The following is a 56,505-nucleotide window of genomic DNA, read 5'->3' as shown; positions in this document are numbered from 1 at the left end:
AGCTGATCAACAAGGAACGCGTCGTCGCCACCGTCGGCTACATCAACACCGGCGTCGCCCTGGCCTCGCAGCGTTTCTACCAGCAGGCGCAGATCCCGGTGATGAACAATGTCGCCACCGGCTCCGTGATCACCCAGCAGTTCGCTACCCAGCCGACCAACTTCGTCTTCCGTAACTCGGCCAGCGACGCCATCCAGTCGCAGATGATCGTCGACGAGGCGATCGGCCGCCGCGGCTTCAAGAAGGTCGCCATCCTGGCTGACTCGACCAACTACGGCCAGCTGGGCCGCGCCGACCTGGAAAAGGCGCTCGAGAAGAAGGGCATCAAGCCGGTCGCCGTCGAAAAATACAACCTGCAGGACGTCGACATGACCTCGCAGCTGCTGAAGGCCAAGCAGGCCGGCGCCGAAGCCGTGCTGACCTACGGCATCGGCCCCGAACTCGCGCAGATCGCCAACGGCATGGAAAAGCTGGGCTGGAAAGTGCCGATGATCGGCAGCTGGACGCTCTCGATGGCGAACTTCGTCGACAACGCCGGCAAGAACGGCGAAGGCACGCGCATGCCGCAAACCTTCATCCAGGATGCCAACACGCCCAAGCGCAAGGCCTTCATCGACGCCTACGTGAAAGCCTACAACCCGCCGGGCGGCCGCATGCCGTCGGCCGTGTCGGCAGCCCAGGGCTACGATTCGATCTACCTGCTGGCCGCGGCCATGAAGCAGGCCAACTCGACCGAAGGTCCGAAGATCGTCGCCGCCCTCGAAAACCTGAACACCAAGGTCGAAGGCGTCGTCACCACCTACGACAAGCCATACAGCAAGACCGACCACGAAGCCATCAACTTCAACAACACCGTGTTCGGCGAAGTGCGCGGCGGCCGCGTGATCCACGCCAAGTAAGGCAGCGGTATTTGCTGATCGTGGCCAGCCGGGATCGTCCTGACTGGCCATTTTCTTGTTGACCGGGGGCGCCGGGCGCAAGCCTTGCGCGCCTTCTTCGGGTGGAAAAAATGGATATTCTTCTGCAGCTCGTCTTCAGCGGAATCGCGCTCGGCATGATCTATGCCGTTGTCGCCTTCGGCTATCAACTTACCTTCGCCACTTCCGGCACCCTCAATTTCGGCCAGGGCGAAGCCCTCATGCTGGGCGCCCTGGTCGGCCTGTCCCTGGTCGGCGGCATCCACGGCGGCCCCTACATGAGCTACGTGCTGATGATCCCGCTGGTGATCCTGTTCGGCGCACTGCAGGGCATGTTCGTCGAATGGATCGGCGTGCGTCCGGCGATCAAGATCAAGTCCGAATTCGGCTGGATCATGTCGACCATCGCACTGGCCATCATTTTCAAGAACGTGGCCGAGAACATTTGGGGCAAGGACGTGCTGCCCTTCCCTTCGCCGCTGTCGTCGACGCCCTTCCAGTTCATGGGCGCTAACGTGCAGCCGATGCAGGTGGCCGTGATCATCGGCGCGCTGGCCATCATGCTGGCGGTCGAACTGTTCAACCGCAAGTCGATCTACGGCAAGGCCGTCGTCGCCACCTCGAACGACCGCGACGCCGCCGGCCTGATGGGCATTAACACGGGCCGCGTGATCACCTTCTCGTACGCGCTGTCCTCGGCGACTGCCGCCTTCGCCGGCGCCCTGATCGCGCCGCTGACGCTGACCAGCGCCACCATGGGCGCCTCGCTCGGCCTGAAGGCCTTCGCGGTGGCGATCATCGGCGGCCTGACCTCCGGCATGGGCGCCATTGTCGGCGGCCTGATCCTCGGCATCGCGGAAACCGCGACCGGCTACTACATTTCGACCGGCTACAAGGAAGTGCCGGGCCTGATCCTGCTGCTGCTGGTGCTGGCGGTGAAACCGTCGGGCCTGTTCGGCAAGGCCGCGATCAAGAAAGTGTGAGGTAAGCCATATCATGACGAAATCGAAACCGCTCCTGATTGCCAGCGTGCTGGGCCTGGTCGTACTGGCCGTGTATCCGCACGTCTTCACCAACCCCTACTACATCCACCTGGCCGAAACCATCCTGATCTACGCGATCCTGCTGTTCGGCCTGGACATCGTGGTCGGCTACACCGGCCAGGTCTCGCTCGGCCACGCCGGCCTGTTCGGCGTCGGCTCCTACGTCACCGGCATCCTGGTGATGAAGCTGGGCGCGCCCTGGTTCCTCGCCGTCCCCGCCAGCATCGCCATCTCCGCCGTCTTCGGCGCCATCCTGGCGCTGCCGGCGCTGCGCGTCACCGGTCCCTACCTGGCCATGGTGACGCTGGCCTTCGGCACCATCGTGCAGATCATGATCAACGAGATGACCTTCCTCACCGAAGGCCCGCTCGGCATCATGGTCCCGAAGCCGCACGTGCTGGGCAAGGAACTGAGCGAGGTCGAGTACTTCTACATGTGCGCCGCGTTCATGGTGCTGTCCCTGGTGCTGGTGCACCGCCTGCTGAAATCGAACATCGGCCGCGCCTTCGAAGCACTGCGCGACAGCCCGATCGCGTCCGACTGCATGGGCGTTTCGGTGTACCGCTACAAGGTCTACGCTTTCGTGATCAGCGCCGGTTTCGCAGGCCTGGCCGGCAGCCTGTACGCCTACTCGGAACAGTACATCTCGCCGAACACCTATAACTTCGAGCTGACCATCCTGTTCCTGCTGGCCGTGATCATGGGCGGCCGCAAGACCCGGGTCGGCGCCATCCTCGGCGCGATCATCGTCGTGATGCTGCCCAGCCTCCTGTCCGACATCGCCCTGTTCCGCAAGATCGCGGTGGCCGCGGCCGTGCTGGGCGTGATCGGCGCGGGATTGGCGCTCACCCGCGGCAAGTCGTCGCCACGCAAGGTGCTGGTGCCGCTGGTGGCCACCATCGGCCTGGCCGTCTGGTCCTACCGGATCGAGAACATGGTCGACTGGCGCCTGACCATCTTCGGCCTGATGACTCTGTTCGTCGTCTACTACCTGCAGGACGGTATCGTCGGCTTCTTCCGCCAGCTGTTCGGCCGGCGCGTGGCGCACACCAGGTCGGTGAACGCGGACGCGAGCGCCGACGCCTTCGAGGGCGTGGCCAAGCACGACACCGGCGGCGACCTGCTGCGCGCCGAGCAGATCCTGATGCAGTTCGGCGGCCTGAAGGCGCTGAACCAGGTCGACCTGCACGTGAAACGCGGCTCGGTGCACGGTCTGATCGGCCCGAACGGCTCGGGCAAGAGCACGATGATGAACGTCCTGACCGGCATCTACAAGCCGACCGCGGGCGGCGTCGTGTTCGCCGGCCAGCCGATCACGGGACGCACGCCATCGCAGATCGCGCTGGGCGGCGTGGCGCGCACCTTCCAGAACGTGCAGCTGTTCGGCGAGATGACGGCGACCGAAAACGTGCTGGTCGGCCTGCACCACACCTTCCGCTCGACCGTGTTCGACGCCATGGTGGCGACGCCGCGCCAGCGCCGCGAGGAAGCGGCGGCAAGGAAGCGCGCAGCGGCGATCCTCGAATTCGTCGGCCTGTCGGATCTCGCGGACGAGGAGGCACGGAATCTCCCCTACGGCAAGCAGCGCCTGCTGGAGATCGGCCGCGCCCTGGGCCTCAACCCGCAACTGCTGCTGCTCGACGAACCGGCGGCGGGTCTTACCGCGCCCGACATCCGCGAGCTGATGGCGATCATCCGCAAGATCCGCGACCACGGCATCACCATCATCCTGATCGAGCACCACATGGACGTCGTGATGTCGATCTCGGACACGGTCACCGTGCTCGACTTCGGCCAGAAGATCGCCGAAGGCTTGCCCGCCAGCGTGCAGGCCGATCCGAAGGTCATCGAGGCCTATCTCGGCGGCACCGCCGACGCCACCCCACCGGCCGCGGCCACCGTCTGAGGAGAGACCATGCTGAAGATTCAAAACCTGGAAGCGGCCTACGGCAAGGTGCAGGTCCTGCACGGTATTTCGCTCGATGTCCCGCAAGGCAAACTGGTGACCCTGATCGGCTCGAACGGCGCCGGCAAGACGACGACCATGCGCGCCATCTCGGGCATGATCAAGCCGAAGGCCGGCAGCATCACCCTGGGTGGCAAGGACATCACGGGCCTGGATTCGCACCGCATCGCACGCGCGGGCCTGGCCCACTCGCCGGAAGGGCGGCGCGTGTTCGCCACCATGAGCGTCACCGACAACCTGCTGCTCGGGGCCTTCCCGCGCTTTACGCGGGCGCGTCCGAAGGGCGACGTCCAGCGCGACCTGGACAAGGCGATGGACTTGTTCCCGCGCCTGAAGGAGCGCCGCAACCAGCTGGCGGGAACCTTGTCCGGCGGCGAGCAGCAGATGCTGGCCATGGCGCGCGCCGTGATGCTCAACCCGGACGTGGTGCTGCTCGACGAACCCTCGATGGGCCTGGCGCCGATCCTGGTCGAGGAAGTCTTCCGCATCATCACGCGCTTGAAAAGCGAGGGCGTGACCATGCTGCTGGTCGAGCAGTTTGCCGCCGCCGCGCTGAACGTGGCCGACTACGGCTATGTGCTGGAGAATGGACGCATCTCGGTGCACGGCCCGGCGGAGAGCCTGAAGAACGATCCGAAGGTGGTGGCCGCCTATCTCGGCGGCGGGCATGCTCATTAATGAGTGACTCGGGGGCGCTCGAAGGGCGGGATTACGCCGCCGCCCTGTGCGTCGTGCTGGTCTGGGGCACCAACTTCGTGGCCATGAAACTCGGCCTGCGCGAAGTCACGCCCTTCCAGCTCGGCGCCGGGCGCTACCTGTTCGCCCTGCTGCCGCTGCTGCTCTTCGTGCGTCCGCCGAAACTGGCCGCGCGCTGGGTGGTGCTGTACGGCCTGTTCCAGGGCGTCGGCCAGTTCGGCCTGCTGTTCCTGGCCCTGCGCGCCGGCATGTCGGCTTCGCTGGCGCCGGTGATGCTGCAGATGCAGGTCTTCTTCACGGCCCTGTTCGCCGCGGCGATCCTGAAGGAACACATCGAGCGCCGCCTGCAGGCCGCCATGGGCATCGCCGCCCTCGGCCTGGCCTGCCTGTGCGTCGATGCGCTCGGCCGCAATTCCACAGTCACGCTGATGGGCTTCGTGCTGAGCGTCGCCTCGGCGGCGATGTGGGCGGCCTCGAACATCGTCGTGCGCGTCGCCCAGCGCAGCACGCCGCGCTTCGAGGTCCTGCCTTTCATGGTGTGGAGCTCGATGGTGCCGATCCTGCCTTTTGCCGCGCTCTCGCTCGCCTTCGATCCCCCTTCGACCAACTGGAATCCGCAGGCGGTCTCGCTCACCGCCTGGTCGTCCATGGCCTACCTCGGCTGGTTCGCCACCATCCTCGGCTATGCGATGTGGACCGGCCTCCTGAAGCGCCACCCGGCCAACCGCGTCGCACCCTTCTCGCTGGCCGTGCCGCCGGTCGGCATCGCGGCCGGCATGCTGTTCCTGGACGAGATCGTGACGCCCTGGCAGTGGGCCGGCATCGTGCTGGTCGTGGCCTCGCTGGCGCTGGTGATGCTGAGGCCGCGGGTACGGGCGACAGCACCCGTATAATTGCGGTTTTGACAGCACGGCTCTTACCATGACCACTTCCAAATTCTCGCGTTACACCGGCTCGCGCCTGTTCTGGTTCCTGTTCGGCGTCGGGCTCGGCGGCCTGGGCCTGTGGAGCGGCCTGCGCCAGGGCCTGGTCGGCGAAACGCTGATCGGCCTGGGACTCGTCCTGGTCGGCGTCCAGGGCCTGCTGCGCCCGGTCGTGCTGACCCGCGCCGGCAAGATCAGCAAGGAAGAAATGATGCGCGAGGTATCGGTCGGCTCCGAAGTGCTGCACGGCGCCCTGTCGCTGGCGATGGCGGGCTTGCTGATTGCCGGCTTCGTGCTGAAATATCTGGTGAAGATGTAAGACGGAATGCTCTTTTCCGTATTTCAACCACTATTTCCTTACGTCATTTTAAGCGCAGATAACGTCGCGTTTGCCCAACGTTACTATCTTTTAGGCATAATTTAATATCGATATTGCCGTTTTGAGATCGAAGAAAATTTCCTTCTGACATACCCTTGTAGGACCGATCCTACCTGGACTTGTCGATGGACCGCCTGTATCCGCGTTCGTACCCTTATACCCGCCGTCTCGAGCAGCGACTTCGTTTCCAGCGCCGCGCTTTGGCGACCATGTCGGCAGCCATCGCCGCCTGTGCGTTCACGTATGCGATGCTGCCTGCCCCGGCGCCCTACGCGCCCCCGGCGGCATTGGCCGTGGCTCCGATTGTCGCCGCGGCCCCGGCGCCGGAGGACGGGACGGCGCCGGCACCGCGCCGTGTATACCGTTACTCGGTCGTGCCTGGCGGCGCGCTCGATCGTGCCGAGCTGGCACAGGTCATCCGCAGCGACAGGCTCGTCGCTGCGCACTACGCGGACTTCGACGTGGCGCGTGCCCATCCCGTGACGGTGTCGGCGCCGCGTGCGGTCTACGTCTCCTACCGCAAGGACGGCAGGATTTACTGGACCAGGAAGAAGGTCATGCTGCAGGCAGGCGAGACCCTGCTCACCGACGGCCTCAACGAGATGCGCGCGCGCTGCGCCAACCGCATCTCCGACCTGCCCCGCTTCCCGGTCGAAGAGAACGCGCCGAACCCCGAGATCATCGATCGCCTGGTGAACGAGGAAGCGGAAGGCGAAGGCAGCAGCATCGCCTTTGTCGGCATGCCCGAGTTCGACGACGAGGTGCCGGGACTCGGCGACCAGCCCCGCCTGCCGAATAGTCCCGGCAACGCGCCGCCACGCCCAACCGCCACTCCACAGCCAAGCCGTCCGCCGCTGGGTGGTCCGCCCGCGCCTGGCATCGCATGGCCGCCGCTGGGCTGGTTCAGCAGTCCGGGCGTACCGCCGCTGGCCGTCCATATCCCGGACACCCAGTTGCTGGCCTCGGTCACGCCGCCGCCCCTGTCGCACTGGACGCGCGTCGATCCCGATCCACTGCTCGACGCCGGCCCCGGCGATCCGCTGCCGCCGCCGCTCGTCGATCCCACGCCCTTTGTTCCACAGCCGGACCCGGGCCAGCCGACGCCGCCGCCCAACCCGGCGCTGGATCCGCCGCCCTCCGATGTTCCCGAACCGTCCAGCGCGTGGCTGGTCGCCGGAGCTTTCCTGATGCTGCTGGCGCAGCGCAGGAAGCGCCGGCAGCTCGACGATTGACCGATTAACAACAAAAAAACAGGCTTTTCGGGTTCGGCACTGGATTTACTAGCGGTAAGGATTTATGCTGTAGGACAATTCCTACTGACCACCATCCATGAATCGCGGCTACCGCTACACCTTGCGCCTCGGGCAACGTGCCCGCCTCCGTCGCCGCCTGGCCGTGGGCGTGCTGGCGGCGTTTGCCGTGTGCGCGCTGGCAGCGCTCTGGCCGCCGGCGCCCGAGCAGGTCCGGATGGCGTCGGCAGGCGGGCCCGTTTCGGTGCCGGCTGGCGCTGCGCCCGCCCAGTCCGGCAAGCAGCGCCCCGCGCGCCTGGTCTACCCGTTTTCGGTGGTGCCGGGCGGGGTCGCGAGCCAGGCCGAACTGGTGCGGATCGTCCGCACCGACAAGGTCGTCGCCGCGCACTACGCCAGCTTCGACGTGGCCAAGGCGCGCCCGGTGACAGTCGCCGCGCCGCGCGCCGTGCATGTTTCGTACCGCAAGGGCGACCAGGTCTACTGGACGGCGAAAAAAGTGATGCTGAAGCCGGGCGAAACCCTGTTCACCGACGGCAGCAACGAGATGCGCGCACGCTGCGCGAACCGCATCTCCGAGGTCGCCCGCTTCCCGGTCGAGGCGCATGAGCCCGACCTGGAGCTGCTCGAGGCATCCTTCGAGGAAGGCCTGGAGGAAGAGGCCGGCGCCCTGGTGAGCGTGGCCGGCCCCGACCTGGCCGCCGGCGAAACGAACGCGGCCAACGCCAGCCCTTCCTTCCCCTCGGTCTCCACGGCCGGCCTGGGCCAGGCCACGTCCGGGCACGCACCCATCGACGCCGGCGGTCTCGCCCTGTCGCCCCAGATGAGCAGGCTGCGCAATATGGGCTATCTCTCCGCCGAACGGGCCGACCGGCTCGACACGGCTACGAGCGACGAAGGCGCGAGCATTCCGGCAAACGGATCGGCGCCGCCGATGCTGGTGGCGGTCGACACGCCGGCGCAGCCGGAGGATAGGCCCGCTTCCGATCCGGCCCCGTTCGTTCCAAAGACGGATCCGTCCAGGCCGCCGCAGCCGGACAGCACCCTGGTCGACGCGTCCAAACCGGCCGACGTGCCCGAACCCGGCACCCGCTGGCTGCTCGCTGCCGCGCTGACGGCGCTGCTGGCGCTGCGCCGCAACGACTGAGGGTTTCTAGCCCGCCCCGAAGAGGTCTCCCGCATCCAGGATCGCCCAGGCGATCTCGGGTTTTTCCTGCAGGCGCTTGCGGATCGCGGCCGGCACCGACTGGCGCACTTTCTTGCACAGTCCGGGTTTTTCCTCGAGCACGATGATGATGCCGCGCACCGTGCGCACCTCGTTCGGCCCTGCTTCGATGCGCAGTTCGGCACCGATATTCCTGCGGATCACTTCCTGCACGTGCTTCAGGTCGGCATAGCTGTCGATTCGCTCGATGCGTTCGATCAGCTTCTGCTCCTGGCGGCGGTCGATCGCCAGCGGGCGGATGTCGGCGCCCGGTTCGGCCAGCAGGCGCTCGCGCTCGCAGACGCAGGCGCCGGGCGGGCACTCGGTGCGAATCGGAAACGGCAGCGGTGGCAAGGCGGCGGTCACGGGTGCTCAGGTGGCTGAGGTGGCTGAGATGGAGCTGAAGATTCTAGCGGAAACGCGCCGGCCAGCATGGCCTGCATGCGCTTGTGGTGCGAGCCTTTCCAGAATACGCCGCCGCAGCGGTCGCAGGCGGTGAATTCCTCGTGCGTCAGGCGCACCGATTCCGGCAGGCGATCGAACACCTCGGCCTTGGGCACGGTGCGCAGCGGCAGGTTGCAGTGCAGGCAGAGGGTAAAAGGCCTGGTTAGCGCGGCCAGCCCGAGCCGGTCGAAGAGTTCGCGCAATTGCGCCTCCGGCCGGATCGTGTGCAGGTAACAGCCCTGTTCGACCTCGCGCCGCTTCAACAGTTCGCGGTCGCGTGTCAGCACCGTGCGGCCGTCGCGCGCGGCGATGGCGACGATCTCCTCGTCGCGGTAGTCGTTCTCGTAGAGGGTGTCGAAGCCGGCCATGCGCAGCAGGCGCGCCAGGCCGCCAAGGTGGGCGTCGGCGATGAAACGGCTCCCGGCCGCGGCGTGCGCGCGCTGCGGATGCACCTCCAGCGCGTCGCCCTCTTCCAGCAGGCGCTCGAGGCCGGCCGCGGCGTCGTTCAGGAGAATGGCGCCGACCTCGGTATGCGGCACGCCGAGCGCCTCGACCATGTGCTTGGCCGTGGCGGCGCGCGCGCAAGACGTGGCGAACGTCCGTTCGCGCCGTTCGCGCGGCAGGAAGTCGTTCAGCTCGCCGAAAAACCGGAACGTCGCCTGGACCATGATCGGATCACCGCTCCAGACCACCGCCGGTCGCGCGCAGCACGTCGAGGGCGTTCGGCACCGCCTCGCCGGCCGCCGTATTGTCGAAGATGCACCAGACCCGGCGGCCCGCGGCGCGGTGCAGCGCGAGGTCGCGCACCAGGGCGTCCAGGTACTCCTGCGAGTAGGCCGAATAATAGATGCGCGGGGTGCCGTGAAGGCGCACGTAGATGTCCTCGGTGGTCGGCACGTGCGGCCCCGGCTGGCCGGCGGCCGGATCGGCGATCACGCGCGTGACCTTGCGTTCGCGCAGCACCTCGGTGGCGAGCTCGCTGAACCAGCTCGGATGGCGCCCTTCGCAGGCGATCATGCAGCCGCCGAAGCTGTCCTGCAGTTTCAGAAAGAAGTCGCGCACGGTCTCGTCGTGGAAGCCCAGCTTGGGCGGCGTCTGCACCAGCAGGCAGCCCAGCTTGTGCTTCAATTCCTTCACTTCGCCGGCAAAGCGCGCCAGCAGCGCGTCGATATCGCGCATCTGCGCATCGTGGGTGATCGCGCGCGGCACCTTGACCGCGAAGCGGAAGTCGCTTGGGACGCTCTCGGCCCAGCGCGCATAGGTCTTGGGCTGGTGCGGCTTGTAGAAGGACGAGTTGATTTCCACTACCCGGAAGACGGCGGCGTAGCGTTCGAGGTGGCTGCCGCTCGGCGGGAAGGCGGCGGCGGCTTCCTTCGGGATGTTCCAGCCGGCGCAGCCGATCAGGGGCGCAGGATTGATTTGATTGCTCATCGCGTATCTTGCAATTATGTTACGGCGATTCTACGCCGCCCCGGATTGCCAGGTCGCATGCTTGAGCCGGCCCGAAAGCGGACACAGGACGACGGCCGCCACGCAGCCGACTTACAATGATGCCAACGCATACTTGAAGGAGTGCTTCGTGACCGATTCCATCCACATCGTCTGCCCGGCCTGCGAGGCCGTGAACCGCCTGGCCCCTGCCCGCCTGGCCGACAATCCCGTCTGCGGCAAGTGCGCCGCGCCCCTGTTCGCCGGCCGCCCGCTCGACGTCACATCGAGCCAGTTCAACAAGCACGTGGCGCGCAACGACATCCCGGTGCTGGTCGACTTCTGGGCCGAGTGGTGCGGACCCTGCAAGATGATGGCGCCCGCCTATGCCCAGGCGGCAAGCCGGCTGGAGCCGCGCGTGCGCCTGCTGAAAGTCGACACCGAACGCGCTCAGGATCTCTCGAGCCAGTTCGGCATCCGCAGCATCCCGACCCTGATGCTGCTGCGCGGCGGCCGCGAAGTCGCACGCCAGGCCGGCGCCATGGATGCCGGCAACATCGTCGCCTGGGTGCAGTCGAAATTATAAGCTTAGCGAAAATACCACAGACCGCTGCTACAATGCATGCAAGCGGGGTCATCCCCTAAGGAGCCAACTCATGTCGCAACAACTCGTACTCGACAGCGGAACCGAAGACGCCAAGCAGATGGCACGCATCCTGTATCTCGTCCATGCCTGCACCTTCTTCTTCTCGCTCGGGATGCTGTCCTTCCTGCCGCTGATCGTCAACTACCTGAAGCGCCCCGAAACCAACGGCACGATCGTCCACAGCCACCATACCTGGATGATCCGCTCGTTCTGGTTCTACGTGCTGTGGATGGTGGTCGGCGGCATCCTGTTCGCCACCCTGATCGGCATCCCGGTAGCCTGGCTGATCTGGTGCGTTGCGTGGTTGTGGAAGGCTTATCGTCTAATTCGTGGTTTTTTGGATCTGAACAGCAACAAACCTATGCCAGTTTGATGCCGGTTTTGCGCATTTCGACAATTTCGCAGCTAGAATACTTTCCTGATGGCACCACCACTATTCGGGATGAAATATGAAATCGGTTCAGCAGGAAGTCGACGAGCGCAGCAATCTGACGGGCACCAACAAATTCGAGTTGCTGCTGTTCCGCCTCGGCGGCGATGAAAACGGCGAGCGCAGCGAGCTCTTCGGCATCAACGTATTCAAGATCCGCGAGATCGTCGCGATGCCGCAGATCACGGCCGTGGCCGGCTCGCCGCCGCACGTGCTGGGCGTGGTCAACCTGCGCGGCCAGATCATCCAGGTGCTCGACCTGCCGGCGATTGCCGGCGTCAAGCCGAAGACCGGCCTGAACATCATGCTGGTCACCGAATTCGCGCGCACCACCCAGGCCTTCGCGGTCGAGAGCGTGGAAGAGATCGTGCGCCTGGACTGGAGCCAGGTGATGTCGGCCGAAAAGAGCGCCGGCAGCGGCATGGTCACCAGCATCGCCCGCCTGGAAGGTGAGAACGGCGAACCGGGCCGCCTGGCCCAGGTGCTCGACGTCGAGACCATCCTGCGCAACATGAATCCGGAATCCGCCCCGGACATCAGCGCGCAGACCGTCGGCGCGAAGATCCAGATCAAGCCGGGCTCGGTGATCCTGGCGGCCGACGATTCGGTCGTCGCGCGCGCCCTGATCGAACAGGGCCTGGACGCGATGGGCCTGCCCTTCATCATGACCAAGAGCGGCAAGGAATGCTGGGACCAGCTGAACACGATCGCCAGCGCGGCCGAAACCGAAGGCAAGAGCGTCTACGACCGCGTCGCCCTGGTGCTGACCGACCTCGAGATGCCGGAGATGGACGGTTTTACGCTCACCCGCAACATCAAGAAGAGCGCCCGCCTGGCCAACCTGCCGGTGGTGATCCACTCCTCGCTGTCGGGCACGACCAACGAGGAACACGTCAAGAACGTCGGTGCGGATGCGTATGTGGCGAAGTTCTCGGCGGAAGACCTGTCGACGACGCTGCGCCGCGTGTTGAAGCAGTAATTGGATTTGCAAGCAAAAACGCCGCGATAATTCGCGGCGTTCTTGTTTGTGCAGCCGGTTTGCGTTGGCAAATTCGGATACGTGCGTAACGCGTGGGCATGCCCACCCTACAACCGCAGCGTAACGTAGGGTGGGCATGCCCACGCGGTACGGCGCCGGCTTAGAGTTTGCCCAACGCCTGTTCGATATCGGCAATCAGGTCGTCCGTATCTTCCAGTCCGATATTGAAACGCACCAGCGTTCCCTTGCCTTCCCAGTTGCGCCGGATCGCCGCCATCCGGTACGGCATCACCAGGCTGTTCGCACCGCCCCAGCTGTAGCCGAGGCCGAACAGGGCCAAAGAATCGACGAAGCGGTCGGTCTGCTCTTCCGTGTAGCGCTCGTCGAAGATCACCGAGAACAGGCCGCCGGCGCCGGAGAAGTCGCGCTTCCAGGTGTCGTGGCCCGGGCAATCGGTAAAGGCCGGATGCAGCACGCGCGTGATTTCCGGACGCGCCTTCAGCCAGGCTGCGACGCGACGCGCGCCCGCGTCATGCGCCTCGAAGCGCAGCTTCATGGTCGGCAGGCCGCGCATCACGAGGTAGGCGTCGTCCGCGCTCACGCCCAGGCCCAGGCGCATGTGGGCCATGGCCAGCTTGTCGTGCACGGCGCGGTCACGTGTCATGACGGCGCCCATCAGCACGTCCGAGCCGCCCGACTGGTACTTGGTGAGCGCCTGCATGATGATGTCGACGCCGAGGTCGAAACCGCGCAGGGCCAGGCCGGCGGACCAGGTGTTGTCCAGCGCAACCAGTACGCCACGCGCCTTGGCGGCCGCGCAGATCGCCGGCAGATCCGGCACTTCCATCGACACCGAACCCGGCGCCTCGGTCCAGATCAGTTTCGTGTTCGGCTGGATCAGGTCCGCGATGCCGGCGCCGATCAAAGGATCGTAGTAGCGCGCGGTCACGCCGAAGTCGGCGGAGAGCCAGCGTCCCAGCTCGCGATTCGGGTTGTAGACGTTATCGGGCAGCAGGACGTCGTCGCCGCTTTTTAACAGCGCGAAGTCGACCATCGCGATCGCCGCCAGGCCCGAAGGCGCCAGCAGGCAGTGCGCGGCGCCTTCGATTTCGGCCAGGCGCGCTTCCAGCGTAAACGTGGTCGGCGTGCCGTGCAGGCCGTAGGTATAGGCGTTCTTCTCCTTCCACTCGCCCGAGCGCATCGCGGCGACGTTCTCGAACAGGACCGTCGAGGCGTGGTGGATGGCCGGCGGGAAGGCGTCGAAGCCGCCAGGCGCCGTGTAATTCGTGTGAATCAGCGTGGTCTGGAGGGACTTTTTCGTCATGGCGCCCTTTCGGATTAAAAATACTGCGCGAGAGTTCGGAGGCCGGAAACCGCGTGGGCACAGAGTGCCCACCCTACAACGGCTTAGACCGGAGTGGCCCAGAGGTCGTGGGCGTCGGCCTTGGTGATGACGACGTCGGCGAACTGGCCGACGACGAGCTTGCCCTTGCCCTGGCCAAGCGGACGCTTGATGTGGACCACGCCGTCGATTTCCGGCGCATCCGCGGCCGAGCGGCCGATGGCTTCGCGCGGACCGACTTCGTCCACCAGCACGCGCAGGGTCTTGCCGACCTTGGCCTGCAGGCGCTTGGCCGAGATCTCTTCCTGCAGCAGCATGACGCGCGCGCGGCGTTCCTCGCGCACTTCTTCCGGCACCGGATTATCGAGCTGATTGGCGCTCGCGCCTTCGACCGGCGAATAGGCGAAGCAGCCCAGGCGGTCGATCTGCGCTTCACGCAGGAAGTCCAGCAGGTACTCGAACTCGGCTTCGGTCTCGCCCGGGAAGCCGGCGATAAAGGTCGAACGGATCGTCAGGTCCGGGTTCATCTTGCGCCAGGCCAGGATGCGGTCCAGGTTCTTCTCGCCGCTGGCCGGACGCTTCATGCGCTTGAGGACGTCCGGATGCGCGTGCTGCATCGGGATGTCGAGGTAAGGCAGCACGTGGCCGTCGCCCATCAGCGGGATGACCTGGTCGACGTGCGGATACGGATAGACGTAATGCATGCGCACCCAGGCGTCGTACTGGCGTGCCAGCTGGCCCAGGGCTTCGGTGAGCTGGGTCATGTGGGTCTTGATCGGGCGGCCGTTCCAGAAGCCGGTGCGGAATTTCACGTCCACGCCATAGGCGCTGGTGTCCTGCGAGATGACGAGCAGTTCCTTCACGCCGGCCTTGAACAGGTTCTCCGCTTCGACCAGCACTTCGTGGATCGGGCGCGAGACCAGGTCGCCGCGCATCGACGGGATGATGCAGAAGCTGCAGCGGTGGTTGCAGCCTTCGGAAATCTTCAGGTAGGCGTAGTGCTTGGGCGTCAGCTTCACGCCGTGATTCGGGACCAGGTCGACAAAGGGATCGTGCGGCTTCGGCAGGTGCAGGTGCACCGACTCCATCACTTCGGTCATCGCGTGCGGACCGGTCACGGCCAGCACCTTCGGGTGCACCTTGGTGATGATGTCCTCGCCCGAGGCATCCTTCTTCGCGCCCAGGCAGCCGGTGACGATGACCTTGCCGTTTTCGGCCAGGGCTTCGCCGATCGCGTCGAGCGACTCCTGCACCGCGGCGTCGATGAAGCCGCAGGTGTTGACGATCACGAGGTCGGCGCCTGCATACGACTTGGCGGTCTGGTAGCCCTCGGCGCGCAGCTGGGTCAGGATCTGCTCCGAGTCGACCAGCGCCTTCGGGCAGCCGAGCGAGACGAAGCCGACCTTCGGGGCGGCGGCGCCAGGAGCGGCGGCGGCATCAGGATTGGCGGCGGGGACGGGATTGCGGCGGAGTTCGAGCATGGAGAGGGCGGCAAAGAAGCTGGGCAATCCGCGATTGTACCTGAACGCGCGCATCGGGAAAACCGGGACCCTTTTCCGCCCTTCGGACCGGCGTGAGTTTTAGTGAGATTGTCGTTTTCTGGAAACCACCAATACTTTCCACATGGATATACTTTCGAAATTACCGGTTTCCTCGTTTTCCTTCAGCCGTTCTCCTTTCCCATCATGTACCTCAACAAACTCGGCGTCGGACGGCGCCTCGCCCTCGCCTTTTCCGTCATTCTCGCGATCATGGTCGTGCTGGCGGTGCTCAGCCTGGCAAAAATGGCCACCATCCAGGACAAGCTCGACCGCATCGTCAGCCACGACAACGTCAAGCTCGGCCTCATCATGGACATCCGCCAGTCGGTCATGAATGCCATCCTGAACGGCCGCAATATCGCCCTGATGAGCGACGCGGCCGAGATCGACGCCGAGAACAAGCGCCTGGCCGCGAACCGCGCGGTCTACGCCGACACCTTCAAGCGCCTGGAAGCGCTGGCCAATACGCCGGCCGAGAAAGCGGCGCTCGACAAGATCACGGCAAGCCGCGCCGCCGCCGTGGACGTCGTCACCAAGATGACGAACCTGGTCAAGGCCGGCGACCGCGAAGGCTCGAACCGGGTGCTGCTGCAGGAACTGCAGCCGCTGCAGACCAAGACCATCGAGGCGATGGATGCCATGGTGGCGCATGAGGAAGGCCTGGTGGCCGAAGCGGCCGAGGAAGCGCGCGCCGCCCACGCGGCCGCGCGCCTGCAGACCACGCTCCTGACCCTGGCGGCGCTGGCCATCGGCGCCCTGCTCGCCTGGACCATCACCCGCCGCCTGCTGCGCCAGCTGGGCGGCGAGCCGCTGTACGCGACCACCATCGCCGACCGCATCGCACAGGGTGACCTGGGCGTACCGATCGAGCTGCGCGCGGGCGACAGCGCCAGCCTGCTGTTCGCACTGCGCACCATGCGCGACAAGCTGGCCGACCTGGTCGGCCAGGTGCGCGTCGCCACCGACAGCATCGCCCAGGCCTCGAGCGAAGTGGCCGGCGGCAGCGCCGATCTTTCGAGCCGTACCGAAGCCCAGGCCGGCACGCTGGAAGAAACCGCCTCCTCGATGGAAGAACTGACTTCGACCGTGAAGCACAATGCCGACAACGCGGCCCAGGCCAACAGCCTGGCACGCGCGGCATCGACCGTGGCGGAGCGCGGCGGCAGCGTCGTCGCCGAGGTGGTCGGCACCATGGGCGCGATCAACGATTCCTCGAAGAAGATCGTGGACATCATCGGCGTCATCGACGGCATCGCTTTCCAGACCAATATCCTCGCGCTGAACGCGGCGGTGGAAGCGGCCCGCGCCGGCGAACAGGGCCGCGGCTTCGCCGTCGTCGCTTCGGAAGTGCGCAACCTGGCGCAGCGCTCGGCGGCGGCCGCCAAGGAAATCAAGGCCCTGATCGCCGATTCGGTCGACAAGGTCGAGACCGGCAGCAAGCTGGTCGACCAGGCCGGCAGCACCATGCACGAGATCGTCGGCAGCATCCGCCAGGTTGCGGAGCTGATGGGCGGGATCACGGTGGCGAGCCAGGAACAGACGCGCGGCATCGAGCAGGTGAACGTGGCCCTGATCGAGATGGACGGCGTGACCCAGCAGAACGCGGCCCTGGTCGAGGAAGCGGCCGCCGCGGCGCAGGCGATGCAGCAGCAGGCGGCACAACTGGCGCGCCTGGTCAGTGTGTTCCAGCTGGGGAACGAGCAGCAGAAGCTGGGGTATGCGGTGTCGCCGCAGCGGCAGCTGGCGGCGGCCAAGGCGCCGGTGGCTAGCTGGGAAGAGTTCTGATGCAGTTGTAGGGTGGGCGCCCCGAGCCCACCATTTGCGTGCGTCAAGGTGGGCACGGGGCGCCCACCCTACGACTTACGGCGGCAAATCGTAAGGTGGGCGGGTCCCCCGCCCACGCGGTCAACCGACGTATAGACGCCGGGATGAACGCTTACTTCTTGTCCGTCGGCGTCGTCGGCGGGAACGGGAAGGCACTGAACAGCACCTTGCTCTGGTTCTGCATCTGCTCCTGCATCTGCATGAACAGGTTCTTGCTCTGGTCGATGTAGTTGTTCATCATGCCCTGCATCATCGGGCCCTGGACGTTCATGAACTGGGTCCACATCTCCGGGCTGAAAGGCTTGCCTTCCAGGGCGCCGGCGGCGCTGCTGGTGAACTTGTTCTGGATGTCGGTGAAGGCCTGGACGTTCTTTTCCAGGTAGGAACCCATCATGCCCTGCATCGCGTGGCCGTAGTAGCGGATGATCTGGGCCAGCACGGCGCTCGAGAACATCGGCGCACCGTTCGCTTCCTCTTCCAGGATGATCTGCAGCAGGATGCTGCGGGTCAGGTCCTCACTGGTCTTGGCGTCGACCACCGTGAACTCGTCGGCATCGAGAACCAGCTGTTTTACGTCCGTCAGGGTGATGTAGGAGCTGGTCTGGGTGTCGTACAGGCGACGGTTCGGGTATTTCTTGATCAGGCGTTCAGTACTGTTTTTTGCACTACTCATCTCAAGTTCCAATGTTGCGCCCGCCTTGTGGGCGGCGCTGCGAAGATTGTTCAAATTGCCGCATCGGCTGGCCGCTGGTTCGTCCAAAAGTTGCCGGACAGGACGAACCGGCTAAAAATACCACGTTCGATGCGCAGGTGCAGCAATTATCGCTTTTGCCACTGAATTTATTTCATGGCAAGTACAACATCGGGTCCTCAATCCGCTCTTGCCTTCACGTAGCGGCCCGGTGCCGGTTCGATCGGCTGGTAGCGCTCGTTGCCGAATGCGGTCGGCGCCGGCACTTCCTCGCCGCCGTTCTCTTGCAGGAACCTGGCCCATTCCGGCCACCAGCTGCCCTTGTTTTCCGTGGCGCCGGCGAACCACTCGTCCGGGGCGCGCGGTCCTTTCTTCGGCGCCTTGTCGTTGACCCAGTAGCTGCGCTTGCCCTTCGAGGCCGGGTTGATCACGCCGGCGATGTGGCCCGAGGCGCCCAGCACGAAGCGGTTCGCCTTCGGCTTCTTCGGGTTCACCAGGTTCATCGAGGCGAACGCGGCCGGCCAGGGCACGATGTGGTCTTCCTTCGAGCCGTAGACGAAGACCGGCGCATCGATGGCACCCAGGTCGACCTGCACGCCGCAGACGGTCAACTGGCCCGGCACCTTCAGCTTGTTCTCGAGATAGGTGTTGCGCAGGTACCAGCAGAACATCGGACCCGGCAGGTTGGTGCTGTCCGCATTCCAGTACAGCAAGTCGAAGGCCGGCGGCACCTTACCCTTCAGGTAGTTCTGCTGGACGTAGTTCCACACCAGGTCGTTTGGACGCAGGGCCGAGAAGGTCGTCGCCAGGTCGCGGCCCGGCATGATGCCGCCCTTGGCGAGGGAGGCCTCGCGCAGCGCCACCTGGGTCTCGTCGATGAAGACTTCCAGCACGCCGGTGTCGGTGAAGTCGAGCAGCGTGGTCAGCAGCGAGAGGCTGGCGGCCGGCTGCTGCCCGCGCGCGGCCAGCACGGCCAGGGCGCTGGCGGCAATCGTGCCGCCGACGCAGAAGCCGAACACGTGCACCTTGTCCTGGCCGCTGATGTCCTGCGCCAGTTTGATCGCCTCGATGGCGCCGCGCTCGACGTAATCGTCCCAGCCGAGATTCGACATCGATTTGTCGGGATTGCGCCACGAGACCATGAAGACGGTATTGCCCTGCTCGACGACGTAGCGCACCAGCGAATTTTCCGGCTGCAGGTCGAGGATGTAGAACTTGTTGATGCAGGGCGGGATCATCAGCAGCGGCCGGGCGCGCACGGTCGGCGTCGTCGGGGTGTACTGGATCAGCTGGAACAGCTCGTTTTCATAGACCACCTCGCCGGCCGCGGTGCCGACATTGTTGCCGACTTCGAAGGCCGACTCGTCGGACTGGGAGATGCGGCCCTTGCGCAGGTCTTCCAGCATGTGCTGCAGGCCCCTGGTGAGACTTTCGCCCTTGCTCTCGATGAGCTTGGCCTGGGCTTCCGGATTCGTCGCCAGGAAGTTGGCGGGCGACATCGCGTCGACCATCTGCTGCACCGTGAAGCGGATCTTCTGGCGCTCGCGCGGACCGGCCTCGACGGCATCGCTGAGCGCGAGCATGAATTCGCTGTTCAGCAGGTAGGAGGCGGCGGTGATGGCGGCAAAGGGCGTCGCCGTCCACTCGGAGCCGGAGAAGCGCTTGTCGTGCAGTTGTGGGGTTTTACCCGACATGAATTCCTGCCAGAGCGCCCCCGCCTTCTGCAGGTAGTCCTGGCGCAAGGCCTCGAGTTTTGCCGGAGCGATACTCACACCGAAGTCCTTGAACACGCCGGCCAGCGGATTGGCCGCCGCAGCCCCTGTACCGCCACCTGCCGCAGGCATCTTCATCCACCCCTGCCAGACCGAGGGATCGGTGAACTGGTTCATCCAGGTGGTGGCGAAAGCTTGGGGGTCGGGCATGTTCATGTCGGCGTCCGTTAGAATCGAATGAGTGACTGGTACAAATTAATGGGAGAACAGCATGTGGATCGTTGCAATCGGCTGGAGCTATGTCGTCATCCTGATGGCGGCGACGGAGACCTCCTTCGTCGCGGGTGTGATGACTTTTCTCGTGTACTGCATGATACCCCTGTCTATACTTTTTTACCTCACCGGCGCGAAGCGGCGGCGGGCACGCAGGGCCGCCGAGGCCGCCAAGGTGGCCCCGAGCGCAGCCGAGGTGATTGCAAACCTGCCGCCACCGCCGTTGGCTGTTGCAAAAAACACACAAGTGAACGGCATCATCGGCGCAAGCGGCGCGGCCGCAAGCATGTGCGACGGCGGCGACGGTGGCTGCGGGCAGTAGTATTGATGACGCCGGAAAGCGTCACTTGATCCAGATCAAACTCGCCTGCCGTCCCGTCACGCCATCGCGGCGGTAGGAATAAAAACGCTCGATTTCCGTTGCGGTGCAATGCATGCCGCCGGCCACGCTGCTGACGCCGTCACGCGCCAGCATGCGGCGCGCCAGCGCGAACATGTCCGCCAGATATTTGCCGCCCCGTTCGGGACGGCGCTGGAAGGCGAAGCCGACGTCGATGCCCGGCAGCGCCGCGGCGAAGGCATCAAATACGTCCTGCCCTACCTCGAAGGCAAGCGGCCCGATGGCCGGGCCCATCCAGGCCGTGATCTCGTCCGCACCCTTGGCCCGCATCGCGGCCACGGTTTGCCCCAGCACGCCGCCGGCCAATCCGCGCCAGCCCGCATGCGCGGCGCCCACCACCCTGCCCGCGCGATCGGCGAACAGCACCGGCAGGCAGTCGGCGGTGAGGATGGCGCACACCAGGCCGGGAGCGGCGGCGACACTGGCGTCGCCCGTGCGGGTCGGCTGGTCCGGCCCGACCGTGGCGGCATCGATCACGGCGGCGCCGTGCACCTGCGCGATCCAGGCCGGCCGGCCCGGCAGCAGGGTCTGCAAACGCGCGCGATTCTCCATGACGGCGGCAGGATCGTCGCCGCAGTGCAGACCGAGGTTGAAGCCGCCACCGCCGCGCCCGTCGTCATAGGGCCCCTGCGAGACACCGCCGACGCGGGTGGTGGCGAGCGCGCCGATGCTGGCCGGCGCGTCGGGCCACTCCGGGATCACGAGCTGGGCGCAGTCCATCAGACGGCTTCCGGCTCGGGGATGCCGGCTTTGGCGATCAGCTCGGCAAAGTCGGCGGCCAGCGGCACGACCCATTCGCACTGCTCGCCGGTAGCCGGGTGCACCAGGCCCAAGCGGCGCGCCTGCAGGGCCTGGCGATGGAAGACCGGGCTCAGGTGGGTCTTGCCGTAGACCGAGTCGCCGACCAGGCCGAAGCCGATCGACAACATGTGGACGCGGATCTGGTGGGTGCGCCCGGTCTCCAGGCGGCACTGCACCAGGCTGACCGGACGGCGGTCGAGCATGCCTTCGGCGACGCGGGTGTAATGGGTAATCGCGGGCTTCGCGCCCATGCTGGTCGAGACCGCCATCTTGGTGCGCTCCTTCGGGTGGCGACCCATCGACGCGTCGATCGTGCCCGACAGCTGTGGCGTGCCCCAGACCAGGGCAAAATATTCGCGCTTCACGGTGCGCGCCTGCAGCTGGCGCACCAGGTCGGTCTGCGCGGCCAGGGTCTTGCCGACCACCATCAGGCCGCTCGTATCCTTGTCGAGGCGGTGCACGATGCCGGCGCGCGGCACCGAGCCCAGCTGCGGCGCATGGTGCAGCAGGCCGTTGAGCAGCGTGCCCGACCAGTTGCCGGCGCCCGGATGCACGACCAGGCCGGCCGGCTTGTTGATGACGAGGATGTGCTCGTCCTCGTAGACGATGTTCAGTTCGATCTGTTCGGGAGCGAAGGCGGTGTCTTCCGGCGCCGGCTGCGGCTGCACGACGATGGTTTCGTCGCCATAGGCCGTGTCCTTGCCGCGCGCGCTCTTGCCGTCGACGAGGATGTGGCCGCCCTCGAACCACAGCTGCAGGCGGCTGCGCGAGAACTGTGGGACCAGGCCGGCCACGACTTTGTCGAGGCGCTGGCCGCACGCGGACTCGTCCAGATGCAGGGTGATCGGAGAGAGGTCGATGCCGGTAGTGGCAGAGAAATCGGCATCGATTTCATCGTCGAAATCGGGGTCCAGGGGCAAATCCGCCGAATTCGGCGCAGGAGTTAATATCACGTCAGTCCCATCGGCTATAATCAGCCGTTCGTTGAATCTCGGTAAAACTTTTCTGCAAAAAGCTATGCAAAAAAAACTGTTGGTGGTTGCTGCAATGAGTGCCTTGTTGGGCCTGTCGGGCTGTGGGCTCTTGCCCGATAAGACCGATGAGACCGCAAAATGGTCAGCGGAGAAATTATACGCTGAGGCACGCGAAGAGATGGCAGGCGCCCACTACGAGGCCGCGATCAAGTTGTTCCAGCGCCTCGAAGCAAACTATCCGTTCGGCACCTACGCCACCCAGGCGCAGATGGAAATCGCCTATGCGCAATACAAGGCCCAGGACCAGGCCGAAGCCCTGGCATCGGTCGAGCGCTTCATCAAGCTGCACCCGAACCATCCGCAGGTCGACTACATGTACTACCTGCGCGGCCTGGTCAATTTCAACGACCAGATCGGCTTCCTGAGCACGATCTATTCGCAGGATCCGACCGAGCGCGATCCGAAAGCGACGCGCGAAGCCTTCGCCGCCTTCAAGGCCCTGGTCGACAAGTTCCCGAACAGTAAATATACGCCGGACGCGATCGCCCGCCTGAACTACCTGATCAACGCGATGGCGGCCTACGAAGTACACGTGGCCAACTACTACTATCGCCGCGGCGCCTACCTGGCCGCCGTCAACCGTGCGCAGGGCGCCGTCACCGACTACGCCGATGCGCCGGCGCGCGAGGAAGCGCTATTCATCATGATGCGCAGCTACGACAAGCTCGGCATGCTGCCGCTGCGCGACGACGTCCAGCGCGTGTTCACGCTGAACTATCCGAACAGCCGTTTCCTGAACCCGAACGCCAGCGGCGACGCGCCATGGTGGAAGTTCTGGGCGAAGTCGGGTCCGCGCCCGGCGCCGAAGGATGCGCTGAAGTAAGGCGCTGGTCCGGCGGATCGTTGATGCCGGATGTAGGGTGGGCGCCCCGTGCCCACGGCTCGTCGGTTCGGCCAACAATGTTCAAGCATCAGCGTGGGCACGGGGCGCCCACCCTACCGCTATTTCATTCGGCGACTTTTCGGCGGAACAGCCAGCTCGTCCCGGTCGATCCTTCGGCCACGTAGCCATAGCCATCGACATCGAAGTCCTTCAGCGCCTCCGGATCCGTAATCCCCTTCTCGATCGCATAGCGCGCCATCATCCCGCGGGCGCGCTTGGCATAGAACGAGATGATCTTGTACTTGCCGTTCTTGAAGTCCTCGAACACAGGCGTGATCACCGGCACATTCAGCAGCTTCGGCTTGACCGACTTGAAGTACTCTTCCGAGGCCAGGTTCACCAGCGCGGTCGACTTCGTCGCCGCCAGCTCGGCGTTGAGCGCATGCGTGATGCGCTCGCCCCAGAAAGCATACAGATCCTTGCCGCCAGGCGTGGCCAGCTTGGTACCCATCTCCAGCCGGTAAGGATGGATCAGGTCGAGCGGGCGCAGCAGGCCGTACAGACCCGACAGGATGCGCAGGTGGCGCTGGGCGAAATCGATCGCGCGCGGCGCCAGGCTGCGCGCGTCCAGCCCGGCGTAGACGTCGCCATTGAAGGCCATCATCGCCTGGTAGCCGTCGGCGTGGTCCGGGATCCAGCTGGCGTAGCGCGCCACGTTCAGGTTGGATAACTGGTCGGAAATGTGCATCAGGTCGCCGACCTGGCCGGGCGAGAGGTCGCGCAGCACGCCGATCAGCTGCGCGGCGCGCTCCGTGAAATCGGGCAGCGTGTGATGGGTGGTCGGGGACGGGGTATCGAGGTCGAGGGATTTGGCGGGCGATAAGACAATCAGCATACAAACACGAAAGCAATTAAGATTTCCGACATGATACTCGCTCCAGCCCAAGCCATCGTTATCGACACCAATGTCTGCCTCGACCTGTTCGTGTTTCGCGACCCGCGCTGGGCGCCGCTGCTGGCGGCACTCGAGAGCGGCGCCCTACGCGCCGTCACGCGCGCCGATTGCCGCGACGAATACCGGATCGTGCTGCACTACCCGCACCTGCCGCTCGACGACGACAGCCGCCTGCAGGCCGCGGCGCGCTTCGACGAGTTGATCACGGTCGTCGCGCCCGACAGCAAACCGATCCGCCTGCCGGTCTGCACCGACCGCGACGACCAGAAGTTCCTCGAGATCGCGCGCGACGCGAATGCCGCCATCCTCATCACCAAGGACAAGGCCTTGCTGAAGCTGGGCCGCAAGACCCTGCAGGGCGGCCTGTTCCGGATCATGCTGCCCGAGGCCTGGGTCAAGCAGCAAGCCGCGCCCGCGCTAGAATAAAGCCATCCAAACTCGACCGACACCCATGAGCACCCCTGCCCTGCAATCGCGCCTGCCGCAAGTCGGCACTACCATCTTCTCCACCATGTCGGCACTGGCCGCCCAGCACGGCGCGGTCAACCTCGGCCAGGGCTTCCCCGACTTCGGCTGCGACCCGCGTCTGCTCGACGCCGTCAGCGACGCCATGCGCGCCGGCCACAACCAGTACCCGCCAATGACCGGCGTGCCGGCATTGCGCGAGGCGATCGCGGCCAAGATCGGGGCGCTCTACGGGCGGCGCTACGATGCGGCCACCGAGATCACCGTCACCGCCGGCGCCACCCAGGCCCTGACCACCGCCATCCTGTGCTGCGTGCATCCGGGTGACGAAGCCATCGTCATCGAACCGGCCTACGACAGCTACGCGCCGGCGATCACGCTGGCCGGCGGCGTGGTGGTGCCGCTGGAAATGGAAGTGGGCGCGAACGGCTACAGCGTGCCCTGGCAGAAGGTGGCGGCTGCCGTCACCCCACGCACGCGCCTGATCGTCATCAACTCGCCGCACAACCCGACCGGCTCCATCCTGCGCCGCGCCGACCTCGATGCGCTGGCCGCCATCGTCGACGGCGCGGACATCCTGGTGCTGTCGGACGAGGTCTACGAACACATGGTCTACGACGGCGAGCGGCACCAGTCGGTGGCGAGCCACCCGGTGCTGGCCGAGCGCTCCTTCGTCGTTTCGAGCTTCGGCAAGACCTATCACGTCACCGGCTGGAAGGTCGGCTACGTCGCCGCGCCCGCCGCCTTGTCAAACGAGTTCCGCAAGGTCCACCAGTACAACGTGTTCACGGTGAATACGCCGATGCAGCACGGCCTGGCGCGCTACATGGCGGATCCGGCGCCCTATCTCGGGCTGTCGGACTTCTACCAGCACAAGCGCGACCTGTTCCGCGCGGGGCTGGCGGGCACGCGCCTGCGGCTGCTGCCGGCGGACGGGACTTACTTTCAGTGCGTGGACTACCGGGCCGTCTCCAGCCTGCCGGAGGCGCAGTTCGCGCAATGGCTGACGACGGAATTGAAAGTGGCGGCGATTCCGGTGTCGGCCTTTTACAGTAGCGGACGGGAATCGGGGATCGTGCGCTTCTGCTTTGCGAAAGAGGATGCGACGCTGCGCCTCGCGCTAGACCGGTTGGCCGCGATGTAAGCTAGCCGTCAAGGCTTACCGTTATCGCGCCACCTGCGCGAGGCGGCGCTCGACGAATGCCTGTAGTTCAGGCGACAGCGTGCCCAGCGCCCTGGCCTGGCGGAAGGCATCGAGTGCTTCCGGATTGCGCTTGTCGCCCTGCAGGGCCATCCCGAGCCCCATCCACCACACCGCATTGTTCGGCGCCGCGCGCAGCGCCGTCTGGTACTGGTCGGCCGCTTCGCGAAAACGGTTCTGGCGCTGTAGCGCGCCGGCCAGGAAGGCGTGGTATTCGCCGTTGCCGCCGGCGTAAGGCAGGGTGCGCAGCAGCGCTTCGATGCCGGACTTGCCGCGCTCGATCTGCAGGCGCGCCAGCAGCATGGCCAGCGCCGGCTGGCGCGGGTCCAGGCTCAGGGCTTGCTGGAGCTGGGTCATGGCCTCGTCGCCGCGGTTGTTCTCGATCAGCAGGCTGACCAGGGTCTGGCGCGCCGCCTCGTGGCGTGGGCTGATGCGCAGCGCCGTCTGCAACCCGGCCATCGCCTCGCTGACGCGGCCGTCCTGCAGCGCCGCCAGGGCGCGCCGGTAGGCGTTCTCCGCTCCTTGCGTGTCGGTCTCGATGCGGCCCTGGCCGGCGCTGGCCGGCGATGCCGGTGCCGCCGGGACGGGCAAGCCCCCTGCCTCCATTTCCTTGCGCTGCAGTGCGGCCAGCCAGCGCGTCTCCTGCCGGGTCTTTTCCGCCGCCCGCGCCTGCTCGTCGCGCAGCCTGCGCTCGGCTTCTGCGCGCTGGGCCGGCGGCAGCTTGGCCATACGAACTTCCTCGGCCGCCCAGCGCTTCTCGAGCCGCTCCTGTTCGGCGCGCGCGCGTGCGCTGGCAACGGCATACGAGGTGGTCGAGGGCGTGCTTTGTTTGTCAGATGCGGCCTGCTTGGGTGCCGGCGGCGCGAGCGGCTCCCTGACTGCGGCCGCAGGCTTGCGCGGCTCGGCGGGGAGCTTCTCGGGTTCAGGAGGCGTGGCCGGCTTCTGTGCAGGCGCAGGCGGCGGCGCCACCTCGGCCACCGTTACCGGCGCAGCAGGAACGGCCGCCACCACGGGCACCGCGGGCTGCTCGTCGTAGCTCTTGCCCTTCAGCGGAAAAATGATCCAGGCCGCAGCGCCGAGCGCGAGCACCGTGCCGCCCGCGATGGCCGCGACGCGGCCGACCGGCACGCGGCGCTCGTCGCCGCCGACCGTCTTGATCTCAGGCGGCACGCCTTCGGCGCGCGTGGTGCCGCGCGCATCGAGGTCCTGCAGCATCTTGTTAATCAAACTCATCGCGATCTCATCGTGTGAGGGTCCATGCCAGGGAGGCCGCCATGCCGGCCAGGGCGCCCGCGCCCGCCAGCCATGGCCATAGCCGGCGCTTGCGCCCGACCGTGTCGAGCGCCGCGCCCTTCACGTGGGCGGCGCCCACCTGCTGCTTGCCTTCGCCATAGCATAGCATCAGGGCCTTGTGCGCCAGGATGTTCACCAGGCGCGGGATGCCGCCGCTGGCGCGGTACAGGCCTTTCACGGCGGCCGGCGTAAACAGGCGCGAACCCGTGTAGCCGGCCACGCGCAGGCGATGCGCAAGATAGAAATCCAGGTCGTCCGGCGACAGCGGCCCGAGATGATAGTGAAAGGTGATGCGCTGTGCCAGCTGGCGGATCGCGTCGAGCTCCAGCTTGCGGTTCAGTTCCGGCTGCCCGAACAGGACGATCTGCAGCAGCTTGCGCTTTTCCGTCTCGAGATTGGTCAGCAAACGCAGCGCTTCCAGGCTCTCGACCGGCATCGCCTGCGCCTCGTCGATGCACAGCACGACCCGCTTGCCCTGGCGCGCCAGGTCCAGCAGGCGCTGCATGATCGATTTCAGCAGACGATGCTGGTCGACGTTGCGCTCGAGCGGCACTTCGAGTTCGTCGGCCAGCGCCAGCATCAGGGTGCGCGCTTCCAGGAAGGGATTTGGGATGTAGGCCGTGACGAAATCCTCGCCCAGGGTCGCCATGAACTTGCGGCACAGGAGGGTCTTGCCGGTGCCGACTTCGCCCGTGATCTTGATGAAGCCTTCGCCGCTGCGCGCGGCGATCAGCAAGGTGTTCAACGCTTCCTGCGAACGCGGACTGCCGAAAAAGAAGCTCGTGTCCGGGGTGATCCCGAACGGCAGTTCGCGCAAGCCGAAATGCGCCGCGTACATTACTTGCGCTCCAGCGAGCGTGGGTCCAGGCTGTCGATGCGGCGCGAGGTGTCGAGCAGGTCCTGGCTCCAGTTGCTGGCGCTGTCGACGATGGTCGGCTTGATCAGCACCACCAGCTCGCGCTTCTGCGCCACCCGGTTCTTGTTGCGGAACAGCGCGCCCAGCACCGGCACCTTGCCGGCGCCCGGCAGCTGGCTGGTGTCGTCGGTCGCGGCCTGGCGCATCAGGCCGCCCACGGCGACCACCTGGCCGTCCTGGCCGCGGACAATACTGTCCAGTTCCGAGGTCGAGGACGCGGCCAGCGGCAGCGTCAGCGAACCGGCCGAACCGAGATCGATGCCCTTGGTGATGGTCGTCACCTGGCTCACCGAAGGGTGCACGTGCAGCAGGATGTTGCCCTTCTCGTCGATCTGCGGCGTCACGTCCAGCACCACGCCCGAGAAGAAGGGCTGCAGGGTCACGCTCGGCGTGGTGGTGTTGCCGGCCGCGGTGGTGTTGGTGGTGGTGGTCACGCCGGTGACGAAGAATTCGTCGGTGCCGATCTTGAGCACCGCCTTCTGGTTGTTGACGGCGGCCACGCGCGGGCTGGACAGCACGTGCACCGTCCCCTGCTGCTCGAGCAGCGAAATCAGGGCCGCGAAGTTATTCGTCTGGAAGGCGAAGCCGAACAGGGAGCCGGCCGCATTCGCCGCGTTCGAGAGCGAGAAGCCGGTGCTGGCCGAGAGGCCGCTGCCGTTGCTGATCGCGGGCGGCTGGCCGCCGTTGAAAGGCAGCGGCTGCAGCGATGCGCCCGGTGCGATCATGCCGGTGGCGACGCGGTTGTTGCGCGAGCTGCCGATCGACGAGAAGCTGGCCCAGTTGATCCCGCTCTGGAACTGTTCGTTCAGCTCCACTTCCAGGATCTTCGCTTCCAGGATCACCTGGCGATCCACCGACAGCTGGGTCGCCTTCAGGTACATGTCGACGCTGCGCAGTTCGTCCGGCATGGCGCGGATCACCAGCACGCCCGACTGCGGGCTGACGACGACGCTGCGCCCGCCCTCTTTCGACCCCACGATGGCTTCGATCGCCGCCTTCAAGTCGCCCCAGAAGTCGCTCTCGGACAGCATGTTGACGTCGGTGCTGGCGACCTGGCTGCCATTCTGGCCGTTCTGGCTGCCGTTATTCGGCTGGTTCGGGACGTTCGGCTGGTTGCCCGGCAGGCCCTGGTTGCCGGTGCCGTTGTTATTGTTGGCGACGTTCGAGACCGAGGTCGAGGTCACGCGCAGGTTCGAGGAGCCGCGCCGGTTGCCGACCAGGTAGTTCACGTGGAACATGCGGGTCTGCATGGTCAGCGGACGGATCGTGATGCGGGTGCCGTCGATCTTGTAATCGTAGCCGTACATCTCGCGCACGGCTTCCAGGGTCTCCTGCAGGGTCACGTCCTTCAGGTTGGCGCTGATGTTGCCGCTCACCTCGGGATGCACCAGCATGTTGTAACGGGTGCCGGCCACGATCGAGCGGAAGAACTGCTGCGCCGGGACATTGTTGAAGGCGACGTTGAAGCGCTCTTCCAGCGCCGGACGCGCCTTCGGCAATTCCTTGGCCAGCGCGGCGGCCGGCGGCAGCAAGGCGTTGGCGACGGCGTCGTCGGTCGGCGCGGGACCGCGGTTGGCGGCGCTGGCGCTGGCCACTTCGCGCTTGATGGTGTCGTAGGTCTGGTGCGGCGGCGTGCTCTGGCAGCCGGCCAGGAAGGCCAACGCGGCCAGCGCCGTGAGGGTAAAAGCGTGTGGCATGGATGTCCTGTCGGTCATTCCCGGTCCTTCATGTTGTCTCGTACCCGCTCGATGGCGCCGCCATGGGAGGCCGGAGCCGCGTTCAGTGTCAGGACCTGGCGCGTGCGTCCGCGTACCAGTTCCACCTCGTTCTGTTCGATGCGCGCCACGCGCGCGCCCTTGTAGGTGTCGCCCAGGCGCAGGGTCTCGCCGTCGATCACCGCGACGTGGCGCCCGCCGGGCTGGCGCGAAATCAGCACCGACTGCAGCTGCGGTGCACGGTTCGCCGGCGCGGCAGCCGCCTGCGCCGCCCCGCCCTGCGCCGCCACCAGGGCGGCCGGCGGACGGGTCGGGTCCTGCAGGGCCTGGGCCGAGGCCAGGTTCGCGCTTGCCAGCAGCAGGCAGAGAACAATGCGCTTCACAGCTTCATCCATTTCGCGTCCAGGCTCAGGGTGTACAGGGTCAGCGTCAGGCGCGAGGCCGGCCAGGTCTCCGCTTCGAGGCGGGCGCCGCCCCAGAACAGCTGGGTCGGCATCGATTCGAGCGCGGCCATGTAGCCGATCATGTCGAGGTAGTTGCCGCGCACCGTCACTTCCACGCCATGCCGGTACAGCAGCGCGGCCGGCTTCGCCGCATCCGTCGCGGCTGGCGCGGCCACCGGCTTGGCCTTACCCGTCACCGGCTCCACCGGCAGCGTGCGCAGCGACACCAGCTGCAGGCGTCCATTCGCGCGCAGGATGTTTTCCACCAGCGGCGCCATGCGCTCGGGCGCAACCAGGCCGTTCTGCATCGCGCGCAGGCTGAGGGCCAGCGAATCGGTCTGGGCGCGCACCGCGGCGATCTTCTCGCGCGTCGGCGCGTCCGGGTCGGCCTGGAATGCCTGCACCTTGTCGCGGATCTCGTTGTCGATGCCCTCCAGGTTGTTCTGCTGCTGGACGATCTGGGTGCGCAGCAGGTCCTGCTTCGCATACATCGGCCCCAGGCTCATGAAATGCGTGAGGAACAGGAAAGCCGCGGCCACCGCCGCGAACAGCAGTACCCGCTCGCGCAGGGTCAGGGCGTCGATGCGGGCGGCCAGGCGCAGGAGGCTTTCCTTCACGGCTTGACTCCTTCCGGCGCGGACAGCAGGCTGAATTCGACATAGGGCGCCGCCTGCGCGACCGTCTTGCCGTTCTCGTCGACGCGGGCCGCGCCACCGCCCTGGTTGATCGACAGGCTGCCGAAGGCCTTGCCGCGCATGACAGGTTCGCTCGTCAGGCGGTTCAGGTAGCCGGGCACGCGCTGCGGATCGAGGGCGCGGCCGCGCACGCCGATGTCGACGCCGGCGCCGCTAATGCTCACGCCCGTCAGCCACAGGCCGTCGACGTGCTGGCGCGCCAGCGCGCGGAAGTATTCGGCATAGCCCTGGGTGTTGCCGAGTTCCCCGCGTGCGAGCACGCCGGAGACTTCGCGCAGCGCGGCCAGCTGGCCTTCGGCCTCGGCCAGTTCGGCCTCCACCGCGGGGTTCTTCTGGCGCGGCGCGAATTCCTTGGCGACGCTGTCCAGGCGCGCCTGCTTCTGGGTCAGCTGCGCGGCGCCGGCATCGGCTTGCCTTTGCAGGTCCCGCACGCGCATGTTGCCGTAGGCGCCGAGCGCGGCCACGCCGGCGAACAGCACCAGCAGCGCCGCGCCCATCGTGCGCGCGGAGAAGATCTTCTTTTGCTGCAGGAAGACCGGATTGAACAGGTTGATCTGCTGGCTCACAGCACCGTCTCCTCGTGGCGCAGGGCGGCGCCGAGCGGCACCAGGAAACGCTGCTGCTGGAGCGCATCGAGCAGTTCGGGCGCGCGTTCGAAGTCGAACACGCTCGCCAGGTCGAGCGTATCGACCGGCGTGTAGAGGTTGCTCGACAGGTATTCGTCGAGGCCCTTCACGGGCGACGGCGCCAGCACCAGCTTGGCCACGCTGATGAAGGAATACTGGCGCTCGAAATTGTCGAGCGAGCGCTGGAGTTCGAGGGTGACGCGATCGAATGCCGCGTTGCGGCGATCGATGTCCTCGTCGAGCAGCTGCTCGAGATGGATGTCGATGCGGCGCGTCAGGTACAGTTCGGCGCGGTAGGAGACGGTCAGCAGGCCGCCCTCTTCGCCGAAGGAGAGCATCGCCACGCCGCGGCCCGGCGGCTCGACCAGGGCCGAGATGTTCCGCTGTGCCATCTCGGGGATGTCGATCACGGCCAGGTCGACCTTCGCCGCCGTGAACAGCTTTTGCCGCGCCTCGATCACGCTGTTGCGCGCGGCGATCGCGAACATCGAATGCTGGGCGCGCACGGCGGCATTCGGGTCGACCGGCAGGTCGAGCACGTCGATCGTGGCGTCGTCGATATGGAAGTCGAGGAGGTCCTTCAGGCGCCAGCGCACCGCGGTTTTCAATTCGTCCGGCGCGACGTTGGGCGCGTCGACCGAGAGGATCTGGTATTCGCCGCCGCCCAGGACGGTGATCGAGCGATAGGCATGGGCATGCAGTTCGCGGCCGGCCTTTTCCAGCAGCTCGGCGTGGTTCTTGCCCGGATAGAAGACCGCCTGGCGCACCTGCGGCTTGATATCGGGCGCGGTCTGCATGCTGACGGCGGCCAGCCCATCGCGCTGCAGCGCAATGGCGAGCCATCCTTCTCTTTTCTTTGCTTTTCTAAAAAAACGCATGCGGACCGTTGGCGATGTGGAGCGGTCTCTATGTCATGACCGTAGAGACTTGATTATATTCAAGTTCGCCGGTTTTACCGAATAAAATCGCTCGACGGCAACATGGGAGGGGCGTGCCTGCGACAACGGCTGGACGCAGACTAGAAATACATCTCGCGCACGTAGATCACGGGGCTGCGGTAGCTGCCGAAACTGACCCGGCCGATCGTGCTCGGCAGCCAGGTCCAGCCGTCGAATTGCAGGGTGAAGGATCCGGTGCGCGCCACGCCCCCGGCGAGCTTGCCGGGGGCGCGCAGCCAGAGGGTGCCGGCGCCGTTTACCAGGTTCACTTTGCGCGTCTCACCCTTCACGGCCATGGCGGCGACGATGTTCGTATCGCACTTACCGTCCTTGGCGAAGTTGGCCGAACAGACGAGGAACTTCACCTTGTCGCCACTGGCCGCCAGTGCTTCCGTGTAGCCGCGGTTGAACAGCCAGCCGCCGTACTTGCTGCCGGCCCAGAACTCGGCGCGCAGGCCGAGGGCCGTCGGCAGGATGTCGGTACCGAGCACGTTCGGCACCGCCAGGCGGCCGCTGAGGACCAGCAGTCCGTTCTCGTCCGAGTTCTCCCCTTTGCCGCGGTCGGACGTGATGGCGACCTTGCCGGCCGCCGCGTTGTCGGACGCCAGCGCGCGCACGAACACCCCGGTCGGTTCGCTGATCGCGGTCGAGCGATGACTCGTGTTGCTGTAGGCGGCAGGCAGGGTGTAGGTGGCGCTGCCCATGATCCGGATCGTGGGCGGATCGCCTTCTTTTTCGGCCGGAATGCTGGTCGAGGCGTCGATCGTCGTGCTGGTGGCGGGAGCCGTCGGCGTGAAGTCGGGCGCCAGCAGGCCCCCGCCCGCGCTGCCCACGGCACGCAGCGTGATCGGGCGGAACCAGCCGGGGTAGTTCTTCGCCGTCTGCTTGACGGTGGTGAAGTTCTTCACCGGCTGGTTCATGGCATTGTAGGCTTGCACCGTGACGTCGAAGGGCTGGCCCGAATACACGGCGCCGTTGTTCACGCCCTTCTCGGTCGCGCGCGGGCATGGGAAGACGCCCGCATCCAGGTTGGCCGGGCAATTGAAGCGGCCGACCGCCTCGGTCCTGAAGTAAGCGGGATAGAAACGGCCAACAACGACCGTGCTGCCGGGGACGTTCACGCCCAGATAGTTGTTGGCCTTACCCGATCCATCCGGCGTCGGATCGCCCAGCCCGATGCTGAAGTTGATGGCCCCGACTTCGCTCCAGGCCGCGTAGCTGGTGCGGATGCCGCCGGCCCAGCTCGGGGTGCCGCTCTCGATCAGCTTGCCCTCGTCTTCGTACTGGACGTCGGTGATGGCCGACTTGCCCAGCACCAGCAGCGGCGCCGGGGTTTCGTTGCCGAAGTTCGGCGCCCAGCCGCCGTCGGCCAGCAGTGCGCCCACTTCCAGCGTCAGGGTCGAGCCGGCGGGCGCAAAGGCCTGGTCGCTGACCTTGATCGTGCCCTGATTCGGATCCTTGTGCGTCTCGTCCCTGGGGTAGACGATGTTCCTGAAGGCGATCTGCGTGGGTGCGCTAATAAAGGCCGCGGTGGCGCGTTCTTCATCGTTGGCCTTCAGGTGCAGCTCGACCTGGCCAATATCGCCATAAACAAAGGTCTGCGGGACCGAGACGGCGTTCTGCGGGAACACGATATCGACCGCTTTCGACCACGGGTCGTCGGCGGAACACACCGGTATCGCCTTGCCCTCCAGGGTGGCGCCGACCTTGCCGGCCGTCGGATTGCGGCACTTCAGCATGAAGGTCATCGCAACCGTCGTGCTTTCCTTCGCATTCGGCGTGCCGGTCTTGCCGTCGATGACGGCGGTCAGGTAGATCTTCGGGTTCTTGTCGCTCCCGCCCAGGATGTTGGCGTCGTACTGGGTACACCCCGTGGTGGCGCCGATGACGAGCCCGGCCGCGCATGCCTGGTTCGTGAATTCATACGTGATCTTTGGACCCGTGGTGGGCGGAGGCGGTGGCGGCGGTGGCGGCGCCGCCACGGCGGTGGCGGTGTCGCTCGCGCTGTTGTTGGCGAGGTTGTCGTCGTCCGTGCCCTTGACCGTCACGGTATTGGTCTTGTCGCCGCCGCTCGTGACGGCGGCCTTCACCACCAGGGCCGGCGCGCTGCTGCCCGGCGCCAGCGCGCCGCGGTAGACGCAGCTGCCGGCGGTGGTGGTGCCGCCGCAGGTCCAGCCGGTGCCGCCGCCGGACACATAGCTCATCCCGTCGGGCAGCGTGTTGCTGACCGTGATCGGGCCGGCCTCGGTATAGGGCCCGTTATTGGTGACGGTCACCGTGTACTGGGCGTCGCTGCCGACTTTCAAAACGGTATTGCGCACCAGCGCGATCGACAGGTCCGATACCGGCATGGTCGGCACCACCAGCACCTCGGCGTTCAGGATCACCATGTCCTGGCCGGTGCGGTAGCGTGTCGTGACGGTTGCATCGTAGCCGGCCCAGACGGTGACCGAGGTGTCGTAGGCGTCGAAGTCGATGCCGTAGGAGGCGCTGTCGTTGTTGATGTTGCTGCGCGAGTTGAACTGGTTGCCCTCGGGGTTGAGGGAGTCGGTCATTTCCGTGCCCTCGAACAACAGGCGCTCGCCGTCCTGCGCGAGCGTCGAGTCGCCTTCCCAGGTGATGTGGCCGATGCGCGCTTTCTCCTTGACCGGATAGGAGGTGCGGTTCCAGCGGAAGTTGCTGGCGTTGACGATGACTTCGGCGTTCTGCACGTAGCGGAAGCCTTCGTACAGGTTCAGCACGCGCTCGGGCTGGGTCGGATGCGAGTACACGACCAGCAGCGAGAAGCCGCCCAGCACGCCCTGCGATGCGCACCAGGGGCTGCCGTTGGAGACGGTCAGTCCCGAGAAGTTATAGGTGCCGCTGCCCTTGGCCTTGACGATGGCGGTGACGTCGGCCGCGCCGCCGAAGTAATTGAAGCCGCCGCCCACCGTGCTCGAGCTGTACTTGCGGCCGGCGCTGACGTCCTGGTTCTCGAACCTGACCGTGCTGTCCATCGTGCCCGAGCCGGCCCAGTACAGCTGGGCCGACAGCACGGTCGCTCCCAGCGGAATGCCGAGGTAGGCGGTGCGGTTGGTGCTGGGCAGCGTGACGGTGCAGGCGGCCGTATTGTTGTTGCCGTTGTTGGTGCTGTTGGCCTTGGTGCGCAGCGTGACCTGGGTGCCGGTGAAATTGACGCGGCCATCGAAGGCCTTCCACAGGGCGATCGGCGTATCGGCGCGCGCCGCCGTCCCGAACAGCAGGACCAGCAGCGCCAGCACGTGCGCGACGAGCGCGACCGGGCGCCTCATATCTGCACCTCGATCACCCGCCGCACGTAGTCGGGATTGTTCCAGCTGTCGGGACAGGCGCCGTCCTTGGCCGGCGTGCAGGCGGTGGCATGGATGATCCAGCGCTCGAGGCCGGCCTCCCCCGCTGCCACGGCCGGACCGTCGCGCTTCTCGCAGCGGACCCTGACGGTGAACTTGTCGAGCACGTCGCCGCCGAGCGCGACGGTATACGTCTCCTTGTCCTTGCAGGCCTCATCCCCCTTCAGGCGATGATAGAGGCCCCATTCGATCCCGGCGCGCGCGGCCTGCTGGGCGCGTACGCCCTGCTCGTCCAGTGCGATGCCTTGCTGCTGGCTGTTGAAGACGGAGATCAGCGCGACGCCGAGGCCGGCCAGCACGACCAGCAGGAAGATCGCGGTGACGATGCCGACGCCGCGCGTGCGGCGGCGCCGGCCGGGGATATGTGAAAACCGGTTCATGGCGTGTTGTCCACGTGGACCTGGTGCAGCAGGCGCACCGGGCCGAAGCTAGCGTCGCCGGCGCTGCGGGTGTGCAGGCTGAGCGACAGCAGCACCAGCGCGCTGCGGCGCAGTTCGACGTCCGACTGTGCGTAACTGAAAATGCCTTCGCAGGCGGCGACCCGGCGCGCCAGCAGCGCGGCGGAGGGCTTGTCCATCTCCACGGCCATGGTGGCGCGGATCGGGTAGCCGGCGTAGCGCGTCAGCACCAGCGCGCCGTCCTTCGATTCGCAGCGGAAGGTGACGGGCGTGCTCACCACCTGGAAACGGCGCCCCGGCGACGGCATCGGATCGTCGCGCGCGAACGGGTTGTCGTCGAGCTTGATCGTCGTCCCGTTTTCGCCGACGTCCTCGCTGACGCGGGCAATGTTGCGGTCGGCGGCGGCGAGGCCGTAGGCGTTGGCCGGCGCCATGTCGGCACTGGCCCCGAGGTTGTAGACGACGACGTAGTCGCCTTTCGCGACGGCGCTGCGCAGGCCGCCGACCACATCGAATTCCTTGTTGGCGGCATCGACGAAGTCGAGCGGCTTGCCGCCGGTGGCGCCGTCTTCCACGGCGAGATAACGCCCGCCGGTCCGGGTGAGCAGGAATTCGATCGCGCTGCCGTCATCGTTGACGCGCACGCTGTTGGGCAGCGCGAGGCGGATCTCGCGCGCCATGCGGCGCAGCGCCAGATCGGCTTCCTCGCCCGCTTCGGCGCGGGCCACGGTGTCGCCATAACCCTGGATCGGGGCCTTGATGAAGACGGCGACGATGGCGCCGATGATGCCGATGATAACGATCACGACGATCGCCTCGACCAGGGTGAAGCCGCGCACCGCTCGCAGATTCATGCGCCGATTCATTGGACGCCCGCCTGCGGCGCATAGCGCGCGCGGTAGCCGTCCAGGACCACGGATTCGGTGCTGTCGTACTTGACCACGATGCGGATGCGCAGGGCTTCGCTGTCGGCGTCCGTGCCGCTGGCCGCGATGTCGCCCAGGGCGTCGGGCACGATGCTGACGCTGGCGCTGTAGCCGGCCAGGTTCAGGGGGCGCCCGAGGGCATCGGTCAGCGCACCGCTATCGTTGTCGAAGGCCGCGGTGGCGGTCGCGGCGGCGCCTGCGTAATCGTTGACGTTGTCGTAGGGGCGCAGGTAGGGTTTGCCGCCCTCGTTGCCCCAGCCCTCCGCGAGTTCGCAGTCGGCGCTCTTCTGCGCTTCGGCGGCATTCCCCGAGCGCGGGTCGCAGTAGGTGAAGCCGGCCTGGCGCACTTCTTCCAGCAGGGCTTCGGCGATCAGGAGCGCCTGCTTGCGGCGTAGCGGATCGGCGCTGTTGGCGGTGGTCATGCGCATCACCTGCAGGATGCCGGCCAGCGCGATCGAGACGATCACGATGAACATGATGAGTTCGACGAGGGTGACGCCGCGCTGGCGCACGAGGGTGGTACCGCGCTCGCGCTCAATCGACATAGCCGCTCTCCGCGTCGACGCCGACGGACTGGGTGATGCCGTCGCCGCTGACCTGCAGCCGGCCGCTGAAGTTGCCGAGCATCGTGGCGCGGCCGAGGCCGTCGAATCGAACGCCGCCGGCGGGCGGCGCCGGCACATCGGGGAGCCGCATGCTCACGCCGCTCGGCGCGGCCTCGCACAGCCAGCTGTCCGAACCGCAGGCGGCGCGCGTGGGACCGGAACCGCTGTTGCTGCCGCCCGGCGCCGGGACGCGCATGCCCTCGCCCTCGCAGGCGGGATTTTCGTCGAGGCAGACGGAGACGCGCTCCTGCGTCAGATGAACGTACACGGAGGAATTCTGGGCGATCGCCCGTTTTTGCGCGTAGCGCAGCGTCGCCCTGACGCGTTCGGTCCAGGCGACGGTATCGAAGGTGGAGCGTTCGAAGAAACGATCGGCGGCAATGCCGCCGATGATACCGATGAGGATGATGACAACGACCAGCTCCACCATGGTGAAGCCATGGTGGAAGCGCTTGCCGCGGCTGGGTGCAGAACGCAAGAGTCGAGGATGCAGGCCAGCCACGGGCGACGGGAGCTTACTCGCAGTCTTTGACGGCGGTCGGGTTGGTCGGGCTGCCGACGGTGATGGTCGGCGGAGTGTTGGCGGCGGTCGACGAGGTGTACAGCACGAAGCACTTGGCCGCGGTTGCGGTGTTGATGATGCTGTTCGGGACGACGGCGAACTGGCCGGCAACGACGGTCGGGCGGGTGCCGCTGCCGCCGGTGGTGTACACGGTGTAGTCGGCGGTCGACAGGCCGGCGGCGGCGGCCAGCGCGTTTGCCTGGGCAGCGCTCGCGGTCGATGGGTAGCCCGAGGTGGTGTTCATGGTGACGTTTGTGCCTTCGACGGCGATGGTGGCGCTCGGCGCGACCAGGTACTTACCGTGGGTCATGGCCGAGGTCGCGCTCAGCGAGCCCTTGGCGGCGTTCAGGCTGGCCAGGCGCGCTTCACCGCTCAGGCTGGCGAACTTCGGCAGCGCGGTCGCGGCCAGGATGCCGAGGATGACGATCACGACGATCAGTTCGATCAGGGTAAAACCGCCTTGCGCTGCTTTGATGCTCTTGTTCATTACTTTTTCTCCGAGAAATGTACGCGCGGAAGGGACCCCGCATTGGTGTTGTAAGCGATGGCCTGCTCGTCACGTTCTTCGAGCACCAGGCCTGCGATGCCCTTTCCTGCATGAACCGGAGCGGACACACGAATGAATTCTACCTTGAAGACCAGAATTTTTTGTATCCCAGAAGAAAAAGATTTCTCCGAAGATGGGAGGTAAACCAGCGTGCGTGCACTGCGGTCGAAATACCAATGACCCTTCGGGAGTGCCTCATTTTTCGGCGAATAGTACTCGCCGAGGTAGTTTTTCGGCCGTTCTTGCAACCATGTCATTGGATTCTGTTGAGCAAGTGCCAACAAACCCGCTTCGCCTGTTGTCGAAATGATCCTGGCCGACTGCACGGCCAAGGCCGTACGCAGCGAACCGATGAGTTGTTTTGCCGCGACGTGCTCGGTTTCGCCCTGATAGCTGATGATGCATTTAAGCAACACTCCAGCCAGCAAGACAGCCAGGGTGGTGCTCACGGCCAGCTCCAGCCGCGTCGCCCCACCCTGCCTGCGTCTCGTCTTCATCAGCGATGCAGGGCGGCCTTGCCCAGGTCCCAGATCGGCAGGAAGATACCGAGGGCCATCACCAGCACCATCACGCCGAGGAAGGTGATCAGGATCGGCTCGATTTGGCTCGACAGGGTTTTCAGTTCGTAGTCGACTTCGCGCTCGTACATCAGCGCGATCTCGTCCATCAGGTCGTCGAGCGAGCCGGTCTCCTCGCCCACGGCGATCATCTGCAGCACGATCGGAGTGAAGACGTTGGCCGCGGTCGAGGTGCGCAGGATGCTCTCGCCGCGCTCGACGCCGTCGCGCATCTGCTCGATGCGCGCCGCCAGGTAGGCGTTATCCGCCGTCTGCGCCACCACGGTCAGCGCCTGCACCACCGGCACCCCGCTCCTGATCGACAGCGCGAAGCTGCGCGCGAAGCGGGCCATGGTCGCCTTGTGGATGATCTTGCCGGCGATCGGGAAGCGCAGCTTGCGCCGGTCCCAGGTGTAGCGCCCGCCGGGCGAGCCGACCCAGGAGCGGAAGGCGACAAAGGCGCCCACCGTGACGCCCGCCAGCAGCGGCCAGTAGTCGAGCGTGAAGCGCGAGGTCGCCATCAGGATGCGCGTCATCAGCGGCAGGGTCGCATGGAAGCTCTCGAACACCTTCGCGAACTGCGGGATCACGAACATGTTCACGATCACCATGGCGATCACCATCGCGATCATCACGAAGCTCGGATAGCGCAGCGCCGTCTTCACGCGCTCGCGCATGTCGCGGTCGAATTCGAGATGGTCGAACAGGCGCAGGAAGACTTCTTCGAGGCGGCCCGTCATCTCGCCCACGCGCACCATCGACAGGTAGAAGCTGCTGAAGCACTCCGGGTGGCGGCGCATGGCGGCGGACAGTTCGCGGCCGGAGTCGAGCGACTCGCGCAAGTCCTTGATCACGCGCGCAAAGGCCGGACTGGTGCTCGAGTCCTGCAGGCCGCCCAGGCCGCGCATGATCGGCACGCCGGATTTGAGCAGCGTGTGCATCTGGCGCGAGAACAGCTGCACGTCCATCGACGTGACCTTTTTCTCTCTCAGGCGGCGCCAGGTCTCGCCGAGACCGCCGCTGCTGCCGGCGGTACGGCGGGTCGGCAGTATCTCGACCGGCGTCACGCCGGTGCCGAACAGCTGGTCGGCGACCGCCCCGCTGTCCGCCGCTTCCAGCACGCCCTGCATCAGTTCGCCGCGCGCATTGCGGCCTTTATAGGCGAAGAATGGCATCGTTTAGTCTTCCGTCTGCTCAGTCTTCAGTCTGATTACTGATACGCATGGCTTCGCCGATCGTCGTACGGCCTTGCACGGCCAGCGCCACGCCATGACGGCGCAGCGTGTGGCCGCCCATCTGCTCGTGCGCGACCTTCAGAAAGTGGCTCGGGTCGGGGTGATTGGCGGCGTCGGTCACCTCGCGCGTCATTTCGAGCAGTTCGTAGACGCCCGTGCGTCCGCGATAACCGGTGCCATTGCAATGCGAGCAGCCTTTCCCGTGGAAGAACTTCCCCTGTTCGACGAAGCTGCCGAGTTCCGCGCGCAGCCAGGTGACTTCCGGCGGGGTCGGCGCATACGGCGTCGAGCAGCTTTCGCAGATCACGCGCACCAGGCGCTGGGCCAGCACGGCCTGCAGCGAACCGCCCACCATGTAGCGCGGCACGCCCATGTCCATCAGGCGCAGCGGCGTACTGGCGGCATCGTTGGTGTGCAGGGTCGAGAGCACCAGGTGGCCGGTCATCGCGGCGCGCAGGCCGATCTGCGCCGTTTCCTGGTCGCGCATCTCGCCCACCAGCACGATGTCCGGGTCCTGGCGCAGGGCCGAACGCAGCACGCGGGCAAAGGACAGCTCGATCTTGTCGTTGACCTGCACCTGGTTGATGCCCTGCAGCCGGTATTCGACCGGGTCCTCGACGGTGATCAGCTTCTTCTCGACCGAGTTCAGTTCGGCCAGCGCGCTGTACAGCGTCGTGGTCTTGCCGCTGCCGGTGGGGCCGGTCACCAGCACCAGGCCGTTGGGGCGCTGGACGATGGCGCGGAAGCGCTCCAGCATCTTGCGGGGCATGCCGATCGATTCCAGGCGCAGCGTGTTGCCGGCCTGGTTCAGGAGTCGCATCACGACCGATTCGCCGTACTGGGTCGGCATGGTCGAGATACGCACGTCGATGCGCTGGTTCTTGACCTTCATGGCGAAGCGGCCGTCCTGCGGCAGGCGCTTCTCCGAGATGTCGAGGTCGGCCATCAGTTTCAGGCGCAGGGCCAGCGGCGTGGCGATCTTGATGTCGGCCTCGGTCTGCAGGTGCAGCACGCCGTCGATGCGGAAGCGGATCTGCAATCTGCCTTCCTGCGGCTCGATGTGGATGTCCGACGCCCGCACCTGGGCCGCGTCGTCGAACACCGACTGCAGCAGTTTCACCACCGGCGCCTCTTCCAGGCCCGGGTTGGCGGTCATGGCGCCGAAGTCGACAAAGGCGTCGCCGACGTCCGCTTCCACCTCTTTCGCAAAATCGGTGATCTCGCCGGTGCGGCGGTAGATGCGGTCGATCGTGTGCAGGACCTCGGTCTCGTTGACCACGGCCAGCTCGACGTTCTTGCGCAGCAGGCGCGCGATCTCGTCGTAGGCGAACAGGTCGGTCGGATCGGAGACGCCGACCAGCAGGCCGCCTTGCCTCTCTTCCAGCACCAGCGCGCGGAAGCGGCGCGCGGCCGTTTCCGGCAGCAGGCGCACCAGGGCGTCGCTGATGTTGTAGAACTTGAGGTTGATGTAGGGGATGTTCAGCTGGCGCGCGAGGGCACCGGAGATCTGCTCTTCGGTGACGAATCCATTCTCGACGAACACGCGCCCGAGCTTGCGCCCGGTGCGTTTCTGGTCTGCGAGCGCCTGGTTCAGCTGTTCCTCGGACAGCAGCTTTTGCTGCACCAGGATTTCACCGAGCCTGACTTTTTCTGGCCTTGCCATACCACCCCTTCGATTGCCTGCAAAATGGGGAATCATTTTAAGGCAGAACGGGGCAATATTTACCGTTGGAATTTGTTTTGTGGTGGAAAGGCAGCGCTCGGCGGTAATGGGCTGTAAGATAAATAAGCTTTGCACCCGTAAGGTGGGCGGGTTCCCCGCCCACGCAGTGATTGTTATCGGCTCCGATATCGCGCCGGATGATCTTGCCGACAACTCTCACCGCGTGGGCGGCAGAGCCGCCCACCTTACGTCCCTCGGATCAACGTTAGAGGAGCACTATGCAAGAACAAGCCTCAACACGCCGGCGCGTTTATCTGATGCGCCATGGCAGTGTCACCTACTTCGACGCCGCCGGCCGCCCCGTCCTACCGGAAGAAGTCCCCCTCAACGAACTGGGCCGCTCCCAGGCCGATGCCGCCGGCAGCGCCTTTGCCGCCGCCGGCGTCCGCTTCGACCGCGTGATCGTTTCCGGTCTGCCGCGCACCGTCGAGACCGCAGCGCGGGTGTTGGCCGTCACCGGACAGCAGATCGAGCCCGAAGTCTGGCCCGAACTCCACGAAATCCGCGGCGGCCGCCTGTCCACGATCCCGAAGGAGGAACTGAAACGCGCCTTCACCGGCGCCTTCGAAGGCCTGGTCGATCCCGAACAGCGCTTCCTCGGCGGCGAATCGGTCGGCGAGATGATGGACCGCGTCCATCCCGCCCTCGAGCGCCTGCGCGCCGACGAGAGCTGGGACACGGTCCTGCTGGTCCTGCACGGCGGCGTCAACTGCGCCATCCTGTCGCTGGCGCTGACCGGCCAGCGATTGTTCCTCGGCGGCCTGGCCCAGGAAGCCGGCTGCATCAATGCGCTCGACGTCGGCGCCCATGAGCGCGACTGGGTAGTGCGCTTCGTGAACCACGTGCCGCCCGCGCCCCTGCAACCGGATTCGCGCACGACCACCATGGAACAACTGTTTGCGCAGTACCGCCGAACGGCCGAAAAAAGTTAGCAAAATAAATAGTACGATCGTTCACTTCATCGGCTACAATCGATTGGAAATGAGGTTCCAAACCAACACAGGAGGAGACGCCAGTGTATGAAGAAATGATGGGGACCAAGCCGGTCTCCGAGCGCCAGAAGTTCGATGTCGAGGCGCTGGCCGGGTGGCTGCGGGCCAACGTGCCGGACTTCCCGGCCGGCTCGGTGGAAGTCGAGCAGTTCAAGGGCGGCCAATCGAACCCGACTTTTAAACTCCGTGCGGGGGACAGACAATATGTCCTGCGCACCAAGCCCGGCCCGGCTGCCAAGCTGCTGCCGTCGGCCCACGCCATCGACCGCGAATTCCGGGTCATGAACGCCCTGCACGGCGCCGGCTTCCCGGTGCCGCGCCAGATCGCCCTCTGCACCGACGAATCCGTCATGGGCCGCGCCTTCTTCCTGATGGACTTCGTCGAAGGCCGCGTGCTGTGGGAGCAGTCGCTCCCTGGTATGAGCAAGGAGGAACGCGGCGCCATCTACGACGAGCTGAACCGCGTTATCTCGCAATTGCACACGGTGGACTACGCCGCCATCGGCCTGGCCGACTACGGCAAGCCCGGCAATTATTTTGCGCGCCAGATCGAGCGCTGGACCAAGCAGTACCAGGCCTCCGTGACGGAACCGATCGAGGCGATGGACCGCCTGATCGAGTGGCTGCCAAAGAACATCCCGCCGGGCGAAGACACTTCCATCGTCCACGGCGACTTCCGGTTAGACAACATCATCTTCCACCCGACCGAGCCGCGCATCCTCGCCGTGCTCGACTGGGAACTGTCGACCCTGGGCCACCCGCTCGCCGACTTCAGTTACCACTGCATGAGCTGGTACATCCCGCCCGGCAAGTTCCGCGGCATCGGCGGCCTGGATCTCGCCAGCCTCGGCATCCCGGACCTGGAAAGCTATGTCGCCCGCTATTGCGAGCGCACCGGCAAGACGGTGCGCATGGAAGATTTCAACTTTTATCTTGCCTATAACATGTTCCGCCTGGCCGGCATCATGCAGGGCATCATGAAACGCTATGTCGACGGCACCGCCTCGAGCGCGCAGGCGCTGGAAAACGGCAAGGCCGCCCGCCCGATGGCCGAGATGGCCTGGCAATTCGCAAACCGCTGAGAATAAAGAGAGAGACCATGGACTTCGACTATTCCGACCGCTGCAAGGAACTGCGTACCCGCCTGCTCGCCTTCATGGACGAGCACATCTATCCGAACGAAAAAGCCTATAAACAGGAAGTCGACGCCAACGGCGCCAAGGGCAACCGCTGGGTGCCGACCGAAATCATCGAGCGCCTCAAACCCCTCGCCCGCGAACAGGGCCTGTGGAACCTGTTCCTGCCGAAATCGAAGCGCGCTCCCGAGGGCCTGTCGAACCTGGACTACGCCCCACTGTGCGAAATCATGGGCCGCGTCGGCTGGGCGCCGGAAGTGTTCAACTGCTCGGCGCCGGACACCGGCAACATGGAAACTCTGGAGCGCTATGCCAGCGAAGAACACAAGACGCGCTGGCTGGAACCGCTGCTGCGTGGCGAGATCCGCTCGGCCTTCGCCATGACCGAACCCGATGTCGCCTCCTCGGATGCGACCAACATCGCGACCCGGATCGAACGCGACGGCGACGAGTACGTCATCAACGGCCACAAATGGTGGATCTCGGGCGCCGGCGATCCGCGCTGCCAGATCTTCATCGTCATGGGCAAGAACGATCCGAACGCGGCGCGCCACCAACAGCAGTCGATGATCCTGGTGCCGGCCGATACCCCGGGCATCACGATCAAGCGCCCGCTGCCCGTGTTCGGCTACGACGACGCGCCGCATGGCCACTGCGAGATCCTGTTCGAGAACGTGCGCGTCCCTGCCGCCAACATGCTGCTCGGCGAAGGCCGCGGCTTCGAGATCGCCCAGGGCCGCCTGGGACCGGGCCGAATCCATCACTGCATGCGCGCCATCGGCGTGGCCGAGCGCGCGCTGGAACTGATGTGCAAGCGTCTCGATTCGCGCGTCGCCTTCGGCAGGAAGATATCCGAACAGGGCGTGTGGCGCGAGCGCATCGCCGAAGCCCGCATCCGCATCGACACCGCGCGCCTGCTCACCTTGAAAGCCGCGTGGATGATGGACACGGTCGGCAACAAGGTGGCGGCCGCCGAGATCGCGATGATCAAGGTGCTGGCGCCGAACGTGGCCCAGCAGGTGCTCGACTGGGCGATCCAGGCCCACGGCGCCGGCGGCGTCTCGGACGACTTCCCGCTCGCCTCGCAGTGGGCCGGCAACCGCACCCTGCGCCTGGCCGACGGCCCGGACGAAGTGCACCGCAACGCCATCGCCAAGGTCGAACTGGCGAAATACCTTGCCAAGCCGGCATGATTTGTTGCTGATGGTCTACAATTAAGGAGGGCGGCGGCGCATCGCGCTACCGCCCTCCTTCTCTCTTGGCTACCATGCTCGCTGGCGGCGCGCCCCGCGCCGCACTCGACCTGGATCCGTTTTGCCATTGTTTCGCCGCACCAGCCTGCCTTCGATCCGTTCGAAGCTGTTCACCCTCGTCCTCGCCAGCGTCCTGCCGATCCTGTTCGCCTACATCGCCTTCGTCCATGACGCGGGCCGGCGCGAGGAGCAGCACGTGGCGCGCGACGCCGCGACCGTCACCCGCGCGCTGGCGGCGGCGCTCGAACGCGACCTGGAAAGCGCAGAGACGGCCGCGCGCGTGGCTGCCGCCTGGCCCGCGCTGGGAAGCGAGGATCTCGCGCAATTCCACGCCGAGGCGCGCCGCCTGCTGCGCCCCGAATTTGCCGTCTCGAATTTCGCCCTGAGCGGCCCCGGCGCCCAGCCCCTGCTCGACACCCGCCACGCCTACGGCAGTCCGCTCCCCGAGATGCCGAACCGCGACTCGGTCGAGGCCGTCCTGCTGCGCGGCGACGCCCGTATCTCCAGCCTGTACCGGCCCGGACCCGGTCAGGCCTTCGTGTTCTCGGCCGACGTGCCGGTCTGGCGCGCGGGCAAGGTGGCCTATGTGCTGTCGAGCCAGGTGCGCCCGAAACGGATCGCCGACCTGCTGGGCGCCCAGCAGCTGCCGCCCGGCTGGGTGGCCGAAGTGGTCGACGCCCGCGGCCTGGTGGTGGCGCGCAATATCGAAGGCGGCATCCGCGTCGGCACCCCCATGAACGGCGTGCTCGCCTCGAACGCGGCCGCCAGCCCCGAGGGCCTGGTGCACCTGCCGGACGAGGGCGACGGCGTGGCGCGGCACGCCGCCTGGATCCGCTCGACCAAGCACGACTGGCTGGTCGCCGTCACCTATCCGGACAATGCCGCGCGCGAGCTGCTCGGCAAGAGCCTGCCGCTCACCGTCGCCGTGTCGAGCGCCCTGCTGGGCCTGGGCCTGCTGCTGGCCTGGACCATCGGCGGCGGCATCGCGCGCTCGGTGCAGGGCCTGGTCGAGCCGGCCGCCGCGCTCGGACGCGGCGAGCCGCTGCGGCTGCCGCCGCCGGCGATCGGCGAAACGGCGGAGGTGTCCGCGGCGCTGCAGGAAGTCGAGGGCGAACTGCTGCGCTACCGCTGCCAGCTCGAAGCGCGGGTGGCCGACCGCACCGCCGAACTGGCGCGCCTGAACGTGCGCCTGGAAACCGTGTATGCCACGGCGCCGGTCGGCCTGTGCTTCGTCGACGCCAACCTGCGCTTCGTGATGATCAACGAGTGCCTGGCTGCGATCAATGCCGTGCCGGCCCTGGCCCACCTCGGCCGCACCCTGCCCGAACTGCTGGGCGAGGTCGGCGTCGCCTTCGAGGCGCCCTACCGCCGCGTGCTGGAAACCAGGCGCGCGCTGCGCGACGTCGAAGTCGCGGGCGAAGTACCGGCCGAGCCGGGCGTGATCCGCCACTGGCTGTCGAGCTACTACCCGGTGTTCGGGCCGCAGCGCGAGCTGGTCGGCATCAACGCGGTCGTGATCGACATCACCGAACGCAAGCAGCTGGAACAGCGCAACCGCGACAACGAAGAGATGTTCCGGGTCCTGTTCGAAGGCTCGGGCGATGCCCAGGCCCTGCTTGCCTATAACGCCCATTTCGTCAGCGCCAACCAGGCGGCGGCGCGCATGTTCGGCTACAGCGTCGACGAGCTGACCATGCATTCGCCCGCCAGCCTCTCGCCCGAATTCCAGCCCAACGGACGCCGCTCGGACGAGTACGCGCCCGAACTGATGCGCCGCGCGCTGGATGAAGGCGGCGTCCAGTTCGAATGGGTGCACCAGCGCCGCAACGGCAGCAACTTCCACGCCGATATCCGCCTGACCAGCATCGACATCGGCGGGCGCGGCATGATGCAGGTGACGATCCGCGACATCAGCGAACGCGTGGCGGCCGACGCCGCGCTGCGCGCCAGCGGTGCCCAGCTGCGCCAGCGCGAGCGCTTCATCCGCACCGTCACCGACAACCTGCCGGCCCTGGTCAGCTATTGGGATGCCGACGAGCGGCTGCGCTTCGCCAACCGGCCGGCCCTGGCCTGGCTCGGCACCGACGACGAGGCGGCGGTCATCGGGCAGTCCACCCGCGACCTGGTCCGGCCCGACATCCTGGCCCAGTTGCAGCCCTATGTGGCGGGCGTGCTGGCGGGCCGGCCGCAGAACTTCGAGGAAGCGCTGCGCAACAAGCAGGACGAGCCGGTGCACGTCTGGGGCAGCTACCTGCCCGACATCGGCAAGGACGGCCGGGTGCGCGGCTTCTACGCGCTGCACGTGAACATCTCCGCACTCAAGCTGACCGAAGGGCGCCTGGTGGAAGCGCTGCGCGAAGCCGAGCAGGCCAGCCGCGCGAAGAGCGAATTCCTCGGCAACATGAGCCACGAGATCCGCACCCCGATGAACGCCATCATGGGCCTGGCGCGCCTGCTGGAAGAAGCCCCGCTGGGGCGGCGCGAGCGCGCCCACCTGGCCCACATCAAGCGCGCATCGAGCTCGCTGCTCGGCATCCTGAACGACCTGCTCGACTACGCCCAGACCGACGCCGGCCAGCTGGTGCTGGAACAGCGCCCCCTGGAACTCGACGCCACCCTGCAGGGCATCGCCGTCCTGACCGGGCCCGATGCGCGTGCCAAGGGCATCGAGACCGTCTTCGCGCTGGCGCCCGACGTGCCGCGCCTGCTGCGCGGCGACCCGACCCGCCTCGAACAGGTGCTGTTGAATCTGGTCGGGAATGCCGTCAAGTTCACGGACAGCGGCGAGATCGTGCTGTCGGTGGCGGTCGCGGCGCGCAGCCTGGGCCGGGTGCGCCTGCGCTTTGCCGTGCGCGACACCGGGATCGGCATCGCCTCTGCCGACCAGGCGCGCCTGTTCGAACCCTTCTCGCAGGGCGACAGTTCGACCGGCCGCACCCACGGCGGCGTCGGCCTTGGCCTGTCGATCGCACGTCGTCTGGTAGCCCTGATGGGCGGCAGCCTGGCCGTGGACAGCAGTCCCGGCCTCGGCTCGACCTTCCATTTCGAAGCCGACTTCGGCGACATGGACCCGCCGGCGCAGCCGGATTCCGCCGCGCCGCAGCGCGCGCTGGTGCTCGTGCCCTCGGCGCGCGGCGCGGCGGCGCTGGCCGACGCCCTGCGCAGCGCCGGCTGGGAACCCGACTGCGTCAGCGACGCCGCCGCGGCCCGCGCCGCGCTCGAACGCGGGGAGTATGCCCTCCTGTGCGCGGACGCCGGCGCCGCCGGGCTGGCCGCGCTGCCGGCCCTGCCCACAACCGTGCTGCTGGTGCCCGACGCGACGGTGGATGCGCCCGCCCTGCCCGCCGCCCCGCGCCTGGCCCTGCTCGGCAAGCCCTTTACGCGCACGGCTTTGGTGACGGCGATCCGCGAAGCGCAAGGCGCCGCGCCGCCGGAAGCGCCGCAGCCGGCGCCGCTGGAAGCCTGCCTGGCGGGCCTGCGCGTGCTGGTGGTCGAGGACAACGCCATCAACCAGGAAGTGGCGACCTATGTGCTGACCCACGCCGGCGCCCTGGTGACGGTGGCCGATGACGGCGCCGAGGCCCTGTCCCTGCTGGGTAGTGCGGACGCCGGATTCGATGCGGTCCTGATGGATTTGCAGATGCCGGTGATGAACGGCTACGAGGCCTGCGCGTCGATCCGGGCCATGGGCCTGCACGCGCTGCCGGTGATCGCGATCAGCGCCAACAGCAGCGATGAAGACCGCCGGCGCGCATTCGACGCCGGCATGGACGAGCACCTGGCCAAGCCGATCGACGTCGACGAACTGGTGGCGACGCTGGCGCGCGTGACCGGACGCGCCGCCGCCGCCGCCGCGCAGCCGGCGCCGGCCACGGCGGTTCCGCACCTGCCGGGCCTCGACCTGCAGGCGGCCCTGCCGCGCTTCGGCGGCAGCCTGGACGCCTTTGCCGCCGTCTTCGCCCGCTTCGTCGCCGGCGCAGGCGCCAGCTTCGACGAGCTGCACGCGCTGACGGCAAGGGGCGACCGTGAAGGCGCGCTGGTGGTGGCCCACCGCCTGCGCGGGGTGGCCGCCAACCTCGGCGCGGTCGACCTGGCGGCCCAGGCCCAGGCGCTGGAAAGCGCGCTGCGCGGCGGCGACGACAAGGCCGCGGCGCGCCACCTGGCACTGCTGGAGCCGGCGCTGGCGCCGCTGCAGGCGGCAGCGCGCGAACTGGCGCCGTCCGTGCCGGCGCCCGCCATCCCCCAGGTGGACAGGCCTTCCCTGGCGCAGCTGCTAGAATTGCTCAGGAATAACAATATGAAGGCATTGGCGATGCACGCGGCGCTCGCGCCCGGTCTCGACGCGCTGCTCGGCGCTGGCGAGGCGCTTGAACTTGCCGAAGCGGTCGGCACCCTGCGTTTCGACCGCGCGGCGCAGCTGCTCGGGGCTATACTGGAGCAAAGAGGAGACGCATGAGCTGGAGCGAGCTGGCCCTGAACGGGCGCATCCTGGTCGTCGACGACGCCATGGAAAACATCCAGATCCTGCATGCGGCATTGCAGGACGAGCATGAGGTGCTGTTCGCGCTCGACGGCAGCCGTGCGCTCGCCCTGGCCCAGGCCCAGCGCCCCGACCTGATCTTGCTCGACGCCGTCATGCCCGGCATGGACGGCTATGCGGTGCTGCAGGCGCTGCGCGCTGCGCCCGAGACGAGCGGCACCCCGGTCATCTTCGTCACCGCCCTCACCTCGCCCGAAGACGAAACCCGCGCGCTCGACGCCGGCGCGGCCGACTTCATCAGCAAACCGGTAAACGCTGCCGTGGTGCGCGCCCGCGTGCGGACCCAGTTGACGGTCAAACGCCAGGCCGACGCCCTGCGCGCCATGACCCTGACCGACAGCCTGACCGGCGTGGCCAACCGGCGCGCCTTCAGCGAACGGATCGACAACGAATGGCGCCGCTGCGGCCGCGCCGGGCTGCCGATGGCGCTGATCCTGGCCGACATCGACCACTTCAAGCTTTTCAACGACCACTACGGCCACCAGGCCGGCGACGCCTGCCTGGAACAGGTCGCGCGCGCCTTCTGCCGCGCCGCCAACCGCGCCCAGGACCTGGTGGCGCGCTACGGCGGCGAGGAATTCGCCATCCTGCTGCCCGAGACCGACGCCGACGGGGCCCGCGCCGTGGCCCAGCGGGTGCTGGACGAACTGGCGGCGCTGGCGATCGCACATGCGGTCTCGCCCACCAGTCCGCTCCTCACTTCGAGCATGGGCATCGCCGCGCTGGTGCCGGACCACCGGGCCCAGACCAGCGCCTCGCTGATCCGCGCGGCCGATGCGCTGCTGTACCAGGCCAAGGCGGATGGGCGCAACCGCTACTGCATCGCGCCTCCGGGAGCGGGACCAGCATGAAGACGCTCGCCTGCGTCCTCCTGGCCCTGCAGCTGGCCGGCCTCGCGCCCGGCGCCGCCGCTTCCGGCGCGATCGAACCCACCCTGCTGGCCCTCGAAAAGCAGCGCTCCGAAGCCATCCTGCGCGCCGACATTCCCACCTTGCGCAATCTGATGGACCGCTATTACCGGCATGTCGAAAGCCGCGGCCGCGTGCGCAGCAAGACCGAGCTGCTCACGGCGCTCGAGCGCCAGGACGTCCGTTTCGTCAGCTACGAAAACGAGTCGACCGAGATCCAGTTGCTCGACGGCGGCAAGGTCGCCGTCATCGCGGGCGTGTTCCGCAGCCGCCAGGAAGGCGGCAAGCCCTTCCGCGGCCGCTACGTGCGCGTCTGGGTGCGCGAGGCGGACGGCTGGAAGAACACTTTTCACCAGGGTACCGAGATCAGGCCGGCGAACGAGCCGTGCAACTGCAAGTGAAAGCGGGTCGTACGGCCATGCCAGTCACTTGAGCGTCAAGCTTTTGTAGGGTGGGTACTCTGTGCCCACGCGGTTGGAAGCATGCAGGTCGACACATGGCGCATCGCTTGCAGGCGTTGCGGTGTGCGACTGTACGACCGCGTGGGCACGGAGTGCCCACCCTACGGCAAGTCAGGCTAGGTCCCTGGCATCAGGGCATTCGCCCCAGCCCTCTGCACTCTGTGATATCTAAAAAGAATCACAGCGCTTGAAATCATGTATTGGACATATCATTGTCCATCCGGCATCCTGAGGTTCTCATCCGCCGCCGTTACAGGAGTCCAGCATGCCGACCTACCGTTCCCACACCACCACCCAGGGCCGCAACATGGCCGGCGCCCGCGCCCTGTGGCGCGCCACCGGGATGAAGGACGGCGATTTCGACAAGCCGATCATCGCCGTGGTGAACTCCTTCACCCAGTTCGTGCCCGGCCACGTGCACCTGAAGGACCTGGGCCAGCTGGTGGCGCGCGAGATCGAGGCGGCCGGCGGCGTCGCCAAGGAATTCAATACCATCGCGGTCGACGACGGCATCGCCATGGGCCACGGCGGCATGCTGTACTCGCTGCCTTCGCGCGACCTGATCGCCGACTCGGTCGAGTACATGGTCAACGCCCACTGCGCCGACGCCATGGTCTGCATCTCGAACTGCGACAAGATCACGCCCGGCATGCTGATGGCCGCGATGCGCCTGAACATTCCGACCGTGTTCGTCTCGGGCGGCCCGATGGAAGCCGGCAAGGTCGTCAAGGTCGTGAACAACGAGCGCAAGGTCATCAAGCTCGACCTGATCGACGCCATGATCAAGGCCGGCGACGACAAGGTGTCCGATGCCGACGTGCTGGAAGCCGAGCGCTCGGCCTGCCCGACCTGCGGCTCCTGCTCCGGCATGTTCACGGCCAACTCGATGAACTGCCTGACCGAGGCGCTGGGCCTGTCCCTGCCGGGCAACGGCACCATCGTCGCCACCCACGCCGACCGCAAGGAGCTGTTCCTGAAGGCCGGCCGCCTGATCGTCGACCTGGCCAAGCGCCACTACGAAGGCGACGATTATTCCGTCCTGCCGCGTTCGATCGCCACCCGCGCCGCGTTCGAAAACGCGATGGCGCTCGACGTCTCGATGGGCGGCTCGACCAACACCGTGCTGCACCTGCTGGCCGCCGCGCACGAAGCGCAGGTCGATTTCACGATGGCCGACATCGACCGCATCTCGCGCCAGGTGCCCTGCCTGTGCAAGGTCGCGCCGATGACCGACAAGTACCACATCGAGGACGTGCACCGCGCCGGCGGCATCGTCGCCATCCTGGGCGAACTGGCGCGCGCCGGCCTGCTCGACACCTCGCTGCCGACGGTGCACAGCCCGACGCTGCAAGCGGCGATCGACAAGTACGACATCCGCGTCAGCGACGACCGTGCGGTCCATGAATTGTTCCGCGCGGCGCCGGGCGGCGTGCCGACCCAGGTCGCCTTCTCGCAGGCCGAGCGTTTCGCCTCCAACGACATCGACCGCAGCACGGGCTGCATCCGCGACCGCGCCCACGCCTACTCGCAGGACGGCGGCCTCGCGGTCCTGTACGGGAACATCGCCGCCAAGGGCTGCATCGTCAAGACGGCCGGCGTCGACGAAAGCATCCTCAAGTTTTCCGGCAAGGCGCGCGTGTTCGAAAGCCAGGACGCGGCGGTCGACGCCATCCTCGGCGACCAGGTCCACGCGGGCGACGTCGTCATCATCCGCTACGAAGGCCCGAAGGGCGGCCCCGGCATGCAGGAGATGCTGTACCCGACCTCGTACATCAAGTCGAAGGGACTCGGCAAGGCCTGCGCCCTGTTCACCGACGGCCGCTTCTCGGGCGGCTCCTCGGGCCTGGTGATCGGCCACGCCTCGCCGGAAGCGGCCGAAGGCGGCGCGATCGGCCTGGTGGAAGAAGGCGACACCATCGACATCGACATCCCGGCGCGCACCATCAATCTGCGCGTGACCGACGGCGCGCTGGCAGAGCGCCGCGCCGCCATGGAAGCGCGCGGGCGCGATGCCTGGCAGCCGGTGGGACGCGAACGCCTCGTCTCGCAGGCGCTGCAAGCCTATGCGGCGCTGACCACCTCGGCCGATCGCGGCGCGGTACGCGACCTGTCCCAGCTGAAGCGCTGAACATCGGCGTAACGGGAATCGGGGGCGATGCAATGGCGGTTTTCGGATACGGATGGTCAAACAATAGCGGGCAGCACAGCGATCAGCAACGACGCTTGCTGGAGCATGCCGGCTACGAACTCGCTCACTGGTTTGCCGACGACTGCGCCGGCGAGAAGCGTCCGGCCTCGCAGCGTTTCCAGTTCCAGCGCCTGCTCGGACGCATCGGCAAGCACGACCGCCTGGTCGTGTGCACGCTCGATTGCCTCGGCCAGGACGCGCGCGACATCGTTTCCCAGATCCGGACACTAGTCCTGTGCCGCAGCGAACTCGTCGTGCTCCAGCTCGGCACGTTCGACCTCGCAGGCGCCGCCGGCCAGGCGGTCCTCGCGGCGCTGTCGGCCGTCGCGGACATGGAACGCTCGCCCCTGCCCGACCCGGCATGCATGGCGCCGATCGCCCCGACACCGCAAGCCCGGACGCGCGGCCGTCCGGTCTGCACGACCCAGGCCCAGCGCGCCCTGATCATCCAGCAGCACCGGGCCGGCGAATCGATCAGCGCCCTCGCCCGCGCCGCGAATTTGTCGCGCGCGAGCATCATGCGCATCGTGCGGGCGACGAGCCTGCAATAAGGCAGCGCGATTCGCTTGCCGGCGCTGAGGCGCAGTTAACATATATATAATAAGGCCGTGCATTCAGCCGTTCGGCGCTTTCACCATTTCATCCAGCAAGGTCAACACACACATGGACTCTCCTACCCTTTCGACGGGCGCCGCGCAAGCGCAGCGCGAGCAAATGGAAACGCGTACCTATGCCAAGGTGACCGCGCGCCTGCTCCCCTTCCTGTTCATCTGCTACGTCGCGGCCTACCTCGACCGCGTCAACGTCGGCTTCGCCAAATTGCAGATGCTGAACGACCTGCAGTTCAGCGAAACCGTCTACGGACTCGGGGCCGGCATTTTCTTCATCGGCTACTTCCTGTTCGAAGTCCCGAGCAACATCATCCTGCACAAGGTCGGCGCGCGGGTCTGGATCGGCCGCATCATGATCAGCTGGGCCATCCTGTCCGCGGCGACGGCCTTCGTCACCACGCCCGCCATGTTCTACGTGGTGCGCTTCTTCCTCGGTGTCGCCGAGGCCGGATTCTTCCCGGGCATCGTGCTGTATCTCACCTACTGGTTCCCGGCGGCGCGGCGCAGCCGCATGAACGCCCTGTTCATGATCGGCATCCCGATTGCCGGCGTGATCGGCGGGCCGCTGTCGGGCTGGATCCTGAATGCCATGAACGGCATGAACGGGATGGCGGGCTGGAAGTGGCTGTTCCTGGGCGAAGCCGTGCCCTCGCTGATCCTCGGTGTCGTCACGATCTTCTACCTGCCGAACAGCATCCGCGCCGCGTCCTGGCTGAGCACCGAGGAGAAACGCCTGCTGGAAGAGAATATCGCCAAGGACAACACCGGCAAGGCGGACCACAAGCTGTCCGGGGTCTTCGGCAATGGGCGCGTCTGGCTGATGGCGGCGATCTATTTTTGCTGCATGATGGGCCTGTATGGCGTGGGCTTCTACCTGCCGACGCTGATCAAGGCCGCCGGCGTCAAGGATGCGCTCGACGTCGGCCTGCTGACCGCCATCCCGTACGGCTGCGCCGTGGTCGCCATGCTTGCCATCGCGAAAAGCGCCGACCGCACCCGCGAGCGCCGCTGGCACTTCACGGTCGCCAGCGCGCTTGGTGGCATCGGCCTGTTCCTTGCCACCGTCTACGGCGACAATGTCGTGCTGGCCATGGCCGCGCTCTCGCTCGGCACCGCCGGCCTGCTGGCCACCATGCCGGTGTTCTGGACCTATCCGAGCGCCATCCTGGGTGGCACCGCGGCCGCCGCCGGCATCGCCATGATCAACTCGATCGGCAACCTGGCCGGCTTCGTCAGCCCCTCGATCATCGGCTGGATGAAGGACGTGACCCAGAGCACCAACGCGGGCATGTACGTCGTATCGGCCGCCTTGTTGCTGGGCGCGGTGCTCGCCTTGCTGCAGCCGCGCAGCCTGGTCAATCGGTAGAAGGCGCGGCCTTGTCGCTCAAGGCCTTGCCCAGTCCCATGAAAGCTGCGCCCGCATCGCTGTGGGGCATCAGCAGTTCGATGCAGCGCTGGCTGCCGCTGGACGCGGCCCACATTAGCGCCGTCCAGCCATCCCCGTCCTGCGCGTGCGGATCGCTGGCCGGCAATAGCAGCTCGACGCAGGCCGGATGACCGAAGGAAGCCAGCATCAGGGCCGTCTCCCCGTCGCGGTCGCTGGCCTGCGGGTCGCTCAGCGGCAGCAGCAGCCTGACGAACGCCTCCTCGCCCTCGACGCAGGCCAGCATCAAGGCCGTGCGTCCCCAACAATCGGTCCTGCGCGCCGCCAGCGGATCATGCTTGAGTATCCGCTTCAATTCGCGCAGGTTCTTGCGCTCCACTGCCGTAAAGATGTCCACGTCGTCCGCCTTCGACGCCAGTGCCGAGCCTGCCGTCTATTACACAATAGTCAATGCTGGACGAGTTGCAAGGGGGGATTGGCAAGTTCTTCAATTCGGCGGGCTCAAAAAACGCATTCTTGTTGTCAAAGCAACGATAGCGTACACTGAGCTGTTTCAACCGTCTGCAAGCGGCCACCAGCGGTCGTTCACAAACTTGTTCTGGAATACCTGAATGATCCATATGGAAGAAATGCGTCAGCTACTTTGTCGCACTTATCCGGGCCTTCGTGATCGCGTTGTCGCTTCTGCTGACGAATGGATCGGCGAAGACGGCGAATTCATCGCACAGGCGTGGTTGTCTCAGCTGTGCACGCTAGTGCAACAACGCTTCCTACAAGGTGATTACGAGCAGTCAGCGGCGCTTTTCGATCTTGTTGAACGGCTTCTTGATGAGGGTGACGACAGGGTAAAAGCCGCAATCGCAACAGGGTTCATTGAGGGGCTACAGCATCAGCAAGAAGTTGACCCGGTTCTGTGGCAGCCCCTATTAGGAAGCTCGGCAACGGCCCATCTCAAGGCTATGAACAACTTTTACGGGATTGATGCCTAACTTCCGTATATGGACTCCTCCTCGTTTGCAAACAATCCGTCTTCAGGCCGTGAGGTACGACTGCTCACGTATATCCGGTCTCGTGCTACCGCACCTGCTCCAGGTGCTGGACCCTGATGGGCTATTCGCGCG

At 66.3% G+C, this 56,505-nt stretch carries 53 protein-coding genes (1 of these 53 only partly in view); 26 read left to right on the top strand and 27 right to left on the bottom strand.

Annotation, left to right across the window (positions count from 1 at the left end; genetic code table 11):
• The 8 genes from C2862_RS00265 to C2862_RS00230 all read left to right on the top strand — a co-directional run.
• A protein-coding gene (locus tag C2862_RS00265) for an ABC transporter substrate-binding protein (protein WP_136218118.1) crosses the window boundary here: on the top strand, positions 1-899 show its 3' portion. Its footprint begins 259 nt before the window's first position; the window shows 899 of its 1,158 coding nt (coding positions 260-1,158); its start codon lies beyond the left edge, outside the window; the stop codon is at positions 897-899.
• Positions 900-1,009: 110 nt separating this feature from the next.
• Positions 1,010-1,900: a branched-chain amino acid ABC transporter permease gene (locus C2862_RS00260; protein WP_136218117.1), complete on the top strand. Its 891-nt coding sequence runs from the start codon at positions 1,010-1,012 to the stop codon at positions 1,898-1,900.
• Positions 1,901-1,913: 13 nt separating this feature from the next.
• Positions 1,914-3,866 carry an ATP-binding cassette domain-containing protein gene (locus tag C2862_RS00255; protein WP_136218116.1) on the top strand — a complete coding sequence of 651 codons (1,953 nt, stop codon included), beginning with the start codon at positions 1,914-1,916 and terminating at the stop codon, positions 3,864-3,866.
• Between the two features lie 9 nt (positions 3,867-3,875).
• Positions 3,876-4,604 carry an ABC transporter ATP-binding protein gene (locus C2862_RS00250; RefSeq protein ID WP_136218115.1) on the top strand — a complete coding sequence of 243 codons (729 nt, stop codon included), beginning with the start codon at positions 3,876-3,878 and terminating at the stop codon, positions 4,602-4,604.
• On the top strand, positions 4,604-5,515 hold the full coding sequence (locus C2862_RS00245; RefSeq protein ID WP_136218114.1) for an EamA family transporter: 912 nt from the start codon (positions 4,604-4,606) through the stop codon (positions 5,513-5,515). The genes C2862_RS00250 and C2862_RS00245 overlap by 1 nt, the downstream gene beginning before the upstream one ends.
• 28 nt (positions 5,516-5,543) lie before the next feature.
• The gene (locus tag C2862_RS00240) at positions 5,544-5,864 is read left to right on the top strand and encodes a hypothetical protein (RefSeq protein ID WP_136218113.1); all 321 of its coding nucleotides are present in this window, start codon (positions 5,544-5,546) and stop codon (positions 5,862-5,864) included.
• A 185-nt stretch (positions 5,865-6,049) separates the two neighbouring features.
• The gene (locus C2862_RS00235) at positions 6,050-7,156 is read left to right on the top strand and encodes a hypothetical protein (protein WP_136218112.1); all 1,107 of its coding nucleotides are present in this window, start codon (positions 6,050-6,052) and stop codon (positions 7,154-7,156) included.
• A gap of 97 nt (positions 7,157-7,253) precedes the next feature.
• Positions 7,254-8,318: a hypothetical protein gene (locus C2862_RS00230; protein WP_136218111.1), complete on the top strand. Its 1,065-nt coding sequence runs from the start codon at positions 7,254-7,256 to the stop codon at positions 8,316-8,318.
• A 6-nt stretch (positions 8,319-8,324) separates the two neighbouring features.
• Here C2862_RS00230 and C2862_RS00225 read toward each other — a convergent pair whose 3' ends face one another.
• From C2862_RS00225 to C2862_RS00215, 3 genes are read right to left on the bottom strand one after another with little or no spacing between them, the layout of a single operon-like run.
• A complete protein-coding gene (locus C2862_RS00225) occupies positions 8,325-8,741 on the bottom strand; it encodes a hypothetical protein (protein ID WP_229467221.1) in 417 nt (138 codons plus the stop codon).
• The gene (locus C2862_RS00220) at positions 8,738-9,487 is read right to left on the bottom strand and encodes a Mut7-C RNAse domain-containing protein (RefSeq protein WP_136218110.1); all 750 of its coding nucleotides are present in this window, start codon (positions 9,485-9,487) and stop codon (positions 8,738-8,740) included. Before C2862_RS00220 ends, C2862_RS00225 begins: the two co-directional genes overlap by 4 nt.
• 7 nt (positions 9,488-9,494) lie before the next feature.
• A complete protein-coding gene (locus C2862_RS00215) occupies positions 9,495-10,250 on the bottom strand; it encodes a DUF72 domain-containing protein (protein ID WP_136218109.1) in 756 nt (251 codons plus the stop codon).
• A gap of 148 nt (positions 10,251-10,398) precedes the next feature.
• Between C2862_RS00215 and trxC the strand changes: the two genes are divergently transcribed.
• From trxC to C2862_RS00200, 3 genes are all read left to right on the top strand, one after another.
• Positions 10,399-10,833: a thioredoxin TrxC gene (trxC, locus tag C2862_RS00210; protein ID WP_210735809.1), complete on the top strand. Its 435-nt coding sequence runs from the start codon at positions 10,399-10,401 to the stop codon at positions 10,831-10,833.
• Positions 10,834-10,903: 70 nt separating this feature from the next.
• Positions 10,904-11,266 carry a hypothetical protein gene (locus C2862_RS00205; RefSeq protein ID WP_136218107.1) on the top strand — a complete coding sequence of 121 codons (363 nt, stop codon included), beginning with the start codon at positions 10,904-10,906 and terminating at the stop codon, positions 11,264-11,266.
• A 76-nt stretch (positions 11,267-11,342) separates the two neighbouring features.
• Entirely contained in the window at positions 11,343-12,302 is a 960-nt protein-coding gene (locus C2862_RS00200; RefSeq protein WP_136218106.1) for a chemotaxis protein, read from the top strand.
• 160 nt (positions 12,303-12,462) lie between these two features.
• Here C2862_RS00200 and C2862_RS00195 read toward each other — a convergent pair whose 3' ends face one another.
• Together C2862_RS00195 and rimO are read right to left on the bottom strand one after the other, a co-directional pair.
• Positions 12,463-13,626 carry a cystathionine beta-lyase gene (locus tag C2862_RS00195; RefSeq protein ID WP_136218105.1) on the bottom strand — a complete coding sequence of 388 codons (1,164 nt, stop codon included), beginning with the start codon at positions 13,624-13,626 and terminating at the stop codon, positions 12,463-12,465.
• Between the two features lie 83 nt (positions 13,627-13,709).
• Positions 13,710-15,125, bottom strand: coding sequence for a 30S ribosomal protein S12 methylthiotransferase RimO (gene rimO / locus C2862_RS00190; protein ID WP_136218104.1), 1,416 nt, complete (start codon positions 15,123-15,125; stop codon positions 13,710-13,712).
• 204 nt (positions 15,126-15,329) lie between these two features.
• On the opposite strand from rimO, the gene C2862_RS25950 reads away from it, so the two are divergent.
• Entirely contained in the window at positions 15,330-16,970 is a 1,641-nt protein-coding gene (locus tag C2862_RS25950; RefSeq protein WP_136218103.1) for a methyl-accepting chemotaxis protein, read from the top strand.
• A 151-nt stretch (positions 16,971-17,121) separates the two neighbouring features.
• Here C2862_RS25950 and phaR read toward each other — a convergent pair whose 3' ends face one another.
• Together phaR and phaC are read right to left on the bottom strand one after the other, a co-directional pair.
• Positions 17,122-17,682, bottom strand: a complete 561-nt coding sequence (gene phaR / locus C2862_RS00180) for a polyhydroxyalkanoate synthesis repressor PhaR (protein ID WP_136218102.1) — start codon at positions 17,680-17,682, stop codon at positions 17,122-17,124.
• Positions 17,683-17,879: 197 nt separating this feature from the next.
• On the bottom strand, positions 17,880-19,628 hold the full coding sequence (gene phaC / locus C2862_RS00175) for a class I poly(R)-hydroxyalkanoic acid synthase (protein WP_136218101.1): 1,749 nt from the start codon (positions 19,626-19,628) through the stop codon (positions 17,880-17,882).
• A 55-nt stretch (positions 19,629-19,683) separates the two neighbouring features.
• On the opposite strand from phaC, the gene C2862_RS00170 reads away from it, so the two are divergent.
• Positions 19,684-20,007 (top strand): hypothetical protein, encoded by a 324-nt coding sequence (locus tag C2862_RS00170; RefSeq protein WP_136218100.1) that lies wholly within the window; start codon positions 19,684-19,686, stop codon positions 20,005-20,007.
• A 21-nt stretch (positions 20,008-20,028) separates the two neighbouring features.
• On the opposite strand, the gene pgeF is transcribed toward C2862_RS00170, so the two are convergent.
• Both pgeF and C2862_RS00160 read right to left on the bottom strand, forming a co-directional pair.
• Positions 20,029-20,805, bottom strand: coding sequence for a peptidoglycan editing factor PgeF (gene pgeF / locus C2862_RS00165; RefSeq protein WP_136218099.1), 777 nt, complete (start codon positions 20,803-20,805; stop codon positions 20,029-20,031).
• Positions 20,805-21,839, bottom strand: coding sequence for an RluA family pseudouridine synthase (locus C2862_RS00160; protein WP_136218098.1), 1,035 nt, complete (start codon positions 21,837-21,839; stop codon positions 20,805-20,807). The genes pgeF and C2862_RS00160 overlap by 1 nt, the downstream gene beginning before the upstream one ends.
• Before the next feature lie 64 nt (positions 21,840-21,903).
• Between C2862_RS00160 and C2862_RS00155 the strand changes: the two genes are divergently transcribed.
• A complete protein-coding gene (locus C2862_RS00155; RefSeq protein ID WP_136218097.1) occupies positions 21,904-22,743 on the top strand; it encodes an outer membrane protein assembly factor BamD in 840 nt (279 codons plus the stop codon).
• Positions 22,744-22,867: 124 nt separating this feature from the next.
• Here C2862_RS00155 and yaaA read toward each other — a convergent pair whose 3' ends face one another.
• Positions 22,868-23,638 (bottom strand): peroxide stress protein YaaA, encoded by a 771-nt coding sequence (gene yaaA / locus C2862_RS00150; protein WP_136218096.1) that lies wholly within the window; start codon positions 23,636-23,638, stop codon positions 22,868-22,870.
• Positions 23,639-23,668: 30 nt separating this feature from the next.
• Here yaaA and C2862_RS00145 point away from each other — a divergent pair, with 30 nt between their 5' ends.
• Together C2862_RS00145 and C2862_RS00140 are read left to right on the top strand one after the other, a co-directional pair.
• Positions 23,669-24,124: a putative toxin-antitoxin system toxin component, PIN family gene (locus C2862_RS00145; RefSeq protein WP_136218095.1), complete on the top strand. Its 456-nt coding sequence runs from the start codon at positions 23,669-23,671 to the stop codon at positions 24,122-24,124.
• 25 nt (positions 24,125-24,149) lie between these two features.
• Entirely contained in the window at positions 24,150-25,307 is a 1,158-nt protein-coding gene (locus C2862_RS00140; RefSeq protein ID WP_136218094.1) for a pyridoxal phosphate-dependent aminotransferase, read from the top strand.
• 21 nt (positions 25,308-25,328) lie between these two features.
• Here C2862_RS00140 and C2862_RS00135 read toward each other — a convergent pair whose 3' ends face one another.
• The 16 genes from C2862_RS00135 to C2862_RS00060 form a co-directional block, all read right to left on the bottom strand.
• Positions 25,329-26,597 (bottom strand): tetratricopeptide repeat protein, encoded by a 1,269-nt coding sequence (locus tag C2862_RS00135; protein ID WP_136218093.1) that lies wholly within the window; start codon positions 26,595-26,597, stop codon positions 25,329-25,331.
• Between the two features lie 7 nt (positions 26,598-26,604).
• A complete protein-coding gene (locus C2862_RS00130; protein WP_136218092.1) occupies positions 26,605-27,495 on the bottom strand; it encodes an ExeA family protein in 891 nt (296 codons plus the stop codon).
• Positions 27,495-29,270 carry a pilus (MSHA type) biogenesis protein MshL gene (gene mshL / locus C2862_RS00125; RefSeq protein WP_136218091.1) on the bottom strand — a complete coding sequence of 592 codons (1,776 nt, stop codon included), beginning with the start codon at positions 29,268-29,270 and terminating at the stop codon, positions 27,495-27,497. The genes C2862_RS00130 and mshL overlap by 1 nt, the downstream gene beginning before the upstream one ends.
• Before the next feature lie 14 nt (positions 29,271-29,284).
• Positions 29,285-29,671, bottom strand: a complete 387-nt coding sequence (locus C2862_RS00120; RefSeq protein WP_307723526.1) for a hypothetical protein — start codon at positions 29,669-29,671, stop codon at positions 29,285-29,287.
• Positions 29,668-30,348, bottom strand: coding sequence for a type II secretion system protein GspM (gene gspM, locus C2862_RS00115; RefSeq protein ID WP_136218089.1), 681 nt, complete (start codon positions 30,346-30,348; stop codon positions 29,668-29,670). The genes C2862_RS00120 and gspM overlap by 4 nt, the downstream gene beginning before the upstream one ends.
• A complete protein-coding gene (locus C2862_RS00110; protein ID WP_136218088.1) occupies positions 30,345-30,992 on the bottom strand; it encodes a PilN domain-containing protein in 648 nt (215 codons plus the stop codon). The genes gspM and C2862_RS00110 overlap by 4 nt, the downstream gene beginning before the upstream one ends.
• Positions 30,989-31,849: an agglutinin biogenesis protein MshI gene (locus C2862_RS00105; protein WP_307723525.1), complete on the bottom strand. Its 861-nt coding sequence runs from the start codon at positions 31,847-31,849 to the stop codon at positions 30,989-30,991. Before C2862_RS00105 ends, C2862_RS00110 begins: the two co-directional genes overlap by 4 nt.
• 221 nt (positions 31,850-32,070) lie before the next feature.
• The gene (locus C2862_RS00100) at positions 32,071-35,280 is read right to left on the bottom strand and encodes a DUF11 domain-containing protein (RefSeq protein WP_136218086.1); all 3,210 of its coding nucleotides are present in this window, start codon (positions 35,278-35,280) and stop codon (positions 32,071-32,073) included.
• Positions 35,277-35,738 (bottom strand): agglutinin biogenesis protein MshP, encoded by a 462-nt coding sequence (locus C2862_RS00095; protein ID WP_136218085.1) that lies wholly within the window; start codon positions 35,736-35,738, stop codon positions 35,277-35,279. Before C2862_RS00095 ends, C2862_RS00100 begins: the two co-directional genes overlap by 4 nt.
• Positions 35,735-36,610: a prepilin-type N-terminal cleavage/methylation domain-containing protein gene (locus C2862_RS00090; RefSeq protein ID WP_168709965.1), complete on the bottom strand. Its 876-nt coding sequence runs from the start codon at positions 36,608-36,610 to the stop codon at positions 35,735-35,737. Before C2862_RS00090 ends, C2862_RS00095 begins: the two co-directional genes overlap by 4 nt.
• 8 nt (positions 36,611-36,618) lie before the next feature.
• On the bottom strand, positions 36,619-37,227 hold the full coding sequence (locus C2862_RS00085; protein ID WP_136218083.1) for a prepilin-type N-terminal cleavage/methylation domain-containing protein: 609 nt from the start codon (positions 37,225-37,227) through the stop codon (positions 36,619-36,621).
• Complete coding sequence (locus tag C2862_RS00080; RefSeq protein ID WP_136218082.1) at positions 37,217-37,765, bottom strand: prepilin-type N-terminal cleavage/methylation domain-containing protein; 549 nt, start codon at positions 37,763-37,765, stop codon at positions 37,217-37,219. The genes C2862_RS00085 and C2862_RS00080 overlap by 11 nt, the downstream gene beginning before the upstream one ends.
• A 37-nt stretch (positions 37,766-37,802) precedes the next feature.
• The gene (locus tag C2862_RS25945; RefSeq protein WP_136218081.1) at positions 37,803-38,336 is read right to left on the bottom strand and encodes a type II secretion system protein; all 534 of its coding nucleotides are present in this window, start codon (positions 38,334-38,336) and stop codon (positions 37,803-37,805) included.
• Positions 38,336-38,845, bottom strand: a complete 510-nt coding sequence (locus C2862_RS00070) for a hypothetical protein (RefSeq protein ID WP_136218080.1) — start codon at positions 38,843-38,845, stop codon at positions 38,336-38,338. The genes C2862_RS25945 and C2862_RS00070 overlap by 1 nt, the downstream gene beginning before the upstream one ends.
• Before the next feature lie 47 nt (positions 38,846-38,892).
• Entirely contained in the window at positions 38,893-40,128 is a 1,236-nt protein-coding gene (locus tag C2862_RS00065; protein WP_136218079.1) for a type II secretion system F family protein, read from the bottom strand.
• A gap of 19 nt (positions 40,129-40,147) precedes the next feature.
• Positions 40,148-41,851: a GspE/PulE family protein gene (locus tag C2862_RS00060; protein WP_136218078.1), complete on the bottom strand. Its 1,704-nt coding sequence runs from the start codon at positions 41,849-41,851 to the stop codon at positions 40,148-40,150.
• A 278-nt stretch (positions 41,852-42,129) separates the two neighbouring features.
• Between C2862_RS00060 and C2862_RS00055 the strand changes: the two genes are divergently transcribed.
• The 9 genes from C2862_RS00055 to C2862_RS00015 all read left to right on the top strand — a co-directional run bounded on the left by C2862_RS00055 (position 42,130) and on the right by C2862_RS00015 (position 55,366).
• Complete coding sequence (locus C2862_RS00055) at positions 42,130-42,843, top strand: histidine phosphatase family protein (protein WP_229467220.1); 714 nt, start codon at positions 42,130-42,132, stop codon at positions 42,841-42,843.
• A gap of 98 nt (positions 42,844-42,941) precedes the next feature.
• Positions 42,942-43,985: a phosphotransferase gene (locus C2862_RS00050; protein ID WP_136218417.1), complete on the top strand. Its 1,044-nt coding sequence runs from the start codon at positions 42,942-42,944 to the stop codon at positions 43,983-43,985.
• 17 nt (positions 43,986-44,002) lie between these two features.
• Complete coding sequence (locus tag C2862_RS00045; RefSeq protein ID WP_136218077.1) at positions 44,003-45,232, top strand: acyl-CoA dehydrogenase family protein; 1,230 nt, start codon at positions 44,003-44,005, stop codon at positions 45,230-45,232.
• Between the two features lie 121 nt (positions 45,233-45,353).
• Positions 45,354-49,748, top strand: a complete 4,395-nt coding sequence (locus tag C2862_RS00040; protein WP_229467219.1) for a PAS domain-containing protein — start codon at positions 45,354-45,356, stop codon at positions 49,746-49,748.
• Positions 49,745-50,683: a diguanylate cyclase gene (locus tag C2862_RS00035; RefSeq protein WP_136218076.1), complete on the top strand. Its 939-nt coding sequence runs from the start codon at positions 49,745-49,747 to the stop codon at positions 50,681-50,683. Before C2862_RS00040 ends, C2862_RS00035 begins: the two co-directional genes overlap by 4 nt.
• Positions 50,680-51,141 (top strand): nuclear transport factor 2 family protein, encoded by a 462-nt coding sequence (locus C2862_RS00030; protein WP_136218075.1) that lies wholly within the window; start codon positions 50,680-50,682, stop codon positions 51,139-51,141. The genes C2862_RS00035 and C2862_RS00030 overlap by 4 nt, the downstream gene beginning before the upstream one ends.
• A 325-nt stretch (positions 51,142-51,466) precedes the next feature.
• On the top strand, positions 51,467-53,329 hold the full coding sequence (gene ilvD / locus C2862_RS00025; RefSeq protein ID WP_136218074.1) for a dihydroxy-acid dehydratase: 1,863 nt from the start codon (positions 51,467-51,469) through the stop codon (positions 53,327-53,329).
• Positions 53,330-53,361: 32 nt separating this feature from the next.
• Positions 53,362-53,940 carry a recombinase family protein gene (locus C2862_RS00020; protein WP_136218073.1) on the top strand — a complete coding sequence of 193 codons (579 nt, stop codon included), beginning with the start codon at positions 53,362-53,364 and terminating at the stop codon, positions 53,938-53,940.
• A 112-nt stretch (positions 53,941-54,052) separates the two neighbouring features.
• Entirely contained in the window at positions 54,053-55,366 is a 1,314-nt protein-coding gene (locus C2862_RS00015; RefSeq protein WP_136218072.1) for an MFS transporter, read from the top strand.
• On the opposite strand, the gene C2862_RS00010 is transcribed toward C2862_RS00015, so the two are convergent.
• On the bottom strand, positions 55,356-55,781 hold the full coding sequence (locus C2862_RS00010) for an ankyrin repeat domain-containing protein (RefSeq protein ID WP_136218071.1): 426 nt from the start codon (positions 55,779-55,781) through the stop codon (positions 55,356-55,358). The two genes, C2862_RS00015 and C2862_RS00010, sit on opposite strands and share 11 nt — an antisense overlap.
• Positions 55,782-55,995: 214 nt before the next feature.
• Between C2862_RS00010 and C2862_RS00005 the strand changes: the two genes are divergently transcribed.
• Entirely contained in the window at positions 55,996-56,373 is a 378-nt protein-coding gene (locus C2862_RS00005; RefSeq protein ID WP_136218070.1) for a hypothetical protein, read from the top strand.
• Positions 56,374-56,505 lie beyond the last annotated feature (132 nt).

Origin of the sequence: Massilia sp. Mn16-1_5 (assembly GCF_004798585.1) — a bacterium.
GTDB lineage: Bacteria > Pseudomonadota > Gammaproteobacteria > Burkholderiales > Burkholderiaceae_D > Telluria.
Note: the sequence above shows the minus strand (reverse complement) of the source record. Positions and strands in the feature narration are given on the sequence as shown.

What these genes read in the sequence shown, in the direction of transcription:
- C2862_RS00260 (WP_136218117.1), top strand. Translation starts at nt 1,010, where the DNA reads ATGGATATTCTTCTGCAGCTCGTCTTCAGCGGAATCGCGCTCGGCATG.
- C2862_RS00255 (WP_136218116.1), top strand. Translation starts at nt 1,914, where the DNA reads ATGACGAAATCGAAACCGCTCCTGATTGCCAGCGTGCTGGGCCTGGTC.
- C2862_RS00250 (WP_136218115.1), top strand. Translation starts at nt 3,876, where the DNA reads ATGCTGAAGATTCAAAACCTGGAAGCGGCCTACGGCAAGGTGCAGGTC.
- C2862_RS00245 (WP_136218114.1), top strand. Translation starts at nt 4,604, where the DNA reads ATGAGTGACTCGGGGGCGCTCGAAGGGCGGGATTACGCCGCCGCCCTG.
- C2862_RS00240 (WP_136218113.1), top strand. Translation starts at nt 5,544, where the DNA reads ATGACCACTTCCAAATTCTCGCGTTACACCGGCTCGCGCCTGTTCTGG.
- C2862_RS00235 (WP_136218112.1), top strand. Translation starts at nt 6,050, where the DNA reads ATGGACCGCCTGTATCCGCGTTCGTACCCTTATACCCGCCGTCTCGAG.
- C2862_RS00230 (WP_136218111.1), top strand. Translation starts at nt 7,254, where the DNA reads ATGAATCGCGGCTACCGCTACACCTTGCGCCTCGGGCAACGTGCCCGC.
- C2862_RS00220 (WP_136218110.1), bottom strand. Translation starts at nt 9,487, where the DNA reads ATGGTCCAGGCGACGTTCCGGTTTTTCGGCGAGCTGAACGACTTCCTG.
- C2862_RS00215 (WP_136218109.1), bottom strand. Translation starts at nt 10,250, where the DNA reads ATGAGCAATCAAATCAATCCTGCGCCCCTGATCGGCTGCGCCGGCTGG.
- C2862_RS00205 (WP_136218107.1), top strand. Translation starts at nt 10,904, where the DNA reads ATGTCGCAACAACTCGTACTCGACAGCGGAACCGAAGACGCCAAGCAG.
- C2862_RS00200 (WP_136218106.1), top strand. Translation starts at nt 11,343, where the DNA reads ATGAAATCGGTTCAGCAGGAAGTCGACGAGCGCAGCAATCTGACGGGC.
- C2862_RS00195 (WP_136218105.1), bottom strand. Translation starts at nt 13,626, where the DNA reads ATGACGAAAAAGTCCCTCCAGACCACGCTGATTCACACGAATTACACG.
- rimO (WP_136218104.1), bottom strand. Translation starts at nt 15,125, where the DNA reads ATGCTCGAACTCCGCCGCAATCCCGTCCCCGCCGCCAATCCTGATGCC.
- C2862_RS25950 (WP_136218103.1), top strand. Translation starts at nt 15,330, where the DNA reads ATGTACCTCAACAAACTCGGCGTCGGACGGCGCCTCGCCCTCGCCTTT.
- phaR (WP_136218102.1), bottom strand. Translation starts at nt 17,682, where the DNA reads ATGAGTAGTGCAAAAAACAGTACTGAACGCCTGATCAAGAAATACCCG.
- phaC (WP_136218101.1), bottom strand. Translation starts at nt 19,628, where the DNA reads ATGAACATGCCCGACCCCCAAGCTTTCGCCACCACCTGGATGAACCAG.
- C2862_RS00170 (WP_136218100.1), top strand. Translation starts at nt 19,684, where the DNA reads ATGTGGATCGTTGCAATCGGCTGGAGCTATGTCGTCATCCTGATGGCG.
- pgeF (WP_136218099.1), bottom strand. Translation starts at nt 20,805, where the DNA reads ATGGACTGCGCCCAGCTCGTGATCCCGGAGTGGCCCGACGCGCCGGCC.
- C2862_RS00155 (WP_136218097.1), top strand. Translation starts at nt 21,904, where the DNA reads ATGCAAAAAAAACTGTTGGTGGTTGCTGCAATGAGTGCCTTGTTGGGC.
- yaaA (WP_136218096.1), bottom strand. Translation starts at nt 23,638, where the DNA reads ATGCTGATTGTCTTATCGCCCGCCAAATCCCTCGACCTCGATACCCCG.
- C2862_RS00145 (WP_136218095.1), top strand. Translation starts at nt 23,669, where the DNA reads ATGATACTCGCTCCAGCCCAAGCCATCGTTATCGACACCAATGTCTGC.
- C2862_RS00140 (WP_136218094.1), top strand. Translation starts at nt 24,150, where the DNA reads ATGAGCACCCCTGCCCTGCAATCGCGCCTGCCGCAAGTCGGCACTACC.
- C2862_RS00135 (WP_136218093.1), bottom strand. Translation starts at nt 26,597, where the DNA reads ATGAGTTTGATTAACAAGATGCTGCAGGACCTCGATGCGCGCGGCACC.
- C2862_RS00130 (WP_136218092.1), bottom strand. Translation starts at nt 27,495, where the DNA reads ATGTACGCGGCGCATTTCGGCTTGCGCGAACTGCCGTTCGGGATCACC.
- mshL (WP_136218091.1), bottom strand. Translation starts at nt 29,270, where the DNA reads ATGCCACACGCTTTTACCCTCACGGCGCTGGCCGCGTTGGCCTTCCTG.
- C2862_RS00105 (WP_307723525.1), bottom strand. Translation starts at nt 31,849, where the DNA reads ATGCAGACCGCGCCCGATATCAAGCCGCAGGTGCGCCAGGCGGTCTTC.
- C2862_RS00100 (WP_136218086.1), bottom strand. Translation starts at nt 35,280, where the DNA reads ATGAGGCGCCCGGTCGCGCTCGTCGCGCACGTGCTGGCGCTGCTGGTC.
- C2862_RS00095 (WP_136218085.1), bottom strand. Translation starts at nt 35,738, where the DNA reads ATGAACCGGTTTTCACATATCCCCGGCCGGCGCCGCCGCACGCGCGGC.
- C2862_RS00090 (WP_168709965.1), bottom strand. Translation starts at nt 36,610, where the DNA reads ATGAATCTGCGAGCGGTGCGCGGCTTCACCCTGGTCGAGGCGATCGTC.
- C2862_RS00085 (WP_136218083.1), bottom strand. Translation starts at nt 37,227, where the DNA reads ATGTCGATTGAGCGCGAGCGCGGTACCACCCTCGTGCGCCAGCGCGGC.
- C2862_RS25945 (WP_136218081.1), bottom strand. Translation starts at nt 38,336, where the DNA reads ATGAACAAGAGCATCAAAGCAGCGCAAGGCGGTTTTACCCTGATCGAA.
- C2862_RS00065 (WP_136218079.1), bottom strand. Translation starts at nt 40,128, where the DNA reads ATGCCATTCTTCGCCTATAAAGGCCGCAATGCGCGCGGCGAACTGATG.
- C2862_RS00060 (WP_136218078.1), bottom strand. Translation starts at nt 41,851, where the DNA reads ATGGCAAGGCCAGAAAAAGTCAGGCTCGGTGAAATCCTGGTGCAGCAA.
- C2862_RS00055 (WP_229467220.1), top strand. Translation starts at nt 42,130, where the DNA reads ATGCAAGAACAAGCCTCAACACGCCGGCGCGTTTATCTGATGCGCCAT.
- C2862_RS00050 (WP_136218417.1), top strand. Translation starts at nt 42,942, where the DNA reads ATGGGGACCAAGCCGGTCTCCGAGCGCCAGAAGTTCGATGTCGAGGCG.
- C2862_RS00045 (WP_136218077.1), top strand. Translation starts at nt 44,003, where the DNA reads ATGGACTTCGACTATTCCGACCGCTGCAAGGAACTGCGTACCCGCCTG.
- C2862_RS00035 (WP_136218076.1), top strand. Translation starts at nt 49,745, where the DNA reads ATGAGCTGGAGCGAGCTGGCCCTGAACGGGCGCATCCTGGTCGTCGAC.
- C2862_RS00030 (WP_136218075.1), top strand. Translation starts at nt 50,680, where the DNA reads ATGAAGACGCTCGCCTGCGTCCTCCTGGCCCTGCAGCTGGCCGGCCTC.
- ilvD (WP_136218074.1), top strand. Translation starts at nt 51,467, where the DNA reads ATGCCGACCTACCGTTCCCACACCACCACCCAGGGCCGCAACATGGCC.
- C2862_RS00020 (WP_136218073.1), top strand. Translation starts at nt 53,362, where the DNA reads ATGGCGGTTTTCGGATACGGATGGTCAAACAATAGCGGGCAGCACAGC.
- C2862_RS00015 (WP_136218072.1), top strand. Translation starts at nt 54,053, where the DNA reads ATGGACTCTCCTACCCTTTCGACGGGCGCCGCGCAAGCGCAGCGCGAG.
- C2862_RS00005 (WP_136218070.1), top strand. Translation starts at nt 55,996, where the DNA reads ATGATCCATATGGAAGAAATGCGTCAGCTACTTTGTCGCACTTATCCG.